Origin of the sequence: Anaerostipes faecis (genome assembly GCF_910574135.1) — a bacterium.
Lineage (GTDB): Bacteria > Bacillota > Clostridia > Lachnospirales > Lachnospiraceae > Anaerostipes > Anaerostipes hominis.
On record NZ_CAJSYK010000019.1, the window covers coordinates 1 to 49,220 of the forward strand.

Here is a 49,220-nt window from a genome sequence, read left to right on the forward strand (position 1 = left end):
ATATCGGGTTTCTGTCCGTAGGGCTACGATTTCGCTATCCCTTCTTCTCGCCCACACCTCACGATGCAAACCTTGGGAGTCGCTTACAAGTTCGTCGGTAGCTACGCCTATGTGGACTTGCACCACAGAACACGGACATGCCCGTCATACTTAAAAAATACCGTCATTCTCTTGTGGAACAACGGTATCTATTCGTTCTTCTATGGTTGATTTCTCTAACTGTAATAAGTGTTTATGCTTGTCTTTGAGTTCTGCCTGCTCAATCATATCTTTCAGTATCGTTGTATGATTTTCTCTGTCTAACTCCTGTACCATTTTGATTGTCGGTGCTACTTGTCTTTGTAGCCAATGCAACGCCTTTTGTAAGGTGTAAGGCTCTGGCTTTGTGGTTAAACGTATCGGTTCTCTGTTTTCTCCTATGAACCACGCCCAATCATCATTCATTTTCCATTGACTTTTCGGCTTTCCGTCCTCTCTGTCAACAAAGCACACATAATGATTGATGATAGAAAAAGCGGTGCGTTCGGCGTCCCGATAGGTCAGTAAATCTACAACGGCATAATAGGCTCGTTCATTCTTCATGCGTATCTCAAAGCGATTTTTGATTTCTGTATCTTCAACCTCTGTGCCATTCTTGACATACTGCTCATAATTCTTCTGATAAGCACACATATACAATTCGCTACTTGTTGAGCCTAGATATAAGGTTTCACCAGTATTTTTCGGTGTATCACTACCGCATTTCTCTGTACCGCTGTAATCTTTCTGCATACGGAAATAGGAAACACATTCGCCTGCTTTATATTTTGCTTTCAACTTTGGAATGTCTAATATTCCTGCTCTGTCATTGATAGCCAAGTCAAGCCGTTTCATCACACCGCCAGCCGTCATACAATCCAGCATGAAGTCATACCATGAGCGTTCCTGTGCCAATAGATAACTCTCCATTTGACGACAGCCTTTGCCTTTCAGTTCCAACAACACACCTAAATGCTCCTGTACGGAACACATGATATTGATGTCCCCAAGAACATATTTACTTTCATATCCGTATTTCCCATAATCTTCATAAAGCATGTAATCAGATTTCAGTTGTAGTACATCATGGATAATTGCCAATGCGTCCGTAGTGGGAAAGCGGACACGAAAATAATCAATCAGCAGGAACAATGGCTCTCGTGGATTGAAACGTTCAATCTGTTTCATTATCGTTTCTTGCAATTCACAAGAGGGAACAGCCTTTCCGTTTTCAATCTGATTAAAATAAGTTCGGCTAATGCCACAAGCAACGGCAATCCTTGTTTGTGTTACTCCGTATTCCTCACGCTTTTGTTTTAATTCTTCAATAAAGTTTTTATCATTCATTCTTCAATTCCTCCAATCAAAAAAGGCAACTACCATGTACTGATAATTGCCTATACTTAAATTTCTGCAAAAGAAAAAAGACAATCAACTTCTTACTTGAAATCAACTGTCTTTCTTATTTCTCTATTCAGTTTTCATGTGTTAAATGACCGCATTTTACTTAACACCCTGCAAAATACATTTTTGCCTTGTAAATACAGCGTTTTTCGCTTGTTATTGTATAGTGTTTCTTGTTTTTTGTGCCCCCCTTGTTAGATAACGGGGGCTTATAAGACTCGCTAACGCACGCCCAACCGCCGAAGTGAACCAGACACTCGCCAGCAAGCTGGCGTGGCTCTATGTCTTCGACCGCCACCGTGTCCGGATCACTCCGTTGGTTTGAATGATTTTGAGCTTATCTGCCACATAAACTGGAAGTTATACTTTACCTTTCTTGTATTTCTCTTTTGCATAATCATATGCTTCTTGGATAAGTGGTTTCAATTCCTCAAAAGTTTTTTCCGATGGATTCAGTGAACATATCCACCCCATCCACGCATATACAGGGTGGGGAAGAATTTTGTTTGTTGCAGAAAAATCATAATTCATATCAACTATACAACCCTTTGCAGGGCGTTTTGGTATAAAATCAAACATTTCTATAAAAGTAGTTTTTCGTACTCCTAAATTCACGCGGTATATATTCTCCCTGTTCAAGCTGGAGCTTTTGTCATTATCCCCGTCTTTCTCTTTTACCGTCAAAATATAGACACCGCGCTTTAGAATATTATCAGGATTATAATATATCCCTCTTTCCCCCCAACTATTAACTAAAACCGTTCCCTCTAAATTTTCAAGACAGTATTTTAATATTTCATCTGGTGTCATATATTATCCTCCACATCACAATGTTTATAGTTTTATAATCTGGGATTTATCGTTCTGACATATATTTGTGTATTTCATCAGAAGTCAATTTTCGTATTTGTGTGTTTGCGTATTCCTTGTATTCTTCAACAGTGAAAATAGGTTTCATATATCTACAGACTTTACCTTTATTCTTTTTTAGATATAATTGTAAATCCTCATTGCTTGCAAAAATTTTATAGGAATGTCTGCCATTTTCACTTTCTATTTCGTAAATACCACAAGATTTTTTCATACTGTAATCAGCGGTACGCAAATACATTTTTGCAATTTCTAATGATTTGAAAGGAAAATTCCATCTTTGTAGTCCACGCTTAGGGTCACGTTCAATACAGATACATCGTCCACAAGTTCCACAAATATATTGCGTATGATTTTGTAAACATTCTATCGGATTTAACAACGGTGTTATTCTATTTTCATCAACATAACATTCAATACACATTCTTAATTCACTTCCTTAAAAATTCAAATTTGCTACTTGCTTTATAAACTGAGAGCTGTCTATTTCTTGTACGCTTTTATTTTATCAAAATATTTTTTTAAGAGTTCTTTAGAATAAGTCTTTTCTTCCATTGAATTTCTTACTTCGTTCCAAAGAATAGATGCCACTTTCAATTTATTAGAATAACACAAACTATTTTCGTCTGAACAAAAATCTTTCAAAAATCGGTTCCATTGACAAACTGAATTATCATATTTGGCATAGTCTGATTTTCCATAATAAATTTTCAGCATATCTTGAATTGTAAATTCAATATCTTTTTCACTTTTTACTTTCCTCCAAGCTGTAGCCATTAGCAGTAAACTTAAATGGTGAAACACCTGTTAAAATCGAAAAATATTCTCTAAATTTGGCATTAAAAGAAAATCCACATTCAAGTAATGGTGTGTCTATGTTTATAATATCCACTTGCTTGCGCTTGATTTGTTTTGAAGATTTTTTAATCATATTGCCTTTAAAATACTGCTCAATAATATGATAAAGTTCTTGTTTTGTACCTCTATGTTCCAATCCTATTGATTTACATATTTGTGAAAGTTCTTCACGATACCAATAGTATCTATTAAATTCGTCAAATGAAGTTATATTTCTAAAATCAGGTCTATTTTCTATCAATATCTCACCTCACAACTTCTAATTTTCTTAATTCCATAAACTAGGTTTTATCCTTTCAAATTCTTTAAAGCAGACGAATTATTCTCTATGATTGTCTCAACAGTGGGACAGTTTTCTAACTCTGAACAGTCGCCACAAGAAGCAACGTCTTTTTTCAATGCACACTGCCGAATACCGCATATACTATCACAAAATACGGTTTTAATTCCTTCAACACGACAGCCTTGACAGTTAATATGTTCAGGAAGAATAGGTGCATTATTTAATTCAGCCCATAGCTTCGCAGTTTTTATACGCAACTCTTGGTCGTCATTAATTGTTGCAAGATATGCGTCGCATTTTTCACAATCCAGCCCACAATATCCAATCATATTTTTCATGGTTACGTACCTCTCAACTTCCGATTTATCTTTATGTACATTATACCACGATACTTTAATATCGTCATTTCTTTTCTGCTTTTGAAAAGTTACTTATCAGTCTATGTTTTGTAAAGGGTGCTAAAAGCATTACTTACGCAACAAGCCCTTGACAAACCATATCCCGATAAGTTTAGGGTAATCAAGCAGAAATCAAATAGTCTGTTGTGTCAAACTAACGAAAAAGAGATACCAACACATTTATGTAGTATCTCTAGCTTAACAATAATATTCTTTTCTCTGCAAGCAGGTAAACACAGGTTATTTCTTAATATCCTTTTGTTTTGGAAACTCCCAGTTCCCACTTGGATACGGTCTGCCTGGATACATACAGCTGGTTTCCCAATTCTTCCTGTGACCAGTCTTTCTCTTTTCTTAAACGATTTAAATTTTTATAGAATTTTCATAGGCTATCTCCTCTGTCTGTTTATATATATCATAAGAACTGCGGCTCTTTTTTTCCACCAAATGCCGTTGGAAATATGTCAACTAAAGTTAACATCCACGGTTTTTGGCCATTTTATGTGGATATCTCGAACCACTGTCGGCACTCATATTCTCAGCATTCTTTCTCAGAGAGCGCCTGTCGGCTGTACAGCTTCTGGGTGCTGTTCTTATTTTGGGAGGTGCTGTTGCAAGTGAATTATTACAAAAGAAAAATCGGCATAGCCGATAATCACTACTATGCCGATTTTTTCTGGGTTATATATCCCTGTTAAACATCACCAAACACCTGTATATATTCACTCAATTCCCGGTCTCTATGCTGATCTCATTAAACTGATCCAGCAAATCTTCTATAGCTAAAGTTTCTTTTTCTTTTCCTGCCTTGTCTAAAATTGCCTGTCCCTGGTGCATCATGATCAGACGGTTTCCATATTCCACGGCAAACCTGAGATTGTGCGTGACCATAACAGTCGTTAAGTTTTTCTCCCTGACGATCTTATCCGTCAGTTGCATGATCAGTTCCGCTGTCTTTGGGTCTAGCGCCGCCGTGTGTTCATCCAGGATCAAAAACTCAATCGGCGTCATTGTGGTCATCAGAAGTGCCATTGCCTGCCGCTGTCCCCCTGACAGGGCGCCGACCTTTGTTCCCATCATATCTTCGAGCCCTAACCCCAGCTGGGAAAGCATTTCACGGTAATGGCTGATCCTTCTCTTATTTGTGCCCAGTCCGAGTCCATACGCCCTGCCTTTATTGTCTGCCAGAGACATATTTTCAAGAATTGTCATGGAAGGACATGTTCCCATGGCCGGGTCCTGATATACCCTTCCGATCTTTCTCTGACGGACAAACTCCTTCTGCTTTGTGATTTCCTCACCACCAAGGCTGATTGATCCGTTCTCGGGCTGGAGACTTCCGCAGATCAGGTTCAACATTGATGTCTTCCCTGATCCGTTGCTGCCGATCACAGAAACGAAATCACCGTTCTGAATCTTTAAATTAAAATCTTTAAACAGACAGATTTCATTCACCGTTCCGATGTTATAATATTTGTCAATATTTTTAAGTTCAATCATGCTTTCACCTTCTTTTTCCGGTCCATACTGATGATCAGGATCACAAGAAACAGGATCGCAGTGATCAGTTTAAGGTCCTGGGAATCCAGTCCGATCTCGATGGCTGCTGCCACGCATGCCTTATAAATGACAGATCCGATGATAACAGCCGTTGTAGCCTTCAGAATATTTCCTTTAAAAATGTTCGTCCCGATGATAACGCTGGCAAGGCCAATGACGATAGTCCCGGTACCCATCGAGATTTCAAAAAATCTCTGCTGCTGGCACATGACACTGCCTGCCAAAGCTACCAGCCCGTTAGCGATGGAAAGTCCGACTATTTTTACAGACCCGCTGTCCTTAGCCAGTGACGTAACAATTTTTTCATTGTCCCCCACGGCTCTGAGCAGAAATCCGGATTTTGTCTTTAAGTACAAGTCCAGGAGGAGTTTTGCGATCAGCATGATCAGTGTAATGATGATCAGTGTCTTATACGGCTCAAGCGCCTCCGGAAATAATTTGTTGATAAAATCATTGTTAAAAATCGTATTGTAATTGAACAGAGGCACATTGGCACTTCCCCCGGTAATCCGCAGATTGATCGTATAAAGTCCCGTCATCATAATGATACCTGAAAGCAGATCCCTGACTCTGAACTTCACGTGGATGATCCCGGTCAAAGCCCCTGCTGCCGCTCCCGCCGCTGTTGAAAGGATCAGCGAAAGTATCGGATTGAACCCATTCATCAACAGTACCGTGGTGATGGCAGCACCTAACGGAAAGGTACTGTCCACAGACAAATCCGGAAAGTCCAGTATTTTATAAGTAATGTATACGCCCAGAGCCATCACCGCATAGATGAATCCCTGCTCGAAGACGCCAATGATCAGTTGTTCCATTTTTTGCTCCTATTTATTTGCTCGCTTTAATTTCTGTGAATGTTTCTACAGCCTCTTTCTTAACATCTGAAGGCAGTTTAATTCCAAGATCTTTTGCCACCTTTTCGTTGAGATAGATGTCTCCCTGATTAAACGTCTCAAACGGAATTTCGGATGCTTTCTTCTCTCCCTTTAATACTTTGGCAGCCATTTTTCCTGTCTGTTCTCCAAGTTTTACGAAGTCAATTCCCACGCATCCAATACATCCTAATTTCACCTGTTCGATCTCTGAACCGAATACCGGGATCTTTGCCTTGTTAGCTTTTTCCAGGTAAGTCGGCATTGAGCTTACGACCAGATTATCTGTAAGGTTTGTGATACAGTCTACTTTCTTGATCAGGCTGTCGGCTGCCATCGGCATATCTGCCGCCGCGCTGATTCCCTGAGTAATGATCTTAAAACCGTTCTTTTTAGCCACTTTCTCATAGGCTTCAATTCCCGCTTTAGAGTTAACCTCGTTAGTGCTGTACAGGATTCCTACATTTTTTGCCTTAGGAAGCACTTTACGGATCAGCTTCAGCTGTTTATCTGCAAGGATCAGATCAGAAGTTCCTGTAACTTCCCCTACATTTTTTCCGTCCTTGTCTACGAATCCTGCCAGTTCCGGTGATGTAACCGCAGTGTAGATAACCGGTGTCTTAGAATCAGAAGCTGCATTGTATGCGCTCTGGGCACTTGGTGTCGCAATGGCACAGATCAGGTCCATCTTCTTGGAAGCAAAGTTTGAAGCGATCTGGTTATCTGCGGCCGTATCTGCCTGTGCATTTTTATAAGTTATCTTTAAATTTTTTCCTTCCCTGATCCCTTCTTTTTCTAATCCCTGAATAAATCCTTTGCGGCAGTTATTTAAAGATTCATGCTCTGCAAACTGCTGAATCCCGATCTGATAGCTTTTGTCCTCACTTTTTTTTGAACATCCGGCAAATAATAATGTTGCTGCCAATACTGCGCTGCATCCTGCTGCTAATAATCTCTTTTTCATAACTTCTTCTCCTTTTCTCTACAATTGATTTTTTGCACTTATAGAGATAAACATTCATAGTAGTGGCAGCAGCGAATCTCTCCGCAGAAAGGTTCTCAGAACTTTCCTGTGGAATAAAAAACGCCCCAAGCTAATGCTTGAGGCGGATATCCGCGGTACCACTCAAATTGACATCATAAAAAATGCCCACTCTTTTCATATACCATCATATATGCCCTGTTGTGTAACGGGTCGGGTGCCCGGCAACTCCTACTGTGGTTCAGAACTGCCCTCGAAAGTCCATTCATCAGGGAATTCATGCTGCAATCCCACCATCTGCAGCTCTCTTAAAATCCTTCTGATCCTGACTACTACTCTTTCTCATCGGTTTATCACTATATGATAGAATGATAATACTTTTCTTTTTTCGTGTCAACCCCGAATTTTAACTCTTATTTATAAAAAGAATGTCCCTGATAAGTGAACAGTTTCGTCAGAGCCCTGTCAAACCAGGACACATTTCTTGGATTCGCCATTGTCTTTTCCACAAAATACAACGCGCCCTCTGAGTAGTCTTCTCCTTCCAGCGCCCGCTCCACACTTTCTCGTGTAGACGCTTTGATCGTCACCGAATTATACCGTCCGTCGGCTGTCGGAGAAAACTGTACGCTGCCATTGGTCCTCTGGAACACGACCTGTTCGATGGTGTTTGGAAATTCCTTGGAACGGACCCTGTTTATTATCACATTTGCGACTAAGATTTTACTCTTCATGTCTTTGTCAGTAGCTTCTGCTTCCACGATCCTAGTAAGGATTGCTTTCTCTCTTGTAGATATTTTTCCTTTGAGGCCTTTGACATCCTGTACTTTTTCAATCTGACGTTCTATATTTAACTTTTTAATCAGTGCTTTTCGCTCTTTAAACTGCTTCTGTTCTTCCAACAGTTTCCTCTGGATAAGCTGATCAACGCCATTTTCGCCCTGCGGCGGCTGAAATAAAGTATCACTTGCAAAGACCTGCTGCCCTACGCTGCATAAGCCAATCGCACAAGATATGGCTGCTACTTTCCATTTTTTCTTCAATGTCATATACACTCCTTTAATATAGTGTATGACATTTTTGAAACATTATTCACACTTTTGTAAAATTTAAGTCCAATTTCAGATACATCTACATTCTTTTACATAGCAGCATTTATATCGTCATAACATATATGTCATTTTCTGTATTTAAATCAAATCCACAGGACAGCAGCAAACCGCAGGACGCTGCATTCTCCTGTTCAGGCTGTACAACAATCCTCTCAGCATCATCCATACAGCTTTAGAGTCTTCTCCTTTCTTCGCTGTCTGTCCATTTTTCTTGATCTCTTTATATTTCTAATTCTTATTTTTTCTGTCTTTGGATCTTTCGTAAGGTGTTTTAACTGCTTATATGTAAATCCGTTTCCTCCAGTTTTACTTATAATATGATTTGCTTCAATCTGTTCGTTCGTCTTAGGCTCCACTGTGTTTTCATCCCTGGATTCTGATGTCTTGTCTGAAAAATTTCTATTTCAATAAAAATGGAATTTAGTTAATCTGTAAGCCGGGTTCTGTCTTAAATGATCATCTATCTCGACTTGCTGTTGCCAGCAAGCTCCAGCGGCACACCGAAAAGCGGACCGGGCAAGCCCATAGCTTTTCTCCTGCCTTGCTTCGGATGGGGTTTACATGTGCCTTGCCTGTTACCAGCCAAGCGGTGGGCTCTTACCCCGCCTTTCCATCCTTACCGGCGATCGCCGGCGGTTTATTTCTGTTGCACTGGCCTGAGGGTCACCCCTACCGGACGTTATCCGGCATCCTGCCCTGCGAAGCCCGGACTTTCCTCACCAAAATACTTTGGCGCGATCATTCGGTTAACTAAATTCCGAGTGGAATTATACCATGTTCTTGTATGTTCCGTCAAACGATTTAGGGATTCCTTTTCTTCGTCTTAATATCAATTATGATCCCTGAGGCACCCAGAAGGCTTATAAGTACCCAGCCAAATTTCGATACCTGCCCTGTTTTCGCCGATGCTGCTGAAGCCTCGCCTGTTTTTTTTCCGCCGCAGCTGATCCTCTCCTCTCTGGATCTCCTGATAATTCCATTTCGTTTCTTCTCCATTTTCATTTATGTTTCCTCCTTTGACACACAAGGTAAGCTCTGTTCTTACCTCTTTTTCGACCACAATGTTGTGTTCCGTCGTCGTTCCGGTAATTCAATAGCCTTTAGGATGCAGAATGCCGCCGTCTTTAGATACTCCTCCGACTGTGGCACCTGTCTTTTTAATCCGAATATCTCCCTCTCTGACATCTAAAAGAGTCTGTTCTTTTTCTGCGGTGGACTGTACTCTTCCCTCCGCGTTTTTTCTTCCCCTTGAACTGCCTTGGGTCTGCTTGTCAGAGACGATTTGATCTAACTCAAATCCCCTTAATTTCTATTAATTTCCTGTTCCGTATCAAAGGTCATTAACATTTCTGAGCCAGAGCCAGCAGCCAAGTATGCTCTGCCGTATATGAGCCCTGCAGCTGTGCCGCCTTTTTTCTGTTCTTATCTGTCTGCGGCTGCAGCAAAGCCGAATATATTCTATAATTCTTCGTAAAAAAATTCTCTCTCATTAATTAAGATAGGGGTTCATCCCGATTAGTTAGATAAAAAAACTGATCCGTCAAGTCTCAAAGCAGCTTCCCCCGATGAACTCTCTGATAAGAGACGTCTTCGGTATATCCTCGCTTTTAACACTCAGGAAGTAGTCCAAAAACTTCAGCAGGCGCTTGGATTCCTGATATTCCGGACAGCCCGGGCTGATCTGGAACAGAAGTGGCTCTGCATACTGTTTTAACACGGCCAGCTCATAAATCTGGGCAGAATTAAACATGATATCTGCCTCCTCCTGATAAGGGAAAATATTCAGTTCTTCTCCCCTGCGCACAGATTCCCACCGTCCGATGGTAGTCTTTGCATCCGTTCCCCTGTGTCTTGCATCTCTCACGATCCTTCTTAACAGACGGCCATCGGAACTGGGTATCCGGTTGTGTTCATCTATATTGATCTGACTCAGCGCGCTGACATAAATCTTATATTTGTCTTCTTCTGAAATCTCACTCGACAGCATTCCGTTCAAGCCATGGATTCCCTCGATTACCAGCACATCATCCGGTCCGATCTTCTTATAATTCCCTTTGTATTCCCGTTTTCCTGAGACAAAATTATAGGTTGGGAGCTGTACCTGCTTTCCTGCCAAAAGACAGTTGATATCTTCGTTGAACAATTCCAGGTCAAGAGATGCGATCGTCTCGAAATTATAGTTGCCCTCCTCGTCCCTGGGAGACAGCTCCCTGTCTAAGAAATAATCATCCAGAGAAATCGGATGCGGCGTGAGCCCGTCGATCTGAAGCTGAATGGCAAGGCGGTGAGAGAATGTCGTCTTCCCGGAAGAAGACGGTCCTGCGATCAGGACAACCTTTTTCCCATCGCCCACGATCTTTGAAGCTATATCGGCCAGAAGCTTCTCCTGAAGAGCCTCCTGCACAAGGATCAGGTTATTGATATCTCCATTGGTGATCTCTTCGTTGAGAGCGCCGACCGTGTCCACCCTCATGAGCTTGCTCCAGGACCTGGACCTCTGCATCACATGAAACAGCTTTGGCTGAGGCGTAAACCTCGAAACTGAATGGAGATGGTCCCGCCTCGGGATCTGAAGGACAATCCCTCCCTGATATGCGTCCACATAAAAATTCTGGATGTAACCCGTGCTCGGCGCCATATAGCCATAAAAATAATTTTCATATCCGTCCAGCGAATAGACATTGGTCCTCGAAACCCTGCGGAACCGAAAGAGTCTCACTTTTTCTTTCATCCCCTGCCCCGCAAACCTTTTCCTTGCCTCGAACGTATTGTAGGAAATTTTTTTGATCTTTAAATCCTGTCTCACCAATTCCCGCATTTTTCTCTGGATTTTTTTTGCCAGCTCATCGTCCACTTCCAGATTATCGAGAGAAAATTCACAGAAGGTACTGTTGCCGATGGAGTAATTCATCGTAATTCGGTTGGTGCACCCTTCTCCCAGCATTTCCTCACAGGCTTTTAAAAACACGAAATTAACCGTCCTCTTATAAGTCATATATCCAGTCTGCTCCTCATTCGTCACAAACCGAATATCACAGTCTTCATCAATCGTATGGTGAAGCTCTCTCAGCTTCTCTCCCGTATAGGCGAGCAAAATAACAGGGGCGCCCGGCCTCTGAAACCTTTTCGCAAGTTCCTCCAGGGCCGTGCCCTCTTTTACACTGATCTTTGCTCCTTCTACTGATACATGCAGCATATTCAGCCATCAACTCCTCTCTGCTCTATTTTACGTCAAACGGACATTTTGTATGACTCAGGATGATCTCACACTCCGGCACTTTTTGTTCGAGAAATTTACCCATAAAATCTACGAAGATCTTTTCCAGTCCGTGATGGCCTGCGTCGATGACCGTAAGCCCCAGTTCCATGGCGTCCAGCCCTTCATGATGTCCGATATCTCCGGTTAAAAATAAGTCTGCTCCCGTCTCGGCCGCCTGCTGTTCCATATGTCTTCCGGACCCCGGAACAACAGCAACCTTATGGATTTCTTTTCTTTCATCTCCAAAAAGCAGGACATGTTCAATATCAAACGTATTTTTTACCAGTTCTGCAAAATCCCCTGCTGTCATAGAACACTCAAGTTCTGATACTGTACCGATCCCTTTCGGAATCCCGTCTTCTGTACACGTCGTTTCTGCCGGAGCCAGACTCTTAAGTCCCAGCGCCTCACAGACGATTCTTCCCATATGCACCACGTCGAAATTCGTATGCATGGCAAAACAATTAATGCCGTTTTCTATCAGCTTCAGAAGCTTTTTTTGTGTGCCCGACTCATCGGTGATACTCTTTTGCGGAGAAAAAATAAGAGGGTGGTGAGTCAGCAGAAATTCCACCTTTTGTCTGACTGCTTCTTCCACCACCCCGTTGTCCGCATCCAATGCGACCATGATCTTATGGATCTTCCTGTCTCTTCTCCCTGTAAGAAGTCCCACATTATCCCACTCCATGGCATAACGTGCCGGCACATAATCTTCTAATATCTCCGTCAGTTCACTGCATTTCATAGTTCTTCAGTGCCTCCTTTATCTCTCTGAGGATACAGGACAGTTCTCCTGCCCTGCGCCTTAGATGTTCTGAATCCTTTCCCTCAAAAGAGTCAAGGATCTTCTGTTTGTCCTTCAGCTCTTTTTTCAGATACTCCTTCATCAGAGGATTTTTTAATCCCGTAAGATAAGTACCGTAAGAATACTGCCACGACTCACGGTAAGATTCCCGGCCCCTGACAGCTTTTATGACAATATAATATTTCCCGTCTTCTTTTATCAGTGCTTCTTTTTCGATGGCAAATCCATGGCTGTGCAGGAATCTCCTGACCTTCTCCCAGTGGGACTGTGGTGAGAGGACCAGCTCTGAGAGCCGAAAAAGCCTGTCCTCTCCCCCCATTAAGATCTGTTCCATCAGGTCTCCGCCCATTCCGGCGATCACCACACTGTCCGCATCTATCGGAAGTTTTTCCATGCCGTCCGAAAGGATGCACTCGATTCTGCCGTCAAGGCCTTCTTTTCTTATGTTCTCCCCGGCCCTTTCAAGCGGTCCCCGATTGACATCCATGGCATATGCTTTGTCCGTCATCCCTTCGGAGGTCAGATAAATGGGTATGTATCCATGATCTGTTCCTATATCGGCGACACACATCCCTTCGGACACAAAAGAAGCAATTGTTTTTAACCGTGATGACAGTTCCATATCTCACCCGATCAATCTAAATAGTCTTTTAATTTTCTGCTGCGGCTCGGATGTCTCAGCTTTCTCAAGGCCTTGGCCTCGATCTGGCGGATTCTCTCCCTGGTGACGTTGAACTCTTTTCCTACCTCTTCCAATGTCCTTGCACGGCTGTCATCCAGTCCGAAGCGCAGCCTTAACACCTTCTGCTCTCTCTCCGTCAATGTTCCGAGCACTTCGCTCAGCTGTTCTTTCAGCAGCGTAAATGCCGCCGCATCCGCCGGCACCGGCACATTGTCATCCTGGATAAAGTCTCCGAGGTGGCTGTCTTCTTCCTCTCCGATCGGTGTCTCTAAAGATACCGGTTCCTGGGAAATTTTTAAAATCTCCCGCACACGGTCCACCGGAATATCCATCTCCTCGGCGATCTCTTCCGGAAGCGGCTCTCTTCCGAGTTCCTGCAGGAGCTGTCTGGATACACGGATCAGCTTGTTGATCGTCTCCACCATATGGACAGGGATACGGATTGTCCTTGCCTGGTCGGCAATGGCCCTGGTGATGGCCTGGCGGATCCACCATGTGGCATACGTACTGAACTTATAACCCTTCCTGTAATCGAATTTTTCTACTGCCTTAATAAGACCCAGATTTCCCTCCTGGATCAGATCCAGAAACAGCATCCCCCGTCCCACATAGCGCTTGGCGATGCTGACTACGAGACGCAGGTTGGCTTCCGCAAGTTTTTTCTTGGCTTCCTCGTCGCCTTCCTCCATCCTCTGGGCCAGACGGATCTCCTCATCCGCACTCAGCAGAGGTACCTTTCCGATTTCCTTTAAATACATGCGCACCGGGTCCTCGATGCTGACTCCGTCCGGGATCGTCAGGTCCGCTTCTTCTTCGATCTCTTCCTTGATCTCCAGATCTTCGTCGTCCTCTCCCTCAGGAATCGTAAGCACATCGACTCCGTTTTGTTCCAGGTAATCAAAAATTGCCTCCATCATATCCGACGTCAGCTTAAAATCTTTAAAATATGTCTCGATCTGGGCATACTCCAGAAAATTTTTATTTTTCTTCCCCAGTTCTACTAAACCTGCCAGCTTCTCGCTGAATTGTAACATTGTTTCGTCCATTAATTTCCTTCCTCTCATACCTATTTTAACCAACCTAAATCGAAATATGCAGCTTTGCCAGTCTGCCTTTCTCCTGGATCAGCTCCTGCCATTTCATGATGTCGTTGGATTCATTCATCTTGTGTTCAATGCTGTCTTCCTTTACTTTCCGGACAATATCGGTCAAAGCCTTGTCATTGTCCTCGGGCAGAGGCTTTAATTTCAGCGTCGTGTTGAACAGCTCCGCAATTTTCTTCTGGTCTTCCATGTCCGTATACTGATTCAGTATCTTAGCCGGCGTCACTTTGCCGTCCCTCTCGTATTCTTCAAAGAGCAGCATGGCAGCGCCGTGATAGATCGGTTCGATAAAATCGTCCGGTCCGATGATCCCGGCAAGCTTCTGAAAAAGAACCGGCTCATTGACCAGCCACGTGAGCAGCAGTTTCTGAGGCTCCTGCCTTTTTTCTTCTTTTTTAACTTCCGCCGGTCTTCGTTCCTGTTCCTTTGGTTTCTCCTGAACATATCCGCTGGTGCCGTAATACTCCACCAGATCTTTCAGTTCCTTTACGCCCATAAAAAATTCCCTGGATACGGCTTCACAGTAGTTATTCCTCTCCAGAGGTTCCCTTATACCGGACAAGAGTTTTGCCGCCTCGTGCTGGAACTTGGTTTTTTCCTCCGGGTCATCCTGATTGTACTTTCCTGCCGCCACCGATACCTGGAACATGAAGCTGCTCCTGGCTTTCTGTATACGGTTTCTAAGTTCTTCGCTTCCCAGTTCTTTTATAAATTCATCCGGATCTTTGTACGGAGTCAGGTTAAGGACTCTGACCGTGAGACCTGCACCTTTGAGGATGGGAATCGCCCTTAAAATCGCCCTCTGACCGGCCTCGTCGCTGTCGAAGGAAAGTATCACTTCGTTCGTATAACGTTTGAGAAGCATCCCGTGCCCTTCAGTAAACGCCGTTCCCAGAGCCGCCACCGCATTGGTGAATCCGGCCTGATGCATGGAAATGACATCCATATATCCTTCACATAAAATGATAAATTTCTCTCTGGAACTCCGGGCAAAATTCAGCCCGTAAAGATTCCTGCTCTTGTCAAACAGCTTCGTCTCCCTGGAATTTAAATACTTAGGGCTTCCGTCTCCCATGACCCGTCCCCCGAATCCTATAACACGGCTGTTGGCATCCTGAATCGGAAACATGACCCTGTTCCAGAACTTATCACTGCCTCCCCTGGCCTCATCAATGGTGACCAGTGCGGAATCCTTCAGTTCTTCGTCGGAAAAGCCCTTGCTCTTTAAAAACCGATAGAGGTCATCCTGATAGATATCTGCGTATCCAAGGCCGAACTTTTTGATCGTCTCCTCGGTAATCCCGCGTCTTGTAAGATATGCAAGTCCTTTTTCCCCTCTTTTGCTGTGAAGGAGGATATAAAAATAATTGGCTGCCATCTTATTCATCTCTTTTAATTTTACCTTGGCGTCTGCCTGCTGCTTTGCTTCTGCGCTGAGTTCCTGTTCCGGAAGTTCCATCCCGGCCCGCTCTGCCAGATACCGCACGGCTTCCGGAAATGTAAAGTTCTCATATTCCATAATAAAAGTAAAGACATTGCCGCCGGCCCCGCATCCGAAACAGTAATACATCTGCTTGTCCCTGCTGACAGAAAACGACGGTGATTTTTCATTATGGAAAGGACAGAGTCCGAAATAAGAACTGCCCTTCCGCTTGAGCGGTACATAGGAAGAAATCAAATCCACGATGTCATTGCGGCTTCTGACCTCTTCAATAATGTCATCTCCGTATAACAACAGCCTGTCCTCCTATCTGTGTGATAAATGTCCTCTATATATATTATTCTACATAAACTGATTCATTCCTTTTTATTTTTCTCACTTTTCCAGCCAGAACTTCGGAATGAAGATTTCTTTGTATGTCTCGATGGCAAAATGGTCCGTCATTCCCGCAATATAGTCACAGGCAGCCTGTTCTTTGGACTCGGTCACCCCAATTCTCTCTTTAGAGTAAGCAGGAAGCAGGTCGGTGTGGCGGACATAATATTCAAACAGCGGTTCAATGATGTGGTGCACTTTTCTTTCTTCTTTTTTCGTCTGAGGATTGAAGTACACATGGTCAAACATAAATCTCCTGAGCCCAAACATGGCCTTGTGCACTTCCTCGGACATCAGGATATCACTCCGGTTCTCGCTGTGCTTTACAATATCCCGGATGATCGTGTTGATTCTCTCCCTCACCGTATGTCCGAGCACATCCGTATATTCAGCCGGAATGTCTGATTCCCTCATGACTCCTGCCCGTATAGAATCGTCGATATCGTGGTTGATGTAGGCGGTCTTGTCGGCCAGACGCACGATCTTTCCTTCCAGAGTGGAGGAAATGCTGTGGGTGGAATGATTTTTCATTCCCTCCCGGACTTCCCATGTGAGGTTCAGCCCCCTTCCGTCCTTTTCCAGACACTCTACCACCCTGACGCTCTGAAGATTGTGGCGGAAGCCTTCGGGATTTAATTCGTTCAGCGTCCTCTCCCCCGCATGGCCGAACGGCGTGTGTCCCAGGTCATGCCCCAGGGCAATAGCTTCCGTCAGCAGTTCATTTAAGTTCAGCGCCCTGGCTATGGTCCTGGCGTTCTGCGCCACCTCCAGGGTGTGCGTAAGTCTCGTCCGGTAGTGGTCCCCTTTCGGAGACAAAAACACCTGCGTTTTGTCCTTTAAACGCCGAAAAGCCTTGCAGTGGACGATCCGGTCCCTGTCCCTCTGGAAACAGGTCCGAAGTTCGCACTCCACTTCAGGCTTTTCTCTCCCCTTTGAACGGCTGCTCTGCGTCGCATATGGACTCAGCAGCTTAAGCTCTGTCTGTTCCTGCTTTTCTCTGATGTTCATTGCCCCACCTCTTCCTGCATATGGGCGGCCGGAAATTCCGGCCTATCTCCGGGTAATGTCTGTCTCAACGACAGAGATCGCATCAAGCGACATCTTCATGATCTCCTTTACTTCTTCTTCTGTCATCTTAAGGTGATCCGCAAGCTCTTTGACAGTTGCCTCTCTTCCAAGGTTTTCTGCCAGAAATCTGGCTGCCTCGTCCAGACGGTTGGCCTGCCTTGCCATCTGTTCTCCCACCGAGTCCGTATTCATCTGCTCGGAAACGGCCTTCTTCATTGCCGACTCCGCTGCTTCCCGTAAAAATTTCTCGGCTTCCTCCGGCTCTTTGTCTCCAAGTTCAAATACAGCTTCTATAAGGCCCATATTGCCCTCCTGGATCAGATCTCCGAGCAAAACACCGTGCCCCGTGTAATTCTTGGCAGCCAGCGCCACATCGGCGAGCATACTCTCGATCAGTTCATTTTGGACGTCTTCCCCGTCTGCCAGCCGGACAATGAATTCTCGTACTTTTTCGGGATCAGAGCCTCCCAGCTCTGCAAGTTCCTCCTCATAAAACCGGATCACTCCCGGATCTGTATCTTCTTTCTGCGTATTCTTTTTCGGGCTTTTTTCATACCCCTCCACCTGCACTCCAGCTTCCACAAAATAGTCGCAGAGCATGGTCTCGATCTCATCTGTAATGTTCATTCCTCCGAAATACGATAAAATATCTTCCTTCCGGATCTTGTCGCCCCCGGCCTTTGCGACCTCTAAAAGCTCCTGCATCCCTTTTAAAAATAATTCTTTCTCCATGTAATTCTCCTATTTTAAAAACATAAAATATCCGATGACCAGGATACCAAGTATGATCCTGTACACTCCAAACGCCTTAAAATCATGCCGTTTTACGTATCCCATCAAAAATTTAATCGAAACAATGGATACAAGGAACGAAACGATCATCCCTATGGCCAGCACCACAAGCTCTGTGCCGGTAAAGGAAAGACCGAATTTTAAGATTTTTAAAAGACTGGCTCCGAACATGACCGGTATTCCGAGGAAAAACGAAAATTCTGCCGACACGGTCCTGGAACATCCGATCAGGATTCCGCCCACAATGGTAGCTCCGGAACGGGACGTACCCGGAATCAGAGACAATACCTGAAACACTCCTATGATAAAGGCCATCCGGTATGTAAGGCCCGAGAGAGAATCCATCCCTCTTCTCCGGCTTCTCTCGTTATGATTTTCAATGACGATAAATAAGACACCGTAGATGATCAGGGTAGCCGCAACTACCACCGGATTAAAAAATCTGTCATGAATGGCATCGTCAAACAGTATGCCGATGACGGCTGCCGGAAGGACCGCAAAGATTACTTTGTACCAGAGTACCATAGTCTCATGTTTCTGCTTCCGGTTTTTTTTTGGCGAGAGCGGGTTCAGCTTGTGAAAATAGAGCACGACCACTGCCATGATGGCGCCCAGCTGGATCACCACGTCAAACATCTCTTTAAATGCTGCCGAGACATTTAAGTTTATGAACTCATCTACTAAAATCAGGTGACCGGTGCTGCTGATGGGAAGCCACTCCGTAATGCCCTCCACAATTCCTAAAATAACGGTTTTTAAGATTAATATAAGATCCATTTCTGTTCCTTTCAAGATGATATTTTAAAAGGGTGACTAGAAAAAATCCTATTCACCCTTCGTGCTTTCTCTATTCTTCGTCTTCTCCATCCTGAAGAATCTTTACTTTATTACTCCGTATCTCCTCAACCGCCGTGGAAAGAGGCTTCTGTTCGTCTGCGTCTTCCGTAAGGGGCATATCTCCACCGATCAGCTGTCTCGCTCTCTTGGCACTGGCAATGACAAGTGAGTAGCGGCTGGTGATGATATTCTTGTCTTCGTCATCTCCGTTGATGACCTGCATTAATTCTGAATATGATGGGTGTAGCATAAATATGATTCCTCCTATAAGGTTTTTAATCCTTCCATTGTTTCTTTTACCAGATCCATGTTGTGTCTGCGCTCACAGGACTGTGCAGTGACCACCGCATGCACCTGGCCGACGCACACTTCCAGATCGTCATTGACGATAATATAATCATACTGACACATGTCCTCGGACTCTTCCACCGCCCTTGAAAGCCGCTTCGCTATGACTTCCTCAGACTCGGTTCCCCTTCCGATCAGGCGGTTTTTGATCTCCCTGGCACTGGGAGCCGTGATGAAGATCAAAAGAGCATCTTCATACTGTTCCCTGATGGCAAACGCCCCCTGTACTTCAATCTCCAGAATGACATTGTGCCCCGCATTGAGCTCATCTTCCACGAACTTCCGCGGCGTGCCGTAAAAATTTTCAACATATCTAGCGTATTCTATAAATCCGTTGTAGTCAATCAGGTTTCGGAACTCTTCTTCCGTCTTGAAAAAATAGTCTCTTCCGTCCACCTCCCCTTCCCGGGGCTGCCTGGTCGTTGCGGAAACCGACAGACTGTATCCGTATTTCTCCACCAGGCGCTTTGCGACTGTACCTTTTCCAACGCCGGAAAAGCCGGATAAGATGACCAACGCACCTTTTTTCATCGTTTTATCCTCCCTACTCGATATTCTGAACCTGTTCCCTGACCTTTTCCACGTTAGTCTTCAGCTCAATGGCGTGGTTGGAAAGTTCCACGTCACTGGACTTGGACAGGATCGTGTTGGCCTCCCGGTTCATTTCCTGGGCAAGGAAATCCAGTTTTCTTCCAACGCTTTCTTTCTCATAGAGTTCTTCCTGCATCGCCTTGATATGGCTCTTAAAGCGGACGATCTCTTCATCCACAGATATTTTGTCTGCGTATAAGGTTACCTCTGCCGCAATCCTGTTTTCGTCGATTCCGGCGTTATTTAGAAATTCTTTTACCTTATCTTCCAGTTTCGTGCGGTATTCCTGAATAATAGACGGAGAACGCTCGGCAATAAACTCAATGTCTTCTTCCATCCGGGCTAGCTTTCCTTCCATATCCTCCAAAAGTCTTTTCCCTTCCACTGTTCTGGACTCGACGAATTTCCCGCCGGCTTCCCTGACAGCTGCTTCGATCAGGCTCCACCACCGGCTCTCGTCAAAAGTCTCTTCTGTGAGAGAGAGCACCTCAGGAAACTGAGCCAGGCGTTCTGCCGTGACCGACACCGGAATTCCAAACTCTTCTTCCATCTGATGAAAGGCATCCATGTACTCTTTTGCCATCGCTCGGTTATAGTGGAGACCTACGCTGGTCTCGGACAAGTCTTCGTATGATATGGACAGATCGATCTTTCCCCTGTTCGCATACTGTTTAAACAGGTTCCGGACATCCGCCTCAAACATAGTAAACTTTTTCGGTATCTTTAATGAGATATCACAGTATCTGTGATTGACTGATTTCACCTCAACGGTGATCGTCTGATTGTTGTCATTGGATACGACGCTGCGCCCAAATCCTGTCATACTTCTAATCATTGGTCTATCTTCTTTCTGTGTATTCACTTGCCGGACGTAACGGCTGTTTCAATGTTTTATTATACGAAAAACAGCAGGCTAAGTCAACGCCTCCCGGCCAATAGTTTATTCAGGCACTCTAAATAATGCAGGATCATACCTTTTTTCATGGGAACAAAGAATCCTGCATCCAGTTCCTCAAATTTAAAATGCTTCGGACCGCCGTTTAACTGCCTGTTCCAGTATTTCATCGTCTCCTCAAAAGACATGAAATAACAGGCCTGCCTGTGGGTAAAATAAATCAGCAGAAAGCTTATGCCCCCCTGTTTTTCAAACCTCTCCATAAATTCTATTTGGTGTTCATGGATATTATGTACGGGAAATACGTCGTTTCCGCACTCTTTTGCGTCAAAACAGACGGGATATCCCTGGACAGCCCCCACATAGTCCACCGTACTTTTCTGGTCAAAATATGCTAAAGTGATCTGCCGGGTGGTCTTGTCAAACCGGACCGGCTTTATGGAGGTGGGGATCTTCTGGATCAGTGCCAGCCCCTGTTCCTTATATTTTTCATTTGTGTGGTTGATCAATTCCTCCAGAACCGATCCCCTCAGTCCTTTTAAATTCCAGGTTCCCATACGACTCTCCCAAACAATTCATTTGCTGTCCTCAAAAATATTTCCGGAGGCTCTGCGGCAACGGTCCTGCCGGACAGTTTCCTGCACCTTTCCATCTTTTCGGGAAATTTAAGACAGCCGCAGTGCAGCAGCTGGTGCTTTACGCCGAACTTCTGCTTCATCCACAGATTGACATCCCTGTCTCCGTACTTGGTATCCCCTGCCAGAGGGAATCCCATCCCGGCCAAATGGGCCCGGATCTGATGCGTCTTTCCGGTAATCAGTTCCACCCTCAGGAGCGTAAAGCCGTGCCCGGCTGCCATCGGCTCATAGGCCGTCTCGATTCTGCTGCCTTCGCCGAGCTTCTGCTCCGAAAAAGAAACCTTGTTTTCTCTGCAGTCCTTATATATATATCCGGAAATTCTTGCTTTTTCGTTCACCGTGCCCTTTACAACACAATAGTAATATTTTTTCACAAAACGGTCTCTCAGCACTTCCGCCATCGTCTGAAGCCCTTCCAGAGAGATTCCCGCGATCAGCAGCCCCGTCGTATTCCTGTCTAAACGGTTGCAGACAGACGGACGGATTAATTCCAGGTCAGATTCCTTTAAAATGCCGTGTTCCAGACAATAGGGGACGATCAGCTCATTCACTGACACATCCGACGGCTTTGCTTTCTGTGACAGCATCCCGTAAGGCTTATTAATGATGAGCACATTGGAGTCCTGATAAATTACAGAAAGATCCGCCTTTCTCCTCTCCGCCCTCGGTTCTTTCCGGAAGGAGGCAATGGTTGCGTCCGCCATATAAATACACACCACATCGCCGGATTTCAGCTTTTCATTTCCTGATGCTTTTTTTCCGTTCAGTTTAATATTCTTTTTCCGGAGCATTTTATATAGAAAACTTTTCGGAGCCTTGTTCAGATATTTTGCCAGCAGTTTATCCAGCCGCTGTTCTTCTTCCCTGGCTGAGATTCTGATTTCTTTCATACAGGTTCCCTTCTAGCCTATCAGCCTGACGATCAGACCGCTCGGCAGCAGCTTGCAGAGGACTCTCACCGCCTTCATGGAAAGCCCGTAGACAGAGACCGCCCTGCCTCTCTTTACATCCCTCAGAGCCTTTTTTACCACTTTTTCCGGCTTTGACATTGCAAGCTTTTTATATAGTTTCATTTCTTTTTTTTGATAGGCCGTATCAAAGAATTCGGTCTTTACCGGTCCCGGACAGACAGCCGTCACAATAATTCCTCTCTTTTTCAGTTCCTGTCTCAATGCCAGGCTCAGATTCAATACATAGGACTTTGTTGCCGCATAGACTGCAAATCCCGGCTGAGGTACAAACGCCGCAGAGGACGCCACTTGTACGATACGGGCCTTTCTGGGCATATACGGCAGCACGGCTCTGGTGATCCTTGTGAGTGCCAGACAGTTTACTTTCACCATCTGATCCAGCATCTCTTCCTCCTGCCGGTCAAACTTCCCGGCCAGTCCAAGTCCGGAACAGTTTACCAGCCCATAGACTTTCGGCTTTTCTTTTGCCAGGATATTTCTGATCCGTTCGGCACTGTCTTTTTTCGCAAGATCCAGTGGAATCGGCCGGATCACGATGTTGGAAACCAGCACCCCAAGTTCAAATAAACGGTCCGCCCTTCGCGCCACCACCCAGATCTCATCTAAAAATCCATGGCTCTTTGCCGTCTGAATGACGAACTGTCTTCCCAGACCTGAGGAAGCACCTGTAATAATCGCTACTTTCTTCATGTTATCACCTCTCGTATCGCTTAAACTGATTGATAGGTTCCGTTTATGATATCAAAGTAAGTTTCAATGTAATAGTCCGCCAATTCCTTTTTCTTTTCCGTTACCGCCTGGGAGTAGGAATCCCTGACCGCACAGGTCGTCATATTCGCTCTGTTTCCGGCCATGATGCCGTATGGAATATCTTCAAACACTAAAATATGTTCCGGAGAAACAGAGAGCTCCTCCGCGGTCTTCAGATACACATCCGGTGCAGGTTTCCCTTTCGGCACTTCATTGGAAGTACAGATATACTGAAAATATTCCCCGATTCCATGTGCCTCAAGACATGCCTTCGTCAGTTCCCTGGAATTGCTTGTGGCGATTCCAAGCGGAAGATTTTTCTCCTTCAGGATATCCAGAAACTCCTTCGCCCCTTCCTTGAGAGGGATCTCATTCATATACATCTCAAAAGCCATACGGTTCCATGTGTCCTTGATCTCCTGTATAGAAAGCGGCAGCGGAAATTTGTCTTTAAAATACTCCGCCGTCTCGTTAAAACTGAATCCCTCCAGGAGATCATTCAGCCCCTCCGGAACCTGAAGGCCATATTGTCCTAAAAATCGTTCGTCGATCTCCCGCCAGATCCACATGGAATCCACGAGAGTTCCGTCCAGGTCAAAAATAACTGCTTTTTTATCTTTTAGCATTGGTTCTCCTTTAAACATCTGATTTCTTCTTCTGTCAGCTCTCTTACCTGTCCCGGGAGAAGTTTTGGGTCAAGGACAAGGCTTCCCATGGAAAGTCTTTTGAGTTCTAAAACTTTGCTGCCCACCGCCTCAAACATTCGTTTGATCTGATGGAATCTGCCTTCCGTGATCCATACTTCCGCCTCTGATACTTCTCCTGATCTGTGTATGACAAGTCTCGCCGGCTTTAAAGGCTTATCATCTCCGATATCCATGCCTGACTCAAAGACCTCCTGCTGCTCTCTGCCGATTTCCCCTGTTACAGTGACAGAGTAGCGTTTCGTGACATGATGCTTCGGAGACAGCAGACGGTGAGCCAGTTCTCCGTCATCTGTGATGAGAAGCAGGCCTTCTGTGTCCTTATCCAGCCTGCCTGCCGGGAACAGTCCCTTCCTGTGTGTTCCGGTAATCAGATCCATGACCGTCTTATCTCTTCCATCTTTTGTTGCCGTCACCACACCTTTTGGCTTGTTCATCATTAAATACTCATATTCCCGGAAATTCAGTTTTTGTCCGTCGGCTGTGATCTCGTCTTCTTCGGGGTTTACTTTATGCTCTGGTTTCTTTATAATTTCGTCTCCTGCCAGGACTCTGCCCTGGCGGATCATTTTCCTGGCCTCGCTCCTGGTGCAGCCCAGGGCATCGCACAAAAACTTGTCCAAACGCAGTGTCTTCATCACATCCATCTCCATGACGGCGCATATTTATTTTTCATCCGTCCCTTTGACAGTTTCCCCCATCCGAGAGGATAACCGCAGACGGTGATCAGATACATACCGTCTTCTTTTTCGTCTGCAAGTATCGTTTCACATTTCAAATATTTCATGAGTCTGTCATCTGAAAGGCTTAGATCCAGGGTCCTCACATATCCGCTGTCGGATAGTGCCATAGCCAGCACCTGGCTTGGCTCAAATCTTTTCTTCTTCATCTCTCCCAGAAGCAGCCCGTGTCTTAAAACCCGGAGCCTGCCAAGGTCAGGCAGGTCTTTCGGCATAAGGATCAGTCTCCCCTTATGTTCTTTGATCCGGTCTCTGTCGAGGTCCAGCCTGCACTCGGACAAAAAGGCTTCTGCCTCCTCAGTGATCACTGCACGGGCAGGTCTGGATTCCTTCCTGCCCGAAGCCGGAGAGCCGTCCTTTTTCAAAAGAGCCAGAAAGTGGCCTTCCCCTTTGATCCTGTGCGGCCAGAGCCGGATGCATTTATTTACCTCCTGAAGTCCTGACACCGTCCACTCGGCGTGTCCTCTGTCAAACCCTTCACAGTCCGGCATATCCGCCAGGGACAGTCCGGGCTCCTGTTCCAGCAGATACTCTATCAGCTGCTCGTCCTCCTCCGGAGAGAAGGTGCAGGTAGAATATAAAAGGTATCCCCCAGGCTTCAGCATCTTTACTGCATCCAGGATGATTTCCCTCTGGATCTTTACATAAGGTTCAATGCCGTATTCGGCCCAGTTTTTAATCTCGCTGCTGCCTTTGCGGAACATCCCTTCTCCCGAACAGGGCGCGTCCACAAGCACTTTATCAAAATATTCATAAAAGACCGGAACAAGATTTTTAGGTTCCTCGCTTACGATCACGCTGTTGCTGATGCCGAACATCTCCAGATTTTTCAAAAGGGCTTTTGTCCTTGTAATGCTGATGTCATTGGACACCAGAATCCCCTCTCCCCGGAGTCTTGCCCCAAGTTCTGTGGACTTGCCTCCGGGCGCCGCACAGAGATCCAGTACCTTGTCCCCGGGCTCTACCGGAAGAAATGCCGCGGGTGCCATGGCGCTCGGTTCCTGAATATAGTACAGACCCGCATGATAAAAGGGATGCTTCGCAGGCTGCTCTTTTGGTCCGACAAAAAACCCGTTTTCCGTCCACGGCACCGGCTCGGTCTCAAATGGTGCGATCTTTTGAAATTCTTCCACTGATATCTTTGATGTATTGACCCGGATGCCATTCTGCTTCGGCCGTTTTAAACATGCCTCATAATCGCTGTATTCTTCTCCCAGAAGGGATTTCATCTTCTCAACGAATAATTGTGGTAATTCCATAACTTCTCCTATGACAGGCTCTGTGCGCGGTAGCCTTCCGCAATGATGTCCAGCTGCTTATTGAAATGGATCAGCTGCTCCATATCTCCTGTCTCATATATTTTGTAAAACTCATCCTGTATTTTGATGACTTCCTGTTTGTTGGCAACTTTATATAAATTCTGCATCGTTGATAAAATCTCAGAAACGATATTCGCTTTCTTCCTGAAAGAGTTCTGTGCATCCATGATCTCGTCTCTGACAATCGACATCTCTTTGTCAAGGACCACGATGGCATCCGCTGCATTCATGAGCTTTTCCGTGATATGCTCCGGTATATTTTCCTTGTACTTGTACTGAAGGGAATGCTCCACTGTTGCCCAGAAATTCATGGCCAGCGTGCGTATCTGTATCTCCGCCTGGATTCGTTTTTTTCCGTAGATCGTATCGACATCGTAATAAATGATGACGTGAAAACTCCGGTATCCGCTGTCCTTTGCTTTTGTTATATAATCCTTTTTTGTCTTGATCTCCATGTCAGACCGCTGTTCAATAATCTCTACGACACGGTCGATATCTTCAACAAACTGACAAATAACCCTGATGCCCGCAATATCCTCCAGATCTGTCTCTATCTCATTGATATTGATCTTTTTCCTCTGCATCTTGTCAAGAATGCTGGAAATACTCTTTACTCTCCCATCCACCTGTTCGATCGGTGAATAGCGGCCTGCGGTCCTGTACTCATTCATGATGTGTACGAACTTCAGCTTTAATTCTTCCACAGCTAAGTCGTAAGGGCAAAGGATCTCTCTCCACATCTGTAATTCCATTGCCAACACCTCCTTTAATCTATATTCTTATATTATATCATACTTTAACATTTGAAGCACGTTCATCCTCACGCATCTGTGCACAACCCGCGAAGCGTTTTCATTCCATAGGGAAGCTCGTAAAACTTTCCTGAGAAATAAACAAAAAAAGCAGGAAGGCCCTACTTTTTTCTCAGATGAAACCAGAATCATCTCCGGCTGTTTCTTACCATTCTAAATAAATTGTTCCCCAGGTCAGACCTCCTCCAAATCCGCACATGACAATCTTATCTCCTCTCTCAAGCATGCCCTTTTTATTGATCTCATCCAATAAGATCGGGACACTTGCAGAAGATGTATTGCTGCACCGGTCCAGGTTCATCGGAAACTTTTCTATGTCAAGCTTCAGCCGTTTTGCGGCCGAATCAATGATCCGTTTGTTGGCCTGATGCAGGACGTAGTATTTGATCTCATCTTTTGAAACTCCTGCTTTCTCCAATACATTTTCAATCGTCTTGGGAACCGTCTTTACTGCAAACCGGTAAACTTCCTGTCCGTCCATAAAGACTTGTTCCAAAGGCTCATGGTTCTCTACCAATAAGTTATTTAATTTTCTCTCGCCGCAGGTCAATGCTTCACCGAGTTTTCCGTTAGAGCCGTAATCAATAAATACTTCTCTGGAATCATCCGCTTCCACCACTGCGCACCCTGCCCCGTCTCCAAACAGGACACAGGAACTGCGGTCGCTCCAATCCACGATCTTTGATAAGGTTTCCACACCGATGACGAGCATCTTTTTCGCCATTCCTGCTTTTGCATATGCGATCGCAGTGGTCAGGGCATAGACAAACCCGGAACACGCCGCATTTAAATCCATACAGACCGCATTCTTGGCGCCGATGGCTTTTTGAACGTCACAGGCCCCGTTGGGAGTGGCCCGGTCACCGGACAATGTCGCAAAAAAGATACAGTCCAGCTCCTCCGGAGCGACTCCGCTTTCCTTCAGGGCTTCTTTCGCAGCTTTCACTGCCATACCGGATGTTGTATCGTCCACAGAAATATGACGTGCCCGGATTCCAGTTCTGCTGGCGATCCACTCATCGCTGGTATCCATCACTTTTGCTAAATCATCATTTGTAACAATCGTCTCCGGAAGATAACTTCCTGTACCTAATATTCTAATCGACATCTTATCATTTATCCTGCGCTTTCCTAATATTTTGTTTACCAAAGTATATTCTTTTTTTCGCAATTTGTCAATGCCGCCCAGCTATTGTCAGATGATGATGCAGACCAGTCCGCCGTTGCTCTCATTGACGATCTTCTCCATAGTATCCTGAAGTTTCTGCTGGCTTTCTTCCGTCATCTTCTGCGCTTTTGACTGCATGCCTTCTCCGACCAGCTGCTCCAGTGTCTTTCCGAAAATATTGATATCCCATATACTTTCCTGAGGATCACTCTTTCCCTTGTCAAAGTACTCCATCAGATCCTTGGCCTGATACTCTTCACCGACGATCGGTGCGATCTCCGTGGAGATGTTGGCCCGTATCATATGAATGGACGGGGCGCTGGCCTTGATCTTCACCCCGTATTTGTTTCCGTGCTTCACGATCTTAGGTTCTTCCAGCACAATATCTCCCTTAGTCGGGGTCACAACACCGTATCCCCGCTGTTTCACTGCGTTCAGGGCATCGGCCACTTCTTCGTATTCCTTTTTCTGTCTTGCAAGATCTCTCATGATAGAGATAAATTCGTACTCATTCTTGATCGGAAGTCCGATCGTATCACTTAAAAATTCATAATAGTAGGAATCATCCATATCCACTGCGATCCGGATCACTCCGGTATCCATGGCGACAGAATCCAGTTTCCACTGTTTTATGTATTGATTTTCGTAATCTTCCTCCTCATAGATGTCTTTCATGGTATCCTTCTCCATGAGCATCCTTCGGGCAGTCTCCATGATTTCCTGTTTGATCTTGTGGTCTTTTGGAAGCACCTCCACCCATTTCGGTACAAAAAAGCCAATAGAAGAAACCGGAAATTCCATCAGTACACTCTTGAGTATATAATAAATATCATCCTTTTTCAGCTGTTCACAGTTCATCGGGAGCACTTTTGCTCCGTATTTGGCTTCTTTTTCTTTGGCAAGATTCACGGTTTCTTCAGAATATGGACGGCTCGTATTTAAAAGTACCACAAATGGTTTATGTAATGCTTTAAGCTGTTTGATTGTCTCTTCTTCAGGCTCCTGATAATTGGCCGCCTCTATGTCGCCGAAGGAACCGTCCGTGGTCACTACGATCCCGATCGTGGAATGTTCCGTGATAACTTTTTTTGTCCCTATGCTGGCCGCTTTTGTAAATGGGATCTCATAATCAAACCACGGTGTCTTTACCAGCCGTTCTTCTTCTCCCTCAATGTGACCCACGGCTCCGTTTACCATGTAACCCACACAGTCGATGAGACGGACTTTCATGCTGATGCCGTCATCCACGTTGATCTCCACCGCTTCATTCGGCACAAACTTGGGTTCCGTTGTCATGATGGTTTTTCCGCTGGATGACTGAGGCAGCTCGTCGTTGGCACGGTTTCTTTCATTTTCATTTTCCATATTCGGGAGAACCATCAGATTCATAAACCGCTTGATGAACGTGCTTTTTCCGGTCCTCACCGGACCTACCACACCGATGTAAATCTCTCCGTCGGTCCTGGCCATAATATCCTTATATACATTAAAGTAATCCATAATATCCTCCTACAATAGACTGTTAAAGTATATGCAGACTTCTGGCAGGATATGACTGTAATAAAGAAAAAAGGACTGCGCGGGCAATCCTTTTTTCTCTTTTATTACTAGTTGATTATGTATTCTGTTTCAAGAAAAGAACTTTTCCTTTACTTCTTTTACCGGCATGTCCTGTCCGGTGAACAGTTTAAATGCAGCCACTCCCTGCCATAAAAGCATTCCGTCACCCTGGACAGTCTTGCAGCCCGCTGCCTTAGCCTCTTTTAACAGCTTCGTCTCTTTCGGATTATAGACGACATCTGCCACAACCATATCTTTATGGAACAGACTGGTATCCCGGATCACGGAAGTGTCTTCTTTTGGTTTCATCCCGAGAAGAGTTCCGTTGATGAGGATATCGGTTTTTAATACCGCTTCTTTCACAGCAGCTTCGTCATCCAGATCGATCAAAGTTATGTCACAGTCTGAAGTTTCTTCCCGGAGCTTTTTATGCATCTCTTCCGCCCGTCCGAAGAAATCGTCCCTGGGGTTGATGACCGTGACGGATTTTGCTCCATCCAGAGCACACTGTACCAAAATCGCTGTCGCGGCACCTCCGGCGCCAAAAATCACAATATCTTTTTCCTCGATTGAAACCCCATGGTCTTTAAGGTTTGCCACAAATCCTTCGCCGTCTGTTATATGTCCGTAAAGTTTTCCGTCCCTGTTTACCACAGTGTTCACCGCACCGATCAGCCTGGCTGCCGGAGACAATTCATCCATATATTTTGCTGCCTCCGTCTTACACGGCATGGTCACATTGATCCCCTGCATATTCAGTGTGCGCACTGCGCTGATGGCATCCTTTACCTGATCTTCTTTGATATCAAAAGCCAGGTAAGCTGCGTCAATCCCGAGTGCCTGAAATCCATAATTGTGCATAGCCGGTGATCCTGAATGTCCCACCGGTGACCCGATCAGTCCCAGTAATCTTGTTGTTCCTTTAATTCTGCTGTCCATAGTTCCTCCTAATTTCCTCCCGGAAAAATCTTATATGCTTCCGGTTTTTATTTTCATTTTATCTGAAAGCAGACGGCAATGTTGAGTCTGCCTTTTTTTCTTTCCTAAGAAACAAAAAACGCTCCGCAGATTGTGCACAGATGCGTAAGGAAATCATTTGACTGCGTCAAATCGCATCTGGCACGCAAAGTGGTGAAGGCCTGAGAGATAAAATGGGCTTGCCCACTTTGTTCTAAATTTAAACGGATTCTGTGATGATCTCCCGGATCAAATCTCTCTCATCCATGTGATGTTTCACCCCTTTGATCTCCTGATAGTCTTCATGGCCTTTGCCCGCCAGGATGACAATATCTCCCTTCCCCGCATGTTCCATGCAGTAGCGGATGGCTTCTTTCCTGTCAGGGATCGTGACATACTCACCCGGTCCCTTATGGACTCCCACCAGAATATCGTTGATGATATCCATCGGTTCTTCATTTCTCGGATTGTCCGATGTCACCACCGTAAGGTCCGCAAGTTTTGAAGATACTTCGCCCATCTCATACCGTCTGGCTTTGGCCCGGTTGCCTCCGCAGCCGAACAGACAGTAGATCTTTTTCGGGTCATACTTTCGGATCGTTGTGAGCAGGCTTTCCAGACTCATAGCGTTGTGGGCATAATCAATCATCAGAGTGTATTCGCCTGGTGTTTTCATAATTTCCAGCCGGCCTTTTACCTGGATCGTATTCAATGCGTCCAGGACATCTTTCTTTTGAATCCCCATATGGCGGCATAAAGAAATAGCTGCCAGAGAATTATAGACCGTAAAGTCCCCCGGAATGTCTACATGGACGTTGTACTCTTCTTTCCCTTTTAAATCGTAGGAAACACCAAGGTATCCGGGTTCCTGAATGCGCTCTATATGTTCGGCATATACATCGTTGCCCGGATTCATCCCAAAGGTCTCCAAAGAACATGTATGTCCTTTAATAATTCTTTCTACATAGTCATCATCTCCGTTTACAATTCCCTGCCTGCACTGCTGAAACAGCAGAGATTTGCAGCGAATATAGTCATCCATATCCTTGTGTTCGTTTTCTCCGATATGATCTTCGGCCAGATTCGTAAAGATACCGTAGTCAAAGGTAAAACCGCTCACCCTGTGGAGCATCAGTCCCTGTGAAGAAACTTCCATGACGACATTTTTGCATCCCGCATCCGCCATCTTCCGGAAGGATTCCTGGATCACGTAAGATTCCGGCGTCGTATTGACCGAAGGTATCCTCTCTTCCCCGATGACTGTCTCTATGGTTCCGATCAGTCCGGTCTTCTGTCCCGCGTGTTCAAGGACAGACTGGATCATGTAAGTGATCGTTGTCTTGCCTTTCGTCCCGGTAATTCCTATGGTCGTCAGTTCTTCCGCAGGATATCCGAAGTAAGCCGCGGACATCTCTGCCAGAGCCTTTCTCGTGTCGTCAAAACGAATCACCGTCACGCCGTTCGGAACTTCCACATCCCGTTGTACAGCGACAACTTTGGCACCCTTTTCGATTACCTGCCCGACAAACTTATGTCCGTCAAAGGCAGCCCCGGAAATACAGACAAAAACACTGCCCTCCTCCACTTTTCTTGAATCATAGACAAGAGCCGTGATCTCTGTATCTTCCGTGCCCTGTATGAGAGTATATTCTGAGCGTTCCAATAATTTTGATAATTTCATAGATTCCTCCTAAGCCAAAACTTTTTAAAGGTCAATCTCCCCATCAAATACTTTTGTGGCCGGTCCTTTCATGAAGATGGTATGTTTCTCTTCGTCATATTCAATCTGAAGGTCTCCTCCCAAGAGGTGGACCAGGACTTTTTTGCCGGTCTTCTTATTCAGATAGCTTGCGTAGGCGCTTGCACATGCACCGGTTCCGCAGGCCAGAGTCTCCCCTGCTCCGCGCTCCCAAACACGCATCTTGATCGTATGGTCGTCGACCACCTGGATAAATTCTGTGTTGACTCTGTCCGGAAACATCGGGTGATTCTCAAACATAGGCCCGAGCTTTTCAATATCAAGATCATCCACAGAATCTACAAACACGACTCCATGGGGATTTCCCATAGATACACAGGTGATTCTGTACTCTCTGCCGTCTACGAGGACAGGCTTGTCGATGACTTTGTTCTCCTCATCATAAATCACCGGTATTTTATCGGCATCCAGCACAGGGGCCTCCATATCTACATTGACCCATGTGACCTTCCCGTCTTCCACCGTCAGGTCCAGTTCTTTGATCCCGCCTTTGGTCTCGATGGTAATCGTTGTTTTATCCGTCAATCCATAGTCATATACATACTTTGCGATACAGCGGACTCCATTTCCGCACATGGCTCCTTCTGTACCGTCACTGTTGTACATGGCCATCCGGAAATCCGCTTTGTCAGAAGGATGAATACAGATCATGCCGTCTGACCCGATCCCAAAATGGCGGTCACTGACAAACTTCGCCGCCTCATTCGGATTTTCTATCGTTTCTTTAAAACAGTTCACATATACATAATCATTGCCGCAGCCATGCATCTTTGTAAATTTCATGGAATCACTCCTTATTTTCATAGTGTTATTATTAGTTTATTTATTTTACCATAATCAATATGGAAACACAAAGTGTTTTCTGCCGCTTTTAATTGTTCTCTATGGCGGCTTGAACGATACTCTTCATTTTTTTCACTCTCAAAACATGGTATACTATACTATAAAATCTAAACTATTTATGTAAAAGAGGCGGCATCTGTTATGGAAAAAGAAAAAAATGATTTTACAAAAGGAAGCGTCACAAAAAACATCATAAACCTTGCTGTACCTATGACTCTGGCTCAGCTGATCAACGTACTGTACAGTATTGTTGACCGTATCTATATCGGAAGAATGGGAACAGATGCCGCTCTCGCCCTGGGAGGTGTGGGCATTACCTTTCCGATTATCACAATCATCATGGCATTTGCCAATCTGATCGGTATGGGAGGTGCCCCTCTTTGTTCCATAGAACGCGGAAAAGGGAATCAAAAAAAGGCCGAGGAGATCATGGGAAATTCTTTTTTCCTTCTGATTCTCCTGGGCCTTCTGCTCACGGCTGTAATACTTATATTTAAAAAACCTGTTATTTATGCATTCGGAGCGAGCCAAGCCACATTTCCCTATGCAGACAGCTACATCACGATCTATCTTCTGGGGTCTGTTTTTGTAATGATCGGCCTTGGTATGAACAGCTTCATAAATTCTCAGGGTTTTGCAAGATCCGGCATGCTGACGGTTTTGATCGGCGCCGTCTTAAATATTATATTAGATCCTGTTTTCATCTTTGTCCTGCATCTGGGTGTCAGGGGAGCGGCTCTCGCAACTGTCATTTCCCAGTTTATTTCCTCTGTATGGGTGCTCCTGTTTCTCGCCGGCAGAAAAACAATACTAAAACTGAAAAGGGAAAACTTCAGGTTAAAGCTCAGTCTGGTCAGGCAGATCGTAACCCTCGGTCTTTCCGGTTTTACGATGTCGGTCACAAACAGCATCGTACAGATTGCCTGCAATGCAACTCTGCAGATCTACGGAGGAGATCTCTACGTAACAGTCATGACGATTTTAAATTCGATCCGGGAAGTCATTACGATGCCGGTTACCGGCATCACTAACGGCGCACAGCCGGTCTTAGGGTACAATTACGGAGCAGAACAGTACGGCAGAGTCAGGCAGGCCATCCGCTTCATGACATTTTCATGCATTGTGTACACCTTTTTCGTATGGGGAATTCTGCTCCTCGCCCCACACTTTTTTATTCATATTTTCAACAGCTGCCCTGAGATCATAGCAAAGGGTGTCCCTGCCCTGAAACTTTACTTCTTTGGGATCTTCATGATGTCCCTGCAGTTTTCAGGCCAGTCCACTTATATCGCTCTGAACAGGTCCAAACAGGCCATCTTCTTTTCTATTTTCCGGAAGGTCGTCATTGTCCTTCCTCTGACCGTCTGCCTGCCAATGCTGTTCGGTCTCGGTGTCAACGGCGTTTTTATCGCAGAACCCGTCTCCAATTTTATCGGAGGAACCGCCTGCTATGTCACAATGCTGCTCACGGTTTACCGCAAACTGAAAGACTCCGGAGAACAAGCTTAAATGCTCGTTTCCGGAGTCCTCTTTTTTTATTCTCTAACCAGTTTATGAAGTGCTGCCTTCTTTACACAGACACAGAACAGTTCCATCGCCTGTTCCAGTTCTTCCACTGTAGGGTATGTAGGCGCAATCCTTAAATTGCTGTCCTTCGGGTCCTTCCTGTATGGATAAGTCGCTCCTGCACCGGTGAGTACAACACCCGCCTCTTTCGCCAGACGCACAACCTCTTCTGCACATCCCGGATATACATCCACAGACACAAAATATCCGCCTTTCGGCTCCTCCCATACAGCGAGCCCTGTTCCCGCAAGCTCTTTGTTCAGATATTTGAGAACCGTTTCAAACTTCGGCCTCATGCACTCAGCCAAAACCTGCATATGTGCTCTCAGGCCCTCTGCATTTTTAAAGAACTGTACGTGACGCAGCTGATTGACTTTGTCATATCCGATCGTTTGCGCACCCATGACTTTTTTGATTTCATTTATATTCTCGTCACTGGAAGCGATCAGGCTGACACCGGCTCCGGGGAAGGTAATTTTTGATGTGGAGAAGAAATAATACGGACGGTTCTTTGTACCGGCTTCTTCACATGCGTCAATGATATTCTTAACTTTCACATCCTCAAAGACCGGATGCACACCATAGGCATTGTCCCAAAATATTTTGAAGTCTTTCGCGGCAGTCTTCATGGAAGCCAGTCGGTCTACTGTTTCGTCACTGTAACAGATGCCCTGTGGATTGGAATACTTAGGAACGCACCAGATACCTTTGATGGACGCATCACTTCCCACAAGCTCTTCCACCATATCCATATCCGGACCTTCTTTCGTCATAGCAACCGGAATCATTTCGATATCCAGAATCTCGCAGATGGTAAAATGACGGTCATAGCCGGGACTTGGGCAGAGGAACTTCACCTTGTCAAGCTGGCCCCACGGCTTCTCTCCCATAGTTCCGAACACAAACAGACGCATCACTGCGTCAAACATTAAGTTAAGGCTTGCATTTCCTCCGACGATCAGCTGGCCGGCCGGAATATCGAGCAGTTCACTGAAAAGTTCCTTCATTTCCGGAATCCCGTCCAGAACGCCGTAGTTTCTCACATCCATTCCTGCCTTTGTGTGATAGTCCGTCATTTCTTTCAGCATGCCGTTGGCGTGATCAATCTGCGACGGCGCAGGCTTTCCTCTTGACATATCAAGACTTAAATTCCTGGACTTCAGTTCCTCATAATCCTTGTCTGCTGCTTCCTTTGCCTGTTCCAATTCTTCCTTTGACATTTCCGCGAATTCTGTCATAGCTTTATCCTTTCTTATTCTTCTTCCCATTTAAGGTTTGTATGTTCCTTCTTGCGCTCCCTTAAGAGCAGGTCTGCCACTGCCTCTTTCGGATCTTTTTCCTCAAAGAGCACTTTGTTTACTTCTTCGATGATCGGAACACTGACATTGTTCCGCTTTGCGAGTCCGAGAGCCGCTTTGGCGGAATAGACGCCTTCCACCACCATCTTGACTTCATCCATAGCCTCTTTCGGAGTATATCCCTGTCCCATCAGGAGTCCGGCTTTCCTGTTCCGGCTGTGAACACTCGTACAGGTAACAATCAGATCACCGATGCCGGTCAGACCGGTGAATGTCTCGATCTGTCCTCCGAGAGCCGCTCCCAGTCTTGTAAGTTCTGCAATTCCTCTTGTCATCAGTGCCGCTTTTGTATTGTCGCCGTATCCCAGACCGTCTGTGACGCCGGCAGCCAGGGCGATGACGTTCTTTAATGCTCCTCCGAGCTCAATTCCCATGATATCAGGACTCGTGTAGACACGGAACACCTCATTCATAAACAGATCCTGAAGCATGACAGCTACACTTTCCTTTTTCGCGCCGACAACACAGGTGGTCGGAAGTTTTCTTCCCACTTCCTCTGCGTGGCTCGGGCCGGAGAGTACACAGACAACAGCACCCGGGATCTCCTCCTCGATGATCTCTGTCAGCGTCTTATAGGTTTCATCCTCGATCCCTTTCGCCACATTGACGATGACCTGGCCTTCTTTTATATATGGAGCCATACGATTTGCCATTGAACGGACCACCGGAGACGGCACGGCCATGACGATGACATCTCTGCCGGCGAGTGTTTCTTCAAGGTCGGCGCTGACCTTTATATTTTCCGGAAGCTTCACTCCCGGAAGCTTGTCTTTCTGCTCTCTTTCCTTCTGAAGCATCTCGATCTCCCGGGAATCGTGAGACCAAAGTGTCACTTCATGTCCATTGTTCGCCAGCAAAACTGCCAAAGCACTTCCCCAGCTTCCTGCACCGATTACGCTAACCTTTTTCATAGTTTCCTCCTAACGTTTTACCTTCTGTCCGAGTTTGTTTTCCGTCCCGTGAATGAGCCGGTCGATATTTGCCCTGTGGCGCCATACGGCCATGACCGTAAACACACATCCCACCGCTACAAGCTGCCAGTCGCGGGGACTGCTGAAATATAAAATAAACGGGATCACCAGCACCATGCAGATGGAACCCAGTGATACATATTTGCTGATCCCCGTCACAACAGAAAAGATCAGCAAGCAGAGAAGTCCGAGTCTCCAGTCGAATGCAAAGATCACACCGCCCGTTGTGGCAATTCCTTTCCCGCCTTTAAAATGCAGGTAAAAAGGAAAATTGTGCCCGATGACCACGGCAAACCCGGTCACCAGCCAAAGCGTGGCTTCATGGGCCATTCCTCCAAACTGGGGAATTAATATGTATCTGGCAATATTGACTGCGATCAGCCCCTTTGAGGAGTCCCCAAGGAAGGTTAGCAGTGCCGCTGTCTTTCCGAGGGTTCTCAGTGTATTCGTCGTTCCGGAATTACCGCTTCCGTAATCCCTGATGTCGATATGATTGATTTTCCCAATGATAAATCCTGTCTGAATGCAGCCCAGCAGATATCCCATGGCCAGGCAGAGAAAAACACAAAGGACCATTACTTCTCCTTCCTTTCCCGCGCAATGATGTGGATCGGGGTTCCCCGGAATCCAAAAGTATTCCGTATCTGATTTTCAATATATCTGGTATATGAAAAGTGCATCAGCTGCCTGTCATTGATAAATACAACAAATGTGGGCGGCTTTACCGATACTTGTGTCATGTAGTAGAGCTTCAGCCGTTTTCCTTTGTCAGACGGCGGCTGTTTCATCGCCACTGCCTCAGCCAGAATCTCATTCAGCACTCCTGTCTGAACACGCATGGCATGATTTTCAATGACTGCGTCAAGCATATCAAAGATTTTCGGAAAACGCTGGCCTGTCTTTGCTGAGATAAAGATTAATTCTGCATAGGACATGTACGCCAATACTTCACGGATCTTGTTTGTGAACTTATAGATCGTCTTGTCATCCTTCTCCACCAAGTCCCATTTGTTGACCGCAATGATCATCCCCTTGCCCCTCTCGTGAGCAATACCTGCGATCTTTGCGTCCTGCTCGGTAATGCCTTCCGTGGCGTCGATGACCAGAACCGCCACATCACACCGTTCCACTGCGGAAACTGTACGGATGACGCTGTAACGTTCCAGATCTTCTTTGATTTTATTTTTCCTTCGGAGCCCTGCGGTGTCAATAAATACGTATTCCTTTCCGTTTTTCTGGATGACCGTGTCAATGGCATCCCTTGTCGTTCCCGCAACGTCCGATACAATAACTCTCTCCTCACCGAGCATTTTGTTGATGATAGAAGACTTCCCTGCATTGGGCTTTCCGATGATGGCGATCTTGGGCCTTTCATCTTCTTCCTCTTCCAGTGCCTTTGGATCACAGTTTTCCACGACCTCATCCAGCAGATCACCGAATCCCAGCTTGGAATTTGCAGAAACCGGGTGTGGATCGCCCAGTCCCAGGTTATAAAATTCATAGGTATCTGCCAGGAACTTGTCATAGTTGTCCACCTTATTCACTGCCAGGACCACCGGCTTTTGAGACCGTCTCAGCATGTCCGCCACCTGGAAGTCCGCATCCACCAATCCCTGCCTCACATCTACAAGAAAAATGATCACGTCTGCAGTCTCAATGGCGATCTGTGCCTGTTCTCTCATCCTGGAAAGAATCACATCTCCCGAATCCGGCTCGATCCCGCCGGTGTCGATCAGCGTAAAATTATAATTCAGCCAGGAAATATCCGCATAAATCCTGTCCCTTGTCACTCCCGGTGTATCTTTTACGATTGAAATATTCTCTCCCGCAAGTGCGTTGAACAGCGTGGATTTCCCCACGTTCGGCCTTCCCACTATTGCTACTATCGGTTTACTCATTTTTATTTCCTCTCTGTATGGAATCTCTCTTCCTAAAACTTCCGTTTGATTATATGATAATCTTTCCCTATTGTAAAGATTATATCACATTCAAAGCACAATGAATGCCCCCAAATTCCCCCGTTTTCCTTTTGTTGCCCGGTGGGAAAACAAAGCATCGCTGTTGCAGCAGGTACACAGATCGGTGATGTCCAGATTCTCCTTTAAAATACCTGCCTCCGTCAATATGATCTCGTTGGCCTTCCACAGGTCCAGCTGATACTTGTCATTTTCTTTCCTGTCCAGAAATTCTTCTTCCGGGTGTGCTGAAAATTCCTTTATGAACTGCTCTGCGACATCTTCGCTGACCTCATAGCAGTCTCTGCAGATAGACGGGCCGACAGCCGCCACAATATCCTCAGGACGGCATTCATATCCGTCTTTCATATGCATTACCATCTTTTCTCCGATCCTTCCGACCGTTCCCTTCCAGCCGGAATGGGCCAGAGCCGCCACTTTTTTGACAGGGTCAAAGAAGAACAGAGGCACACAGTCCGCATACCCCGTATACAGTGGGATTCCAGGTACATCGGTCACCAGTCCGTCCATTCCGGTCATGACTTTTCCGCAGTCTTCTTTCCCGACTGTCTTGATCTTCGTGTCATGGATCTGATTGGAGAATACAAGCTTTTTCTCGTCAAAACCTATGGCCTGCCCGATCCTGCGGAAATTTTCATCCACAGACGCTTCATCGTCTCCCCTTGCATAGCTTAAATTCATAGAGGAAAACATCCCTTTACTGACGCCTCCCATCCTGGTGGAAAATCCATGGCGGACTCCTGCCTGATCCAGTTTTCTAAACGTTAGATACGGCACCTGCCCTTCGTGCAGCACCGTAGAATGATTATCGTTTGATCTCTTAAAATGCATTTTTTATCACCCTGATCTTCTTTCCTATGATCTCTACTACATCAAATCTTGCCGGCCTGTCGAACATGCCGCGGCAAAACAGATAATATTCTGCCGTCTTTTGAATCTTTTGCTGTTTCCTATGGTCAACAGCCTCTCTCGGATATCCGAAGGCTGTATCCCGCCGGTATTTCACCTCGGCAAACACAAGATACTGTCCATCCCTGGCAATAATATCAATTTCCCCATAGCGGGAATAAAAATTTCTCTCGATGACTTCATACCCCTGAGTCAATAAAAACCGGCACGCAGTCTCTTCCTTCTCCATACCGGTCTTTCTATGATTTTTCATATGTATTTCCTTACAAAACTCTTTCGGTGAAGTGTACAGATACCGTGCTCTTTGATCGCCTCGATATGAGCCTTTGTCCCATAACCTTTATTCTTGGCGAACTGATATTGAGGATAGATCTGATCGTATTCTTCCATCATCCGGTCTCTGGTCACCTTTGCCACAATGCTTGCCGCCGCAATCGAAGCGCTCTTTGCATCCCCTTTGATGATCGGAACCTGCTCTGTTCCGATCCCCGGGATCGTCACCGCATCATTGAGCAGCAGATCCGGCTCGACCGGAAGATTTGAAACCGCCGTCCTCATCGCTTCATAGGTAGCATTTAAAATATTGATCTCATCTATGACTTTTTCCGAAGCCATTCCGATTCCGACGGCCAGAGCTTTCTCATAAATTTCATCATACAATGTTTCTCTCTTTTTGGGCGAAACTTTCTTGGAATCGTTCAGATATAAAATATCACAGTCTCCCGGCAGAATGACGGCTGCCGCTACCACAGGTCCTGCAAAAGGCCCCCGGCCCACCTCATCGATCCCGCATATATGGGAATACCCTTCGTATTCTCTCTCATAAGAAAACATCTCATACATGCGCTGCTTCTCTTTCTTCAGTTTATCTAACCGTTTTTCTTCCTGTTTTGTCATAAGTACCTCTCTATAAGATCCTTCCCGCATCTTTGAGCGGAAACAGCCTGAAAACTACTCTTCCCTGTATCTCTTTCCTGTTTATTGGACCCACTCTTATATCCCTGCTGTCCATGCTGTTATTCCGGTTATCTCCCAGTACAAAATATTCATCTTTTTTTAAGGTAATGCTGCCCTCCTCATTGACGGTAAATGTCATATGATCTTTGGAATAATCCCTGGATATCATCCGGCCGTTTATATAAACTGTGCCGCTACGGATCTCCACCGTCTCCCCGGGCATTCCGATGACTCTCTTTACCAGCTTTTCTTTTCTGTCCGCGGGATTTGGAAATACCACGACTTCAAAGCGCTTCGGGTCCCGGAACCGGTAAGTCAGCTTGTCGACCAATACGCTGTCCATATGGTGGAGCGTCGGCTCCATGGAATAGCCGGAAACCCCGGTTCTCTCCCCTAAAAATGTGATGACGAGAAAGGAAACACAAACTGCTATAAAAACAGTTGATCCCCAGAAACATAATTCAGAATAAAAACGATGCGCCCTGCGCCTTATTCGAAACGACATGTGTTTGATTACCCCTCAAAGTCAGCAGGTACTTCCAGCGTAATCTTTCCAAGCTTTCCGTTCCTGTATTCCTCCAGCAGGATGTGTGCGGCCTTTTCATAATCCAGCTGATTGCCTTTTTCTTTACAATTCCGGTTAGCCGCGATCTGTTCGAGGATTTTCAGTGTATTCTTCTCCTCTTCAACCCGGTAGCGTGCCGCTAAGATACCCGGATATTCTTTTACCAGAAACGGGATCAGCTCCATGGCCATCTCTTCCTGATTTAATATTTCTTCCTTGATAGAACCGATCAGAGCCAGATGAAGGCCTACTGTCTGATCCTCAAATTTGGGCCACAAAATTCCCGGCGTGTCTAATAACTCGATATTTTTATTCAGCTTAATCCACTGCTTTCCCTTTGTCACGCCCGGTTTATTTCCGGTTTTCGTACAGGCTTTTCCGGCCAGACTGTTGATAAATGTAGATTTCCCTACATTCGGGATTCCCGCGATCATGGCGCGGATCGGCCGGTTCTTAATTCCCCTCTTCCGGTCCCGCTCAATCTTTTCTCTGCACGCCTCCATGACAATGCCCTGCACCGCTTTTACTCCGGTTCCCTTCTGGGAATTTACCTTCCCGACAAAGAATCCCCTGTCTCTAAAATACTGTTCCCAGAGTTCTGTCTTCCTGCTGTCTGCAAGATCCGTCTTGTTCAATAAAATCAGCCTGGACTTGTTCTGAGCCAGCTGGTCGATATCAGGATTCCTGCTTCCGAATGGAATTCTCGCATCCACCAGTTCGATCACAATATCGATCAGCTTTATATTTTCCTGCATCATTCTTTTTGCCTTGGTCATGTGACCCGGGTACCATTGAAATTGCATGTGTCCTCCTTCTTTATCCAAAAGGCCAATATTTGATCCCGACCTTGCCTATGATCTGTGTCTTTTTTACATTGCCGACTACGGCGCTCCTGGAATCTTCGCTGTTATTGTAATTGTCTCCCATGACAAAATATTGATTCTTGGATAGTTTTACGCCGTCTGCTGCCAGTCCGGGAGACAGGATCTGTTCTTTTCCGAAGCTTTTGGCCTTTCTGCCGTCTACATAGACGTTCCCGTCCCTGACCTGAACCGTCTCTCCTGGGAGTCCGACCACTCTCTTTACATAATACTGCTTGTTCGTCTCGTCCTCTGACTCGAACAATATTATATCATATCGCGCCGGACTTTTCACTTTATAAATCAGCCGGTTGACCAGCCGCTTTTCTCCGCTCTCATAGGTGGGAAGCATGGAATCTCCCTGTACCGTATAACCGGCACACAGAAAACGGACAATGATAAAAGCCGCAAAAATCACGGCCAAAAAAGTCAGCACATATGCCGCGATCTTATCCCGTCTCTGCCTTTTTTTCTTCCTCATCTGATAAGTAACCGTATATCCGCTCACAGATCTCACACCCTTTCTTTAAACAAAACAGGGACAAGCTCCGGCTCGTCCCTGTGTTTTTTTGAAAAATATTATACTCTTTCTTTCACTTTCGCAGCCTTACCTACACGGTCACGTAAGTAGTATAATTTCGCGCGTCTAACCTTACCTTTGCGCACAACTTCGATCTTCTCGATGATCGGAGAATGTACAGGCCATGTTTTTTCTACGCCGATGCCGTTGGAATTTTTGCGCACGGTAAATGTCTCGCGTGCTCCGCCGTTCTGTCTTTTGATGACAGTTCCTTCAAACACCTGAATTCTTTCGCGGTTTCCCTCTTTTACTTTTCCGTATACTTTTACAGTGTCACCTGTTCTGAAATCTGCAACTTCTCTTAACTGTGCATCTTCAATACTTTTAATGATATCGTTCATGTTGTTCCTCCTTAAATCTTTTTAGATGTTCATAATACCTTGTGTAACAGAGGACCATCCTATTTATAACAACTGCTATATAATATCACAACAACTTTTTTTTTGCAAGGATTATTTACTTTTTATCGAGCAGATCCGGCCTTCTCTCCTTTGTCCTCAAATAAGACTGCTCTTTCCTCCACTCTTCAATCCTTCCGTGGTGACCTGAAAGCAGCACCTCCGGTACTTTTCTCCCCAAAAACTCCGGCGGTCTTGTGTACTGGGGATATTCCAGCATCCCGTTTTCAAAAGACTCGTACTCCGCCGAGTCTCCGTTATTCAGCACTCCCGGAACCAGTCTGGAGATGGCGTCGATCATCACCATAGCCGGAAGCTCTCCTCCCGTCAAAACGTAATCCCCAATGGAGACATAATCCGTGACAATCTCTTCTAAGACACGTTCATCCACGCCCTCATAATGGCCGCACAGAAAAACAAGTTCTTCTTCCTCTGCAAGCTCCTTAGCCATCTCCTGGTGAAACACCTTTCCCTGAGGAGTCACATAAATCACCCGGGGCTTCTTCTCCATCTTTTGCTCGATATGCTGATATGCCAGATAGATCGGCTCCGCCTGCATGACCATTCCGGCACCGCCGCCGTATGGATAATCGTCCACTTTTTTATGCTTGTCCCTCGTAAAATCCCTGATGTTTACGGCTTCCACACCGATATGTCCCGCCTCTTTCGCACGGCCTAAAATACTCGTGCTGCATCCGCTCTCGATCATCTCGGGAAATAAAGTCAAAACGTGAAACTTATTCATCCAGCAGTCCTTTCATTACAAAAACATCGATTCTCTTTTCTTCCAGAGAGACCTTTTTGATACAGTCTCTTATGGCCGGAAGCAGTACTTCCTTTCCATCATCCATTTTTACCACATACACATCATTTGCCCCTGTCTGAAGCACGTCATCCAATATTCCCAGCTTCTTTCCGGTCTCCCGGTAAACATCGAACCCGATGATATCGGCAATGAAAAACTCATTCTCTTCAAGCTTAACTGCATTCTCTCTTGTGACAAACAGCCCGCAGCGTTTATACTGTTCGATATCATTGATATTGTCAAACTCCTCAAACTTAAGAATCGGCTGGTTTTTAAAAAACTTACAGGACTTCACATGCAGAAGCTTCATTTCCCTGCCCGTATCCAGCAGTACCTCCTTCAAATCCTTAAAGCGCTCCACATCATCGGTCATCGGATACACCTTGACCTCTCCGCGGACACCGTGGGTGGAAGCGATCGCTCCTACCTGTAATATATCTTCCATAATAAACTGTATTCCTTCCTATTTGTTTTCTTCGATATATGCCTCTACGGCTTTTCTCACTTGTAAAAAATTGCTCGGGCCGTTTTCAAGAATCACCTTGTGGAACTCTTTCGTCTGGAACTTCTTGCCAAGCTCCTTGGACGCCTTGTTTCTCAATTCCTGAAATTCCAGGGCTCCGGAATAATATTTCAGATAGTATCCCGGTTCCGAAGATACGAGCCTGTAAAGCTGGTCTGCCGCAGAACTTCCATATCCCATGTCTTCCAGCATGTCTTTAATCTGGTCCAAGGTCCATCCCCGGTAGTTGACATTGATATCGACAGCACTTCCGATGGCCATATTGATCTCGTCATTGATGCGTTTCAATTTGGCCACAGACTTATCATACGGAGCATAGTCAAAGGCATGCATCTCCACATAGGAGGCCCAGCCTTCCGAGTAACCAGGAAAATCCATGATCAAACGGATATCGTCCGGATCTGTGCTGAGAAAATAATTGTTTTGATAAAGATGCCCGGGATATCCTTCATGAGCCAGGGTATTGTAAATTCCGCTCTTATCGGTGGAACCCTTGTTAATATAGATGGTATTTTCCGTCTCATCATCGATCGGCGGAATCATATAAAAAGCCGGACTCAAAGTATCTTCCAGCGCCTCCGGAACATATTTGATCTTATAATGAACTTTTTTTAACGGAGGGTAATCTGTTTTAGCCTTCTTCTCCAGATCGGCCAATACCTTTTTAGGACTGGTCATCACCGGATCAAAATTATAAAACTTTTTCTGGAGGCTCTCATCGCCCTGGATCAGATTCACCATCTGTTTGACTGAGCTCTGGAGACGGCCTGTCACACTTGAGAGCAGCTGGCTGACTGTTTTGTTTGTTCCCGTCTGCTCCTTCAAGACCAGCCGATAGTATTTTTTCCCATTTTTTAAATTGCAGACACCTCCGCTGTTTTTTCCGGTTCCCTTCAGTGACAGAATTGTCTTTTTAAAACTGCGGAATGCAGGATACACAGACTGATTCAGCAGTTTCTTATTTTGTTTTTTATAAATTATTTTCTGTTCCTTGCTGAGGCCGGAAACAGCATTAACACGTTCTTTAAATGTAGCGCTTAAAATATTTTTTTCTCCGCTTTCCTTTAAAAAGTCATCAATCTGCTTAGCCGCAGTGTCTGCTGCCACATCGGTTACATACAATCCTGCTTTAGACTGTGCTTTCAGATACTCTCCAGCCTCTTGAAGATATCCTGTAACCTGTGACAGCAGGCTGAGATAATCTTCAATATCTTTCTTTCTGTAGAATTGATATTCTGCCAGTGTCACCGGAAGATTGGACTGAATGCCGGAAATCTCCCCGATAATATTGTCATATAATGGATACCGGCTTTCTTCTATGAGCATACCCAGATAATCTTCTAATATATCATACGTAAGTTTCTGTTTTTCTGTCAGACTGCTCCTTTTGAATTTAGAAAGCTCTTCTGCTGTCTTCTTATTTTCCTTCAGCGCTTTCTTATCTTGTCCGGGAGAAATATGTCCGATGGAAACCTTCTCCGGTTTGATCCCATACTTCTCAGGATCCTTCAGCTGATAATGAAGATTCAGCGTATTTTGAGACAACGTCTCTTTTACCTGTCGGTCTAAAAATTTGTCAAACTGTTTTTGTTCCTCAGTTTTTGACTGTTCCTGGCCGGTCTTCTGACTGGTTTGTCCGCTTTTCCCCTGCTCTGTTGATGTTTTGCAGCCGCTCAGTGAAAATGCCAGCAGCAATGAGAGCAGCAGAGAAAGCAGTCTCTTTGTAAATTTCATATATTTATCCTCCCGGGTATTTGTTCCTTATGAATATTTTAAATAAACGGCAAAAGATATGCAACCTAAAAATATGATATACTATTTAAAAACTTAGTGAAAGGACAGGTACTGTATATGTCAAGAATATTAATCATCGAAGACGACAAAGAAATCCTGAAAATTCTGTCAGACTTTTTATCCGGATACGGTTTTGAAGCCGTTTGAGAAACTGACGGCCGCTGTATTTCTCAAATCATCAGACACCAAAACATTGATCTGGTACTCCTGGATCTCATGCTTCCATATAAAAGCGGCGATCAGCTCCTGAAAGAAATACGTTCCTGCTCTGATCTTCCCGTGATTGTTATTTCTGCCCGGGGAACGACTCAGAATAAAATTGATCTGCTTCGTCTCGGCGCGGATGATTATATTACAAAGCCTTTTGATCCTGTAATTATAATATAAGTTTTGTAAAGTTCCTAGTTATTTTGTATGTTATATATAACTTTTGTCATTAATTGTGGTATATTAATATATATTGTCATCAATTGTATGCACAAGTAGAAAGTAACTTTATACTTAACAAAGAGGAGGTAAGTTTGAAACAAAGTAATAGTGGTTAGAAAAAAGTAAATTGTATGGCAAACAAGCCATCTTACGGTGGCTTCAAAAAGAAAATATAGACACAACACCTAATTCATGGCAGGAACGATATCATCCTTAATGGTGTATCCACGCTGCTTTAGTAGATTAAGTGCCTGTGAAGTAGTCAATACTTTTGCTTTATTCACAGGACGTGATTCAAGAAAACTTTCTGCTGTATATGGTTTTAAATCTGAAAGTATGTGCCAGATAGCGGTCAGGAGCATACGGCAGATTGCGATAATGGCTTTCTTGTGACCACGGTGCGATTTAATACGCTTATAGCGGCCGGTTATTTCAGGATGTTTCTTAGAACGCAATAAACCATTTGCAACTTGTACCAGAATGGGTTTAATATAATTACCAGCACGGGAAATTCGAGTTGATTTGATTCTTTTGTTGCTTTGGTCATTGCGCGGACAACATCCTGCCCATGAAACGAGGTGCTTAGCTGAGGGGAAAACAGACATGTCACCTCCGATTTCAGAAAGGATTTGAATGGCAGTCATTGGATTTTTATCAAACCCGGGAACTGTACGAATTAGATCAAGAGCGGCCTGGTATTTATCAGAGAGACGAAGGATTTCCCGTTCTATTTCTTCCAGATGCTTTTCTAATTCGTCGATATGATTGAGGCACTGACGAAGTTTAATGGCCTGCTCAGGAGAAATAGCTCCGTCAACAGCGGCTTGGATTTCTTCCATAGGTGTTTTACATCGACTGTCTACAAAAGGTGCCACATCAAATATTTCCCCTGGATGAGCGAGCATATATTCTGTGATGGAACGAGAAGATTTCCCAAACACGTCACTGAATACATCATCTAATTTAAGATTAGAAACAGTAAGACAGTTTTTCGCACGGTTCTTTTCGCCGGTAATCATACAGGTGAGTTTGAACCGGTATCTTACTAAATCCCTTAAATGACGAATGTCAGCGGGTGGAATAAAGGAAGGTTTGATCATTTCACACATGAACAAGTCGCAAATCCATTTCGCATCCTTTCGGTCGGTCTTATTTCCTTTTTGAGGTTTTGTATATTTTGGATGAGCAAGAATCACAGAATTATTTGCCTTTTCCAAAACATTAAATACAGGGATCCAATACTTGCCGGTAGATTCCATACAGACTTCAGAACAGTTATACTTTGCAAGCCAATCACACAGTTCCTTCAATCCTTTGGAAAAGGAAGAGAAACGAGCTTGTTTGTAATCGGTTCTGCCGTTTGAATCGGTGATGCCAATGCATGCGTAGATCCAGATTTTGTGGACATCAAGTCCACAGCAGTTAAAACGAAATATTTAGAAAGACAATAAAATAACCTCCTGAATTTTATTGAGATAAAACCGACAGGGACTGGTCATCCGGCAAAATCGAGTCGACTTTGGAAGAGATAAGTTTACGGGCTACGGAATGCGCCATTCATTGATGCCTTAACGGATGACCGACGACTTATATTTATGCGAGGTTGCCGCTATACAGCCCCGCCACTCACCTCCACGTGTTCTGTAGTGTGTCGGTTTTATAAAAGAAATTTTATCAGAAGGGGAATAGAATTGAAAAGCGAAAAGTAGTGACAGGGTTTCATAACCCCATCGGTGCCTTTCGCAGAAAGGTGGTTTATATTTATGAAAAAGAAATTGTTTTGTATCATTCTGGTATTCTCTATGATAATACCAACGCTTACGATTCCGGCAGCCGAGTCTTGTCACCATGAGTGGAGTGAATGGGATACTACGACTGAACCTACATGCAGTGATACCGGAGAGAAATCGCGCTGGTGTTATCTTTGCTATGAAAACCAGACTAAAACTGTCCCTGCAACGGGTGAGCACTTATGGGATGACTGGTATACTGTAAAAAAACCAACCATCCGTAAAACAGGGCTGAAACAGCGTGAGTGTCTTGAATGTTATAAAATACAGTCAAAGAAAACTGCAAAATTAAAACCATATGTAAAGTTTACAAAGAAAACCGTAAAATTAAAAGTCTCAAAAACCTATAAGCTGAAAATAAAATATGCAAAAGGTGATTCCGTAAAGAAGTGGAAATCCAGCAATAAAAAGATTGCCACTGTCTCAAAAAAGGGAAAAGTAAAAGCAAAAAGAAAAGGCACTGCCAAGCTCACTGTAACTATGAAGTCCGGCAAAAAAGCAACCTGCAGGATTAAAGTTTCTCCTAAAAAGAAGTCTTCAAAAAAGAAACATACGGAAACAGTTTATTGGACTCCTGGAGGTTCTGTATATCACAGCACCATAGACTGCCCGACTTTGGGCCGTTCCCGAACAATTTATCACGGCTCCCTGTCTTCCTGTCCTAAGAGCAGGCCCTGCAAAGTCTGCCACTAACCGCACAGACAAAAAAATCAAAGAATGGCTTATTTATGCGCTCCAGGCATATCTAAGGCATTCTTTGATTATCCTTCATTTTATAATGATATTTACATTTGCATTATAGGACTAAATCGAGTAGGGGAGATTAAATCTCCCCTCTCACACCACCGTACATGCCGTTCGGCATACGGCGGTTCAACATAACTTCAAAGCATGACGTTCCATGTAATAATCGTAGCAACTCACAAGCCCTGCCTGTTTCAGCTTTTCTTTTGAGATTGCCC

At 45.1% G+C, this 49,220-nt stretch carries 51 protein-coding genes, 1 other RNA gene, 2 pseudogenes and 1 other annotated feature; of the genes and pseudogenes, 4 read left to right on the top strand and 50 right to left on the bottom strand.

Annotated features, from left to right (window positions below; all coding sequences use genetic code 11):
- Nucleotides 1-150 precede the first annotated feature (150 nt).
- The 6 genes and pseudogenes from QGT46_RS12315 to QGT46_RS12340 form a co-directional block, all read right to left on the bottom strand.
- On the bottom strand, nt 151-1,365 hold the full coding sequence (locus tag QGT46_RS12315) for a replication initiation factor domain-containing protein (protein ID WP_148460001.1): 1,215 nt from the start codon (nt 1,363-1,365) through the stop codon (nt 151-153).
- 417 nt (nt 1,366-1,782) lie between these two features.
- Complete coding sequence (locus QGT46_RS12320) at nt 1,783-2,232, bottom strand: DUF6194 family protein (RefSeq protein ID WP_148460000.1); 450 nt, start codon at nt 2,230-2,232, stop codon at nt 1,783-1,785.
- A gap of 46 nt (nt 2,233-2,278) precedes the next feature.
- The gene (locus QGT46_RS12325) at nt 2,279-2,716 is read right to left on the bottom strand and encodes a hypothetical protein (RefSeq protein WP_148459999.1); all 438 of its coding nucleotides are present in this window, start codon (nt 2,714-2,716) and stop codon (nt 2,279-2,281) included.
- A gap of 59 nt (nt 2,717-2,775) precedes the next feature.
- Nucleotides 2,776-3,391: pseudogene (locus QGT46_RS12330) on the bottom strand (SAP domain-containing protein).
- A 47-nt stretch (nt 3,392-3,438) separates the two neighbouring features.
- On the bottom strand, nt 3,439-3,771 hold the full coding sequence (locus QGT46_RS12335; RefSeq protein WP_148459998.1) for a DUF3795 domain-containing protein: 333 nt from the start codon (nt 3,769-3,771) through the stop codon (nt 3,439-3,441).
- Nucleotides 3,772-4,078: 307 nt separating this feature from the next.
- Nucleotides 4,079-4,180 (bottom strand): annotated as a pseudogene (locus QGT46_RS12340) (helix-turn-helix transcriptional regulator); the annotation flags it as partial.
- 141 nt (nt 4,181-4,321) lie between these two features.
- Between QGT46_RS12340 and QGT46_RS17340 the strand changes: the two are divergent.
- Entirely contained in the window at nt 4,322-4,486 is a 165-nt protein-coding gene (locus QGT46_RS17340) for an EamA family transporter (protein ID WP_334293353.1), read from the top strand.
- A 71-nt stretch (nt 4,487-4,557) separates the two neighbouring features.
- On the opposite strand, the gene QGT46_RS12350 is transcribed toward QGT46_RS17340, so the two are convergent.
- The 29 genes from QGT46_RS12350 to dapF form a co-directional block, all read right to left on the bottom strand.
- A complete protein-coding gene (locus QGT46_RS12350) occupies nt 4,558-5,331 on the bottom strand; it encodes an ABC transporter ATP-binding protein (RefSeq protein ID WP_148459997.1) in 774 nt (257 codons plus the stop codon).
- Nucleotides 5,328-6,209: an ABC transporter permease gene (locus QGT46_RS12355; RefSeq protein ID WP_024727889.1), complete on the bottom strand. Its 882-nt coding sequence runs from the start codon at nt 6,207-6,209 to the stop codon at nt 5,328-5,330. The genes QGT46_RS12350 and QGT46_RS12355 overlap by 4 nt, the downstream gene beginning before the upstream one ends.
- Nucleotides 6,210-6,222: 13 nt before the next feature.
- Nucleotides 6,223-7,230 carry an ABC transporter substrate-binding protein gene (locus QGT46_RS12360; RefSeq protein WP_148459996.1) on the bottom strand — a complete coding sequence of 336 codons (1,008 nt, stop codon included), beginning with the start codon at nt 7,228-7,230 and terminating at the stop codon, nt 6,223-6,225.
- A gap of 135 nt (nt 7,231-7,365) precedes the next feature.
- Nucleotides 7,366-7,603, bottom strand: a binding site (T-box leader).
- Between the two features lie 58 nt (nt 7,604-7,661).
- A complete protein-coding gene (locus QGT46_RS12365) occupies nt 7,662-8,297 on the bottom strand; it encodes a cell wall hydrolase (RefSeq protein ID WP_024727891.1) in 636 nt (211 codons plus the stop codon).
- A gap of 479 nt (nt 8,298-8,776) precedes the next feature.
- An RNA gene (gene rnpB, locus QGT46_RS12370) (RNase P RNA component class A) lies at nt 8,777-9,114 on the bottom strand.
- Between the two features lie 47 nt (nt 9,115-9,161).
- The gene (locus QGT46_RS12375; protein ID WP_024727893.1) at nt 9,162-9,362 is read right to left on the bottom strand and encodes a hypothetical protein; all 201 of its coding nucleotides are present in this window, start codon (nt 9,360-9,362) and stop codon (nt 9,162-9,164) included.
- 538 nt (nt 9,363-9,900) lie between these two features.
- Nucleotides 9,901-11,556: a nucleoside kinase gene (locus QGT46_RS12380; RefSeq protein WP_148459995.1), complete on the bottom strand. Its 1,656-nt coding sequence runs from the start codon at nt 11,554-11,556 to the stop codon at nt 9,901-9,903.
- 25 nt (nt 11,557-11,581) lie between these two features.
- A complete protein-coding gene (locus tag QGT46_RS12385) occupies nt 11,582-12,364 on the bottom strand; it encodes a Nif3-like dinuclear metal center hexameric protein (protein ID WP_024727895.1) in 783 nt (260 codons plus the stop codon).
- Nucleotides 12,351-13,046 (bottom strand): tRNA (adenine(22)-N(1))-methyltransferase, encoded by a 696-nt coding sequence (locus QGT46_RS12390; protein ID WP_024727896.1) that lies wholly within the window; start codon nt 13,044-13,046, stop codon nt 12,351-12,353. Before QGT46_RS12390 ends, QGT46_RS12385 begins: the two co-directional genes overlap by 14 nt.
- Before the next feature lie 11 nt (nt 13,047-13,057).
- Complete coding sequence (gene rpoD / locus QGT46_RS12395; protein WP_009291195.1) at nt 13,058-14,152, bottom strand: RNA polymerase sigma factor RpoD; 1,095 nt, start codon at nt 14,150-14,152, stop codon at nt 13,058-13,060.
- A gap of 34 nt (nt 14,153-14,186) precedes the next feature.
- Nucleotides 14,187-15,944 (bottom strand): DNA primase, encoded by a 1,758-nt coding sequence (gene dnaG, locus QGT46_RS12400; protein ID WP_024727897.1) that lies wholly within the window; start codon nt 15,942-15,944, stop codon nt 14,187-14,189.
- An 81-nt stretch (nt 15,945-16,025) separates the two neighbouring features.
- Nucleotides 16,026-17,033 (bottom strand): deoxyguanosinetriphosphate triphosphohydrolase, encoded by a 1,008-nt coding sequence (locus QGT46_RS12405; protein WP_024727898.1) that lies wholly within the window; start codon nt 17,031-17,033, stop codon nt 16,026-16,028.
- Nucleotides 17,034-17,075: 42 nt separating this feature from the next.
- Entirely contained in the window at nt 17,076-17,825 is a 750-nt protein-coding gene (locus QGT46_RS12410; RefSeq protein ID WP_148459994.1) for a sigma-70 domain-containing protein, read from the bottom strand.
- A gap of 9 nt (nt 17,826-17,834) precedes the next feature.
- Nucleotides 17,835-18,662: an undecaprenyl-diphosphate phosphatase gene (locus tag QGT46_RS12415; protein WP_024727900.1), complete on the bottom strand. Its 828-nt coding sequence runs from the start codon at nt 18,660-18,662 to the stop codon at nt 17,835-17,837.
- A gap of 70 nt (nt 18,663-18,732) precedes the next feature.
- Nucleotides 18,733-18,972, bottom strand: coding sequence for a DNA-directed RNA polymerase subunit omega (gene rpoZ, locus QGT46_RS12420; protein WP_009291193.1), 240 nt, complete (start codon nt 18,970-18,972; stop codon nt 18,733-18,735).
- A gap of 14 nt (nt 18,973-18,986) precedes the next feature.
- The gene (gmk, locus tag QGT46_RS12425) at nt 18,987-19,601 is read right to left on the bottom strand and encodes a guanylate kinase (protein ID WP_024727901.1); all 615 of its coding nucleotides are present in this window, start codon (nt 19,599-19,601) and stop codon (nt 18,987-18,989) included.
- A gap of 13 nt (nt 19,602-19,614) precedes the next feature.
- A complete protein-coding gene (locus QGT46_RS12430; protein ID WP_024727902.1) occupies nt 19,615-20,496 on the bottom strand; it encodes a YicC/YloC family endoribonuclease in 882 nt (293 codons plus the stop codon).
- A gap of 83 nt (nt 20,497-20,579) precedes the next feature.
- Nucleotides 20,580-21,113, bottom strand: coding sequence for a Holliday junction resolvase RecU (locus tag QGT46_RS12435; RefSeq protein ID WP_024727903.1), 534 nt, complete (start codon nt 21,111-21,113; stop codon nt 20,580-20,582).
- Nucleotides 21,095-22,084: an RluA family pseudouridine synthase gene (locus QGT46_RS12440; protein ID WP_024727904.1), complete on the bottom strand. Its 990-nt coding sequence runs from the start codon at nt 22,082-22,084 to the stop codon at nt 21,095-21,097. Before QGT46_RS12440 ends, QGT46_RS12435 begins: the two co-directional genes overlap by 19 nt.
- A 12-nt stretch (nt 22,085-22,096) precedes the next feature.
- The gene (locus QGT46_RS12445; protein ID WP_148459993.1) at nt 22,097-22,855 is read right to left on the bottom strand and encodes an SDR family NAD(P)-dependent oxidoreductase; all 759 of its coding nucleotides are present in this window, start codon (nt 22,853-22,855) and stop codon (nt 22,097-22,099) included.
- Nucleotides 22,856-22,875: 20 nt separating this feature from the next.
- Nucleotides 22,876-23,541, bottom strand: coding sequence for an HAD family hydrolase (locus tag QGT46_RS12450; protein ID WP_148459992.1), 666 nt, complete (start codon nt 23,539-23,541; stop codon nt 22,876-22,878).
- A complete protein-coding gene (locus QGT46_RS12455) occupies nt 23,535-24,257 on the bottom strand; it encodes a pseudouridine synthase (RefSeq protein ID WP_186992535.1) in 723 nt (240 codons plus the stop codon). Before QGT46_RS12455 ends, QGT46_RS12450 begins: the two co-directional genes overlap by 7 nt.
- On the bottom strand, nt 24,257-25,618 hold the full coding sequence (locus QGT46_RS12460; protein ID WP_148459991.1) for an RsmF rRNA methyltransferase first C-terminal domain-containing protein: 1,362 nt from the start codon (nt 25,616-25,618) through the stop codon (nt 24,257-24,259). The genes QGT46_RS12455 and QGT46_RS12460 overlap by 1 nt, the downstream gene beginning before the upstream one ends.
- Before the next feature lie 8 nt (nt 25,619-25,626).
- Complete coding sequence (locus QGT46_RS12465; RefSeq protein ID WP_006567368.1) at nt 25,627-26,430, bottom strand: GTP pyrophosphokinase; 804 nt, start codon at nt 26,428-26,430, stop codon at nt 25,627-25,629.
- A gap of 205 nt (nt 26,431-26,635) precedes the next feature.
- Nucleotides 26,636-27,598 (bottom strand): beta-ketoacyl-ACP synthase III, encoded by a 963-nt coding sequence (locus tag QGT46_RS12470; protein WP_148459990.1) that lies wholly within the window; start codon nt 27,596-27,598, stop codon nt 26,636-26,638.
- Nucleotides 27,599-27,685: 87 nt separating this feature from the next.
- Nucleotides 27,686-29,158, bottom strand: coding sequence for a stage IV sporulation protein A (spoIVA, locus tag QGT46_RS12475; protein WP_095142990.1), 1,473 nt, complete (start codon nt 29,156-29,158; stop codon nt 27,686-27,688).
- 129 nt (nt 29,159-29,287) lie between these two features.
- Nucleotides 29,288-30,157: a shikimate dehydrogenase gene (locus QGT46_RS12480; protein WP_148459989.1), complete on the bottom strand. Its 870-nt coding sequence runs from the start codon at nt 30,155-30,157 to the stop codon at nt 29,288-29,290.
- A 238-nt stretch (nt 30,158-30,395) separates the two neighbouring features.
- Nucleotides 30,396-31,856: a UDP-N-acetylmuramoyl-L-alanyl-D-glutamate--2,6-diaminopimelate ligase gene (locus tag QGT46_RS12485; RefSeq protein WP_148459988.1), complete on the bottom strand. Its 1,461-nt coding sequence runs from the start codon at nt 31,854-31,856 to the stop codon at nt 30,396-30,398.
- A 24-nt stretch (nt 31,857-31,880) separates the two neighbouring features.
- Nucleotides 31,881-32,717, bottom strand: a complete 837-nt coding sequence (dapF, locus tag QGT46_RS12490) for a diaminopimelate epimerase (protein ID WP_095142972.1) — start codon at nt 32,715-32,717, stop codon at nt 31,881-31,883.
- A 201-nt stretch (nt 32,718-32,918) separates the two neighbouring features.
- Here dapF and QGT46_RS12495 point away from each other — a divergent pair, with 201 nt between their 5' ends.
- Nucleotides 32,919-34,286 carry an MATE family efflux transporter gene (locus tag QGT46_RS12495; RefSeq protein ID WP_148459987.1) on the top strand — a complete coding sequence of 456 codons (1,368 nt, stop codon included), beginning with the start codon at nt 32,919-32,921 and terminating at the stop codon, nt 34,284-34,286.
- Nucleotides 34,287-34,312: 26 nt separating this feature from the next.
- Here QGT46_RS12495 and QGT46_RS12500 read toward each other — a convergent pair whose 3' ends face one another.
- From QGT46_RS12500 to QGT46_RS12565, 14 genes are all read right to left on the bottom strand, one after another.
- The gene (locus QGT46_RS12500; RefSeq protein ID WP_095142987.1) at nt 34,313-35,581 is read right to left on the bottom strand and encodes an aminotransferase class I/II-fold pyridoxal phosphate-dependent enzyme; all 1,269 of its coding nucleotides are present in this window, start codon (nt 35,579-35,581) and stop codon (nt 34,313-34,315) included.
- A gap of 14 nt (nt 35,582-35,595) precedes the next feature.
- Complete coding sequence (locus QGT46_RS12505; RefSeq protein WP_095142977.1) at nt 35,596-36,612, bottom strand: NAD(P)H-dependent glycerol-3-phosphate dehydrogenase; 1,017 nt, start codon at nt 36,610-36,612, stop codon at nt 35,596-35,598.
- Nucleotides 36,613-36,621: 9 nt separating this feature from the next.
- Nucleotides 36,622-37,248, bottom strand: coding sequence for a glycerol-3-phosphate 1-O-acyltransferase PlsY (plsY, locus tag QGT46_RS12510; RefSeq protein ID WP_095142978.1), 627 nt, complete (start codon nt 37,246-37,248; stop codon nt 36,622-36,624).
- On the bottom strand, nt 37,248-38,570 hold the full coding sequence (gene der / locus QGT46_RS12515; protein ID WP_095142979.1) for a ribosome biogenesis GTPase Der: 1,323 nt from the start codon (nt 38,568-38,570) through the stop codon (nt 37,248-37,250). Before der ends, plsY begins: the two co-directional genes overlap by 1 nt.
- A gap of 90 nt (nt 38,571-38,660) precedes the next feature.
- Entirely contained in the window at nt 38,661-39,479 is an 819-nt protein-coding gene (gene pgeF / locus QGT46_RS12520; protein WP_095142980.1) for a peptidoglycan editing factor PgeF, read from the bottom strand.
- Nucleotides 39,469-39,810: a YraN family protein gene (locus QGT46_RS12525; RefSeq protein ID WP_095142981.1), complete on the bottom strand. Its 342-nt coding sequence runs from the start codon at nt 39,808-39,810 to the stop codon at nt 39,469-39,471. Before QGT46_RS12525 ends, pgeF begins: the two co-directional genes overlap by 11 nt.
- Complete coding sequence (locus QGT46_RS12530) at nt 39,807-40,454, bottom strand: ribonuclease HII (protein WP_235824643.1); 648 nt, start codon at nt 40,452-40,454, stop codon at nt 39,807-39,809. Before QGT46_RS12530 ends, QGT46_RS12525 begins: the two co-directional genes overlap by 4 nt.
- A 10-nt stretch (nt 40,455-40,464) precedes the next feature.
- Nucleotides 40,465-41,019 (bottom strand): signal peptidase I, encoded by a 555-nt coding sequence (lepB, locus tag QGT46_RS12535; RefSeq protein WP_148459986.1) that lies wholly within the window; start codon nt 41,017-41,019, stop codon nt 40,465-40,467.
- Between the two features lie 8 nt (nt 41,020-41,027).
- On the bottom strand, nt 41,028-41,882 hold the full coding sequence (gene ylqF / locus QGT46_RS12540; RefSeq protein ID WP_095142984.1) for a ribosome biogenesis GTPase YlqF: 855 nt from the start codon (nt 41,880-41,882) through the stop codon (nt 41,028-41,030).
- A gap of 13 nt (nt 41,883-41,895) precedes the next feature.
- Nucleotides 41,896-42,447: a signal peptidase I gene (gene lepB / locus QGT46_RS12545; protein WP_287518262.1), complete on the bottom strand. Its 552-nt coding sequence runs from the start codon at nt 42,445-42,447 to the stop codon at nt 41,896-41,898.
- Between the two features lie 71 nt (nt 42,448-42,518).
- Nucleotides 42,519-42,860, bottom strand: coding sequence for a 50S ribosomal protein L19 (gene rplS, locus QGT46_RS12550; RefSeq protein WP_006567393.1), 342 nt, complete (start codon nt 42,858-42,860; stop codon nt 42,519-42,521).
- 115 nt (nt 42,861-42,975) lie between these two features.
- Nucleotides 42,976-43,662, bottom strand: coding sequence for a tRNA (guanosine(37)-N1)-methyltransferase TrmD (gene trmD / locus QGT46_RS12555; RefSeq protein ID WP_024727917.1), 687 nt, complete (start codon nt 43,660-43,662; stop codon nt 42,976-42,978).
- Nucleotides 43,655-44,167, bottom strand: a complete 513-nt coding sequence (rimM, locus tag QGT46_RS12560; RefSeq protein WP_006567395.1) for a ribosome maturation factor RimM — start codon at nt 44,165-44,167, stop codon at nt 43,655-43,657. Before rimM ends, trmD begins: the two co-directional genes overlap by 8 nt.
- Nucleotides 44,168-44,185: 18 nt before the next feature.
- On the bottom strand, nt 44,186-45,979 hold the full coding sequence (locus QGT46_RS12565; protein ID WP_148459985.1) for a DUF885 domain-containing protein: 1,794 nt from the start codon (nt 45,977-45,979) through the stop codon (nt 44,186-44,188).
- 225 nt (nt 45,980-46,204) lie between these two features.
- Between QGT46_RS12565 and QGT46_RS17345 the strand changes: the two genes are divergently transcribed.
- Entirely contained in the window at nt 46,205-46,426 is a 222-nt protein-coding gene (locus QGT46_RS17345) for a response regulator transcription factor (protein ID WP_268876125.1), read from the top strand.
- Nucleotides 46,427-46,653: 227 nt separating this feature from the next.
- On the opposite strand, the gene QGT46_RS12575 is transcribed toward QGT46_RS17345, so the two are convergent.
- Nucleotides 46,654-47,904, bottom strand: a complete 1,251-nt coding sequence (locus QGT46_RS12575) for an IS110 family transposase (RefSeq protein ID WP_148459984.1) — start codon at nt 47,902-47,904, stop codon at nt 46,654-46,656.
- A gap of 327 nt (nt 47,905-48,231) precedes the next feature.
- On the opposite strand from QGT46_RS12575, the gene QGT46_RS12580 reads away from it, so the two are divergent.
- Nucleotides 48,232-48,951: an Ig-like domain-containing protein gene (locus QGT46_RS12580; RefSeq protein ID WP_148459983.1), complete on the top strand. Its 720-nt coding sequence runs from the start codon at nt 48,232-48,234 to the stop codon at nt 48,949-48,951.
- Nucleotides 48,952-49,220 lie beyond the last annotated feature (269 nt).

Coding starts and splice junctions, on each gene's coding strand:
- QGT46_RS12315 (WP_148460001.1), bottom strand. CDS start 1,365: ATGAATGATAAAAACTTTATTGAAGAATTAAAACAAAAGCGTGAGGAA.
- QGT46_RS12320 (WP_148460000.1), bottom strand. CDS start 2,232: ATGACACCAGATGAAATATTAAAATACTGTCTTGAAAATTTAGAGGGA.
- QGT46_RS12325 (WP_148459999.1), bottom strand. CDS start 2,716: ATGTGTATTGAATGTTATGTTGATGAAAATAGAATAACACCGTTGTTA.
- QGT46_RS12335 (WP_148459998.1), bottom strand. CDS start 3,771: ATGAAAAATATGATTGGATATTGTGGGCTGGATTGTGAAAAATGCGAC.
- QGT46_RS12350 (WP_148459997.1), bottom strand. CDS start 5,331: ATGATTGAACTTAAAAATATTGACAAATATTATAACATCGGAACGGTG.
- QGT46_RS12355 (WP_024727889.1), bottom strand. CDS start 6,209: ATGGAACAACTGATCATTGGCGTCTTCGAGCAGGGATTCATCTATGCG.
- QGT46_RS12360 (WP_148459996.1), bottom strand. CDS start 7,230: ATGAAAAAGAGATTATTAGCAGCAGGATGCAGCGCAGTATTGGCAGCA.
- QGT46_RS12365 (WP_024727891.1), bottom strand. CDS start 8,297: ATGACATTGAAGAAAAAATGGAAAGTAGCAGCCATATCTTGTGCGATT.
- QGT46_RS12375 (WP_024727893.1), bottom strand. CDS start 9,362: ATGAAAATGGAGAAGAAACGAAATGGAATTATCAGGAGATCCAGAGAG.
- QGT46_RS12380 (WP_148459995.1), bottom strand. CDS start 11,556: ATGCTGCATGTATCAGTAGAAGGAGCAAAGATCAGTGTAAAAGAGGGC.
- QGT46_RS12385 (WP_024727895.1), bottom strand. CDS start 12,364: ATGAAATGCAGTGAACTGACGGAGATATTAGAAGATTATGTGCCGGCA.
- QGT46_RS12390 (WP_024727896.1), bottom strand. CDS start 13,046: ATGGAACTGTCATCACGGTTAAAAACAATTGCTTCTTTTGTGTCCGAA.
- rpoD (WP_009291195.1), bottom strand. CDS start 14,152: ATGGACGAAACAATGTTACAATTCAGCGAGAAGCTGGCAGGTTTAGTA.
- QGT46_RS12405 (WP_024727898.1), bottom strand. CDS start 17,033: ATGAACATCAGAGAAAAGCAGGAACAGACAGAGCTTAAGCTGCTGAGT.
- QGT46_RS12410 (WP_148459994.1), bottom strand. CDS start 17,825: ATGGAGAAAGAATTATTTTTAAAAGGGATGCAGGAGCTTTTAGAGGTC.
- QGT46_RS12415 (WP_024727900.1), bottom strand. CDS start 18,662: ATGGATCTTATATTAATCTTAAAAACCGTTATTTTAGGAATTGTGGAG.
- rpoZ (WP_009291193.1), bottom strand. CDS start 18,972: ATGCTACACCCATCATATTCAGAATTAATGCAGGTCATCAACGGAGAT.
- gmk (WP_024727901.1), bottom strand. CDS start 19,601: ATGAAAAAAGGTGCGTTGGTCATCTTATCCGGCTTTTCCGGCGTTGGA.
- QGT46_RS12430 (WP_024727902.1), bottom strand. CDS start 20,496: ATGATTAGAAGTATGACAGGATTTGGGCGCAGCGTCGTATCCAATGAC.
- QGT46_RS12435 (WP_024727903.1), bottom strand. CDS start 21,113: ATGGGAACCTGGAATTTAAAAGGACTGAGGGGATCGGTTCTGGAGGAA.
- QGT46_RS12440 (WP_024727904.1), bottom strand. CDS start 22,084: ATGAAAGAAATCAGAATCTCAGCCAGGGAAGAAGAACAGCGGCTGGAT.
- QGT46_RS12445 (WP_148459993.1), bottom strand. CDS start 22,855: ATGAAGAAAGTAGCGATTATTACAGGTGCTTCCTCAGGTCTGGGAAGA.
- QGT46_RS12450 (WP_148459992.1), bottom strand. CDS start 23,541: ATGCTAAAAGATAAAAAAGCAGTTATTTTTGACCTGGACGGAACTCTC.
- QGT46_RS12455 (WP_186992535.1), bottom strand. CDS start 24,257: ATGAAGACACTGCGTTTGGACAAGTTTTTGTGCGATGCCCTGGGCTGC.
- QGT46_RS12460 (WP_148459991.1), bottom strand. CDS start 25,618: ATGGAATTACCACAATTATTCGTTGAGAAGATGAAATCCCTTCTGGGA.
- QGT46_RS12465 (WP_006567368.1), bottom strand. CDS start 26,430: ATGGAATTACAGATGTGGAGAGAGATCCTTTGCCCTTACGACTTAGCT.
- QGT46_RS12470 (WP_148459990.1), bottom strand. CDS start 27,598: ATGTCGATTAGAATATTAGGTACAGGAAGTTATCTTCCGGAGACGATT.
- spoIVA (WP_095142990.1), bottom strand. CDS start 29,158: ATGGATTACTTTAATGTATATAAGGATATTATGGCCAGGACCGACGGA.
- QGT46_RS12480 (WP_148459989.1), bottom strand. CDS start 30,157: ATGGACAGCAGAATTAAAGGAACAACAAGATTACTGGGACTGATCGGG.
- QGT46_RS12485 (WP_148459988.1), bottom strand. CDS start 31,856: ATGAAATTATCAAAATTATTGGAACGCTCAGAATATACTCTCATACAG.
- dapF (WP_095142972.1), bottom strand. CDS start 32,717: ATGAAATTTACAAAGATGCATGGCTGCGGCAATGATTATGTATATGTG.
- QGT46_RS12495 (WP_148459987.1), top strand. CDS start 32,919: ATGGAAAAAGAAAAAAATGATTTTACAAAAGGAAGCGTCACAAAAAAC.
- QGT46_RS12500 (WP_095142987.1), bottom strand. CDS start 35,581: ATGACAGAATTCGCGGAAATGTCAAAGGAAGAATTGGAACAGGCAAAG.
- QGT46_RS12505 (WP_095142977.1), bottom strand. CDS start 36,612: ATGAAAAAGGTTAGCGTAATCGGTGCAGGAAGCTGGGGAAGTGCTTTG.
- plsY (WP_095142978.1), bottom strand. CDS start 37,248: ATGGTCCTTTGTGTTTTTCTCTGCCTGGCCATGGGATATCTGCTGGGC.
- der (WP_095142979.1), bottom strand. CDS start 38,570: ATGAGTAAACCGATAGTAGCAATAGTGGGAAGGCCGAACGTGGGGAAA.
- pgeF (WP_095142980.1), bottom strand. CDS start 39,479: ATGCATTTTAAGAGATCAAACGATAATCATTCTACGGTGCTGCACGAA.
- QGT46_RS12525 (WP_095142981.1), bottom strand. CDS start 39,810: ATGAAAAATCATAGAAAGACCGGTATGGAGAAGGAAGAGACTGCGTGC.
- QGT46_RS12530 (WP_235824643.1), bottom strand. CDS start 40,454: ATGACAAAACAGGAAGAAAAACGGTTAGATAAACTGAAGAAAGAGAAG.
- lepB (WP_148459986.1), bottom strand. CDS start 41,019: ATGTCGTTTCGAATAAGGCGCAGGGCGCATCGTTTTTATTCTGAATTA.
- ylqF (WP_095142984.1), bottom strand. CDS start 41,882: ATGCAATTTCAATGGTACCCGGGTCACATGACCAAGGCAAAAAGAATG.
- rplS (WP_006567393.1), bottom strand. CDS start 42,860: ATGAACGATATCATTAAAAGTATTGAAGATGCACAGTTAAGAGAAGTT.
- trmD (WP_024727917.1), bottom strand. CDS start 43,662: ATGAATAAGTTTCACGTTTTGACTTTATTTCCCGAGATGATCGAGAGC.
- rimM (WP_006567395.1), bottom strand. CDS start 44,167: ATGGAAGATATATTACAGGTAGGAGCGATCGCTTCCACCCACGGTGTC.
- QGT46_RS12565 (WP_148459985.1), bottom strand. CDS start 45,979: ATGAAATTTACAAAGAGACTGCTTTCTCTGCTGCTCTCATTGCTGCTG.
- QGT46_RS12580 (WP_148459983.1), top strand. CDS start 48,232: ATGAAAAAGAAATTGTTTTGTATCATTCTGGTATTCTCTATGATAATA.